The following is a 48,990-nucleotide window of genomic DNA, read 5'->3' as shown; positions in this document are numbered from 1 at the left end:
GCCGGCAGGCGGCGGCACGGACGGCCGCGCCGAAGCGGGCCGGCAGGGCGAAGCGGCCGGAGCCGGCGGCGGCTTCCCTGACGCCGCCTTGGCCCGCCGCGCCCGCGGCGGCGAAAGCGCCGGCGTCGGCTGCGCAAGCCCAGCCGCCGGCCGCGAGCCTGCCGGAGGCGCTGCCGTTCGCCGCGCCTCCGCCCGGGAGCGAGCCCGTCGTATCCGTCATCGTGCCGGTCATGAACGAACGGCGCACGATAGGGCGGGTCATCGACCAGGCGCGGCACGTTCATCCGCAGACGGAGGTGATCGTCGTCGTGAACGGCTCGACGGACGGGTCCGCGGCGATCGCGCAGAGCAAGGGCGCCCGGGTTCTCGTCTATCCGGAGGCGCTCGGCCATGACGTCGGCCGCGCCGTCGGGGCGATGGCGGCCAAGGGCAAGGCGCTGCTGTTCATCGACGGGGACATGGTCATCCCGGCGGCGCAGCTGAAGCCCTTCGCGCATGCCGTCCTGACGGGCGAGGCGGACGTGGCGCTGAACGATTACTCGGGACCAACGAACAAAGCGCTCGTGCACAGCGTCGTGCTCGCCAAGCATGCGCTGAACGTGCTGCTGGGACGCCCCGACCTGCACGGCACGTCCATGACGGCGGTGCCGCACGCGATCAGCCGCCGGGCGCTGCAGGGCATCGGCGCCGACGCCCTGGCCGTGCCGCCGCTCGCGCATGCCAAGGCGGTCCGGCTCGGATTCGCGGTGAAGCCGGTCAAACATATCAATGTCGGCAAGCTGAATCTCTTGCGCAGGAAGAGGGAGCGCACGAATCCGCTGGAGCGGCTCATCGTCGGCGATCACTTGGAAGCGATCGACTGGCTCGCCGGCCACTCCGACGACCGCGGCGGTTACGGCGACGCGGAGCGAAAACGCGAATTTGCGAGGTGATGACATGCGAGCGACGAGAAGAGGACGCCCCGGCGCACGGGGAGGAGGACGCGTCCGGAAGAGCCGCGCGAAGGCCGCGCCGAGAGCGGCCGCGCTCCCACGCCGGATGGGCCGGAGCGGATATTCGGGGGCGCTCAGGCCCGCGTATATGGCAGGCTTCGCCGATGCCTCGGCGCTTCCTAAGGGAGGCGGCACCATGGCCGGCATGGCTGCCAAGCTGCGGATGAACGAGCATTGGACGCGGTACTGCCAGCGAAGCCGGCGCGCGCGGGGACCGGCGCAGGGCCGGGCTTACGCGGACGGCTTCGCCGACGGACTGCGCCTGCCGCGAAGCGGCTGGGTGCCGGTGGCGCTGGCGAAGACCGCGTCGGCCGTCGTGCTGGCCGGGAGCCGCGCGTCGGCCGAAGCGGTGGAGCAGCTGCTGCGCCTGCCGTTCCAGGACGTGATCGTAGTGCTGGAAGACGGCGGACCGGAAGCGTTCGCGCGGCTGCGGGCGCTCCCCGACATTACGATCGTCCATACGCAGGAGCGGCTCGGCGCGGACGTTGGCCGGACCGTCGGCGCACGGATGACGCGGGCGGAGCTGGTGCTGTTCGCCGACGGCGAAGCGGCGGTGCCGGCGGAGCAACTGGCGGTGCTGCTGGCGGAAGCCCGCTCCGGCAGCGACCTGGTGCTGGCCGATGTCAGCAGGCGGCTCGGCCCGTTCCGCGGCTGGGATGACGCGGCGCGCGTTCGGGCGTTCGTGAACTGGTCGCTGGGCCATCCCGAGCTGAAAGCCAATTCCGTCGCCGTGCTGCCGCATGTCTGGTCGCGCGCCGGCCTGGAGCGCGTCGGCCTGCCGCAGCTCGCGGTGCCGCCGATGGCGCAGCGTGCGGCGCTCGAGCAGGGGCTGCGCATCCGCTGCACTCCGATCGTCGCGCCGAAGTCCGGCCCCGCCGCGGATGCTGCCGGCGCTGCGGCGAAGGCGAAGCTGGAGGCGGGCGATCACATCGAGGCGCTGCGGGCCGCCATGGGCGCGAAGGGCGCGCGCCTGTCGCTGCCCGATCTTGCCCGGCGCCGGTCGACCGCGGGAGGGAGAACGCCATGAAAGGCATGAACGCCGCATTCGGCATGACGAGCATCATCATACCGACGTACAATGCGCTGGAGCTGGTCAAGACGGCGGTTACGTCGATCCGCCTGTACACGGATCCCGCACAGACGCCGTACGAGATCATCGTCGTCGACAACGGCTCGGCCGACGGCACGGCGCATTGGTGCGCCGGCGAAGGGCTGACCTGCGTATCGCTGGCGCGGAACACCGGCTTTCCGGTCGCGTGCAACCTCGGCATGCGCGCCGCGAACGGCGATCACTTCCTGCTGCTGAACAACGACGTAACCGTCTCGTCCGGCTGGCTGCAAGGCCTGCTGCAGGCGCTGCACAGCCGCGAGGACGTCGGCATCGTCGGCCCCGTGACGAACTACGCGAGCGGCAGGCAGCAGATCGGGTATCCGTTCGAATCGCCGGCGGATTTTCACCGCGCGGCCGCTGAAGCGCGGGTCCGCGAGGCGAACGCATGGGAGCCGATTCTTCGCCTGATCGGGTTCTGCATGCTGTTCCGCCGCGCGCTGTACGATCGGATCGGCGAGCTCGACGAGCGGTTTTCGCCCGGACATTACGAGGACGACGATTACTGCTTCCGCGCCCGGATGCACGGCTTCGGCCTGCTGATGTGCCGGGACGTCTTCGTTCACCATCAAGGCTCGGCGAGCTTCAAACGGAACAACGCGGCGGAGCTGCAGCGGCTCGTCGAGCGCAACCGGTCGCTATTCATCGCAAAATGGCAGATTGATCCTGCGAATTTCATGTAACCGTTAGGAGGTCGTTCATTTGAAAGCTGTAATCTTGGCCGGCGGGACGGGGACGCGGCTTCGGCCGCTGACGAAGCTGCTGAACAAGCATATGCTGCCGGTGGGCAGGCTGCCGATGATTTGCCACGGCCTGAGCAGTTTGCGGGCCGCGGGCATTACGGACATCTTGCTCGTGACCGGTCCGGACGCCCTCGGGGACTTCGCTTCGTTCCTCGGCGGCGGCAGGGAGTACGGCGTGTCGCTCACCTACCGGGTCCAAGAAGAAGCGGGCGGCATCGCGCAGGCGCTGGAGCTGGCGCGGCCGTTCGTCGGCGAGGACGGCAAATTCGTCGTGCTGCTGGGCGACAATTTGTTCGAGGAGCCGCTCAAGCCGCATCTCGACGCGTTCCGGGCGCAGGCGGACGGGGCGATGGTTCTGCTGAAGCAAGTGCCGGATCCCGAACGCTACGGCGTTCCCGTCTTCGACGAGGCGGGCCGCATCGCGCACATCGACGAGAAGCCGGCGGCGCCGCGGACGGACAGCTGCGTGACGGGCATCTACATGTACGACGGCACCGTCTTCGACCTGATCGGGCAGCAGATGCCGTCGCAGCGCGGCGAGATGGAGATCACGGACGTGAACAACGCCTACGCGGCCAGAGGAAAGCTGGACTATCGGCACTTGAGCGGCTGGTGGACGGACGCCGGGACCTTCGGCTCGCTGCTCGAGGCATCGCGGAAACTGATGGGGGATACGCCATGAACCGCGTGGGAGCCGCAAGGCGCGTGAGAACCGCCGCCGTCCAGGGGCCGCCTGATGCCGGCGCGCAGGACGCGCGGCCAGGCGCCGGAGCCGAGAACGCCGCCAATCCGAAAGCGAAGCGCTCCCCCGGGGGCCGAAGCGCGAAAGCCGCCTCCGCGCCTGCCGCAAGCGGGTCGAAGGCCCGCCGGTCCGCCGGCAAGAAGCGGACAAGGAAGCGCCGGGGCGCGGCGGGGAAGCGCCGCGGGCGGGGACGCGTCCGGCGTCCGTCCGGCCGCTTCCCGGTTCAGCCGGGGGAAGCGGGGCTGCCGTCCGCCAACGGTCCGGGGCGCGAATCGTACAATGAGAACGCCTACATGGCGGGCTATGACCGGGGGCTGTACGAAGGCGGCGAGCTGCTGCTGGAGCAGTCGACGCCGATCAACCGGCTGCTGCCCGAGATCAGTCTGCGGGACGTCATCTCGCTCGGCGCTGCGCAAATCGCGCACCGCTGCCTGCCGCTGCTCGACGTGGCCGAGGTCTACGAGGAGATGGAAGCCGCGATCCGGGAGCGCCGTCCGTGCGCGGTCGTGCGGCTGGGGGACGGCGAGCTGCTGACGCTCGCGCAGGAAATCGTGCACGACGCGGAGACCATCCGGCGGGAAGGCGGGTTTCTGCCGTACGCGGGGGTGCGCCCGCCGGATCTGCGGGCCCGGGACGAACTGGCCGCCGCGATTCGGCAGGCCCATATCGTCGGCGTGCCGTTGTCGCGCCGCAAGCATTTCCAGCCGCTGCTCCATCCGGTGCTGCGCGGTCATCAGATTCCGCCGGAGAGCCTGCGGATGACGCATTCGGCCGTTAATTACAGCCTGCATGAGACGGGGCTGCTGGGACGGCTGCTGGCAGGCAAGCGGCTGCTCGTCGTCGGCAATTGGGCTCCGGCGCTCGGCCACGTACTGCATCAGCGGGGCTATGCGGTCACCGGCGCGATCAGTCCCGTGAACGGGGTCGGCGACGTCGAGCGCGTGATGCAGGAGATCCGGGGGCTTGATTTCGACCTCGCGCTGGTCTCCGCGGGCATCGCGGCGGTCATGCTGTGCACCCGGATCGCCGGGGAGATGGGCCGCGCCGCGCTGGACTTCGGCCACATGGCGGATGGCATCGTCAAGGGCAAATACGCGCTGTGATTCGAGCGGCAACGACGGAAAGAGAGGGACTTCATGAAAAAACAAGCGCAAGCGCGCCGGCGCCGCGACCGCAAGCGCCGGCCCCGTTCCCGGACCGGACGGCGGACGGCCGGGTTCCGGAGCCGGTTCGACGCCGGCGCGAACGCGGGCTACGCCGAGGGCGTCCGGGCCGGAACCGAGAGCTTCGGGACGGTGTTCGACGGCACGAGCATCATCATTCCGAGCTATAACCAGCTGGGGTATTTAAAGAAATGCCTTGCGAGCATCCAGATGCACACGTCCGTTCCGTACGAAATCATCGTCGTGGACAACGCGTCCTCGGACGGCACCGGCGCCTACCTCCAGTCGGCCGGGGCCGGCGGCGGCGTGCGCTTCCGGGTGCTGGAGCGGAACCGGGGCTTCGCCGGCGCGGTCAACGTCGGCCTGATGATGGCGCGGGGCTCGAATCTGCTGCTGCTCAACAACGACACGATCGTCACGGACCGGTGGCTGGACAATTTGCTCGCCTGCCTGCACAGCGATCCCGCCGTCGGTATGGTCGGCCCCGTCACCAACTACATCAGCGGCGACCAGCGCATCGAGGTGCCGTATAGGGACGAGCGCGGCATCGCCCCGTTCGCCCGCCGGTACAACGTCTCCGATCCCGCGAAGTGGCAGCCGACCGACCGGCTGACGGGCTTCTGCCTGCTGTTCCGGCGCGAGCTGTTCGAACGGACGGGGTATCTGGACGAAGGCTTCGAGATCGGGAACTTCGAGGACGACGATTACAACATCCGAGCGCGGCTGCAGGGCTACCGGCTGCTGACGGCGCGGGACACGTTCATCCATCATTTCGGCAGCGTCAGCATGAAGGCGCTCGGCTCAAAGCTTCAGGAAGTGAATGACCATAACCGGGACGTCTATACGGCGAAATGGTCCAATCCCCACGAGTTGATACAGGCGTCCCGCCTGCCGGAAGCGGATCGTCCGGCGCGGGGCGAGACGGCGTTCTACCCGCAGGGCATCGCGGTGCGCGGGGCGACGGAGACCCGCTACTGGATCGAAGCCGGGCTGCGCCGGCCGATCGCCGGCGAGACGGCCATGCCCGTCGTCCGCCTCTCGCAGATCGACGTCCGCCGCTGGCCGCTCGGCGAGCCGATCGCCGCGGAAGCGGCGGAAGCGGCCTGGCTCGCGCTGCCGCCGATCTGGGAGGACGGCGGCGCGCTCTACCTGGCCGAGAACGGCTTGCGGCGCCGGCTGCCGACCGCGCAGGCGGCGGAAGCCTGGGGCCTCCGGCTCCGCCGGGGCGAGCCGCTCGCGCCCGAGCAGCTGCCGGCGCTCGGCGAAGGGCTGCCCGTCATCGTGCCGGCGCGGGTGTCCGAGCGGCTGTAAGCGCGAGGGAGGATGCGGGTTCGGACGCGGGGGCGCATGCGCGTCCCCGTTCGCGTTCCCGGCATGTCCCGCTGTACCGCGCGGCAGATGCCGCGCATATGCTGGTAGTGACCGAAGCGGCAGCGCGCCGAGCGGCGCGGCATGCGATCAGGCGAGGAGGACGGAATCGTGCAGCATACGGTAACGGAAATGATCGAGCATATGTCCCATTCCCACGAACAGATTTCGCGCATCCTGGAGGGCAAACGGCATGTCGCCGTCCGAATGGCGCAGCTCGTGCACGCGCTTCCCGACCAGCATCCCGGATTCGGGGGCTTCGAAGAATTAATGGACAATTCGAGAGCGGTGACGGGCAGCGTCGTCGCTTATTTGAACAGCATCGCCGAGCTGCAGGAGTCGCTCGCGGCGACTTTGGGCGCGGTCATGAAGGAATTCGCGGTCGAGGACGAAGAGTAGGCGGAGGAAGGGGAGCGAACGTTCATGAGTCGGGAGAGGGCATACGCCAAGATGCTGGACGCCTCCGCCAAGGTGCAGCTGAACGTGGCGATGATCTTGGAGGCGAAGGCGCTGGAGACCGAGAAGGTGCGTTCCTGGATGATCAACCACGTCACGCCGGACGCGTTCGGCGACCAGCAGGAGCACTTGAAGGCCGCGCTGCAGATCCATGAGCAGCTGGTCGAAGTGATCGACGGGCTGACGAAGCTGAACATGGGCATGACCAACGTGCTGAAAGCCGCGCTGCGCCACGACATCGACGCGGAAGGCGGGTTCGGCGGCATGCTCGGCAGCGGCTCCTTCGATATGGGAGACAAAGACTAGTGGACCGGGACCGCCTGGAGCGCGAAGCGCGCATCGCGCTGATCGGCGCGCTGTCCCGCAGCCAGACGGCCGTCGCCCGCATCTTGGAAAGCGTCGGCGACATAACCCGGCACGATCAGGCGATGGCCCAGTCCATCCGGCGCAATTTGAAGTCGCTCGCCGCGATGCAGCGCACGCTCACGGAGATGGCGCACGCCCTGGAGCGCCATCCGGCAAGGCCGGAAGCCGGCAGAAGCGCGGTCAGGGCGGACGCCGGCACGAGCGCGGCCAGGCCTTGGCTGACCCGCGGCGCGGCCAGGCCTTGGCTGACCCGCGGCGCGGCGCTGCCGGGAGGAACCGGGGAACCGCCGAAGCGCAAAGGAGGAAACCGAAGTGGTCGCACCAGCCGTCAAAACGAAACGGCGCACAGCGGCGGGGAAAAAACGCGCGAGCAGCGCGGCGCCGCGGCAAAAAGGCAATCGGACCAAGTCCCGCAAGGGCTCCGTCGCGGGCAAAGGCAAAGGTAAGGGCACGCTGGCGGCGCGCAGGCGCCTGCAGGCGACCCGGCGTTATAACGCGGCTTTCGACGCCGCGTACAATCAAGGGTACAACCTCGGCTTCGCCAAGGGCTTCGAGGACGGCCACCAGATCGCGTACGAGCAGCAGAACGGGTAAGGCAAGAGCGCCCGGGGCACGTTCCGTGCCCCGGGCGCTCTTGCCTGGCTGGAATCGGACTAGCCGATCCTCCTCCGTATAGCGATCGAGCCGCGGCATGCGCGGTTGCGGTTTACTTCTGCAGGCTTCTTCGTTCGTCGCGCTTGGCCGCCGGACGGTTCGGCTGGCCGAGCAGCGTCCACGCCAGCACGATGCCGGCGCCGTCGATCAGCACGTCGAAGAGCCGGCCGTCGCGCGAGAAATACAGCTGCAGCACCTCGGTCAGGACGGCATAGCCGAAGGCGAGGACAAGGCCGAATCGGCTGCGGCCGAAGCCCGTCAGAATCGCCGCGAGGATGCCGAAGCCGGTAAAATGGCCGAGCTTCTGGAACAGGTACCATTTCATTTGGAAGCTGTGAATGTCGTCGAGCGGCAGCTGGAATAGCTGATGCCAATCCGGATGCTTGTTCAGATGAAAGCCGACGGTTCCATGTTTGATCATGCGCTTGAAGCTGTACGTGCACGTGCAGACGAACAGGAACAAGCCCCACAGGAGCGTGAAAACGTATCGAATCATGACGCACCTCGTTCGCAACCAAGTTCGGTACATTATGGTTCAATCCGTCCGCGAAGTCAAGTCGGCGGGGCGGAAGCTCCGGAGCGGCCGGTTCCGCCTTAGCCGAGCGTATCGGACAGGAGCGAGCCGAGCAGCAGCAGGCCCAGCATGGCCGCCGACCAGTAGGCCCGCGCCGTCCGCGTGCCGGCTCCGGCCGCCTTGGACCGGGCGAGCGCGAAGCGGAAGTAGAGCAGGAAGCCGGCGGCGATCAGCGCGGCCTCGAGCGCGGCGCTCACGGCCGGATGCGCCCAGAGTCCGAAGCCGAGCAGCGGCAAGCCGCCCGGATTCCCCGGCAATATCGGCAGATCGGGACGGTGGACGAGGAGGTCGAGCGGCCAATGACTGAACGCGACGAGCCCGACGACGATGCCGTTGCGCCGGCCCAGGAAGCGGCCGAAGAGCCAGGCCGCGAGCGCCCCGATGAGCAAGGCCCCGGCAAGCGAGTGGGTATAGCCGGCGTGAATGAGACTGCTGCCGTAGCCGCCGCCCTCGACGACGGTATCGATCGTTTCCCGCCCGGTCAGCAGCAGCGGCACGAACGCGACGTCCAGCAGCTGTGTGCCCAGCATCAGCGCCCACATCGGCGTCCGCTTATCCGCGGCCTTCACGGCGGCAGCCAATGCGAAATGACCCGCGAACATCAGCGCATCCCTCCCGCGCGCGAACCGCTTCCGGCCGGTTCCCCGGCCCGGGCGTCCAGCAGCCCGCAAACGACCGTAAACATCAGCAAAAACACGATAAAGCTCATGAATGAAATCCCTCCGTCCCGTATTGTAACCGATGGTTACTAACCTACGGTTATAATATAACCAATGGTAACTTCTGTCAAGGCCATTTTGTTGCCGGCCGGCCTCGAATGACGCAGCGTGCGTCGCTCTCGGAAAGGAGGCGGCTGGCGGACATCCGCGTTTCGGCGCTGATCGACAAGGAAGCTTGCCTCGATCCGGGCAAGGGGCGATGCTGGGGAGGGGTCCTTCCTCCATCGCATCACAAAACCAGGGAGCCCTCGTCCTATCCAAGACGGGAGCTCCCTGGTTTTTCGTTTCTTCTCGCCAATTGGCCTTTGGAACTCCTACAGCCTGTCTTATTGGAAGCCGCGTTTCGTTCCGTTCGTCAAGACCGGCAGGCTTTTGATTTCGCTCGTCATGCTGGATTGGCAGATCGGGCAGCTGGGATGTTCCCCGAACGAGAAATCGCTGCGCATCCAACAGGAACAGTTGTCGTTGGTGCATATCCAGATGGACGTTTCTTCCTCGGGGATCGGTTCCGCTTGCTTCTTCGAGAAATGAATGATCAAGACCTCCTTCGTTCGTGCCTTGGGCCTCTTTTAATATGTGACGGCGCTGCCAGATTTATACTTCCTTTTTTGCGCTTTCCGAACGAAAGCGCCGTCATCGCCGGCGTACGTTCGCCTTGGGGGTCATCAGCCAATTTTGAACCGCGCGCGGACAAGAGACCATGAGCCTTGCCTGTCATTCGCATATATTGCTCAGAAGAATGAACATCCAGGGGTGGGGACTGTGCAAACGAAGGTATATGGAATCGCCCGCGCATCCCGGGAGGGCAACGTGTCGGGCTACGCGGACGGTTTGCGGGACGGCGCCTGCGAATATTTGGTCCGGCACCTGCAGCCGGCCGCGCCGCCGAAACGGGACTGCACCGTGCTGTACGTTCCGCAGGGCTTCGATGCGATCGATCAAGGCGTGATCGAGGCGCTGCGCCAGACGGTGCGCGAAGTGTACGTGACGGAGGCCGCGAGAATGGCGGAGCACGCCGCGCTCGTCCGGCCGGATTGGATGCTCGTGCTGAACGGGCTGCACGTATTTCCGCCGGATCATCTGGAGCAGGTGGACGCCGTCCGGTCGCTCGGCATCCGGACGGCTATTTGGTTTGCCGACGACCCGTACGTCACGGCGGAAACGATGTACATCGCTCCGCGGTACGACGCCGTGCTGACGCATGAACTGAGTACGATTCCGATGTACCAGGAACGGGGGTGCGCGAACGTGCATTACATGCCGCTCGCCGTCGATCAGGCGCGGTTCAAGCCGCTGAAGCCGGAGGCGAAGTACCGCAGCGACATTTGCTTCATCGGCCAGGCGTTCTGGAACCGGGTGGAGATGTTCGACGCCATCGCGCCGTACCTGAAGACGCGCAAGGTGTTCATCGCCGGCGGCCTGTGGGAGCGGCTGCGCAGCTACAAGGAGCTCAAACGGTTCATCCGGCTCGGCTGGCTGCCGGTCGAGGAGTCGATCAAGTACTATAACGGCGCGCGCATCGTCATCAACCTGCATCGGACAACCGAGGCGGGCAGGGACAACAAGAACGTCCTCGGCCTGCCGGGGCGTTCCATCAATCCCCGCACGTACGAAATCGCCGCGTGCGGCACGCTGCAGCTAACCGACCGGCGGGAGGACCTGCCGCAGTATTACCGCCCGGGCGACGAGATCGAGACGTTCGGGAGCGCGGAGGAATTGAAGGCAAAGCTGAACCATTACTTGACGCACGAGGACGAACGGCGCGCCATCGCGCTGAAGGGACTACGGCGCACGCTCGCCGACCATACCTATGTCCGCCGGCTGCAGCAGATCGCGGAGGTGCTGGGATGGTAGCGGGCACGCCGCGGATCGCCGCGCTGAGCCGCAAGCGCAGAGGCATGACCGTCGCCCGTCGGAGACGCCGGCGAGGCGCGCCGGCCAGGCGCGCTAGGACACCGGCCGCCGTCGCCGGCTTCCGGGCGGGCTGGGCGCACGGGCATTGGTTCGGGCGCTGCGAAGCCGCGCTGCAGCGCATCGTCCAGCCGCCGCCGCCGCTGAAGCAGGCGCATGTCCTGTTCGTGGCGACGGGGAAGGGCTTCCCATATTCGCCCCTCGACGTGGCGATCGCCGACGCGTTCCGGGGCCAGGTGACGCAGCTGACGATCACGGACACGAAGCAGCCCGTCGCCGACCTGGCCCTGCGCATCCGGCCGGACGTCGTCATCGTGCTCGACGGCCTGGCATTCGACGTCGCGCAGGTCGACCGCATGCGGGAAGCCGGCATCCGCACGGCCATCTGGTTCACGGATGACCCGTACTACACGGACATCACGTCCAGACTGGCGCCGCACTACGACGTCGTCTTCACGCTGGAGCTGCTCTGCGTCGACTATTACCGGCAGATCGGATGCCCGGTCGTGCATTATATGCCGCTCGGGATGGACCCCGCATCTTTCCGGCCGCGGAACCCGGAGCGCGCCCGGCGCCGCGAGATTTGCTTCATCGGTTCGGCGTATTGGGGGCGGGTCGGCTTTTTCGATCAAGTGACCCGGTATCTCGCGTCCCGGGATACGCATATTTCCGGCATCTGGTGGGAGCGGCTGAAGGACTATCGCCTCATTGCTCCCAAGATCGAGCTCGGCCGCTGGATGGGACCGATGGAGACGGCGGGGTATTACAACGGCGCCAAGATCGTTATCAACATGCACCGTTCCCCGTTCGACGAGACGTTCAACAACAACACCGGCGGCGTCGGGGCGGTCTCGCCGAACCCGCGCACATTCGAAATCGCCGGCTGCGCCACGCTGCAGCTGACGGACGTCCGCAGCGACCTCGTCTCCTTCTATACGCCGGGCTACGATATCGTCACCTACGAATCGCCTCAGGAAATGATAGAGAAGATCGACTATTACTTGCACCACGAGGAAGAGCGGCAGCTGATCGCCATGCGCGGCATGCTCCGGACGATGCGGGACCACACGTACGGCAAGCGGATCGAGCAGCTGCTCGGGCTGCTGTTTCCGGGATAAATGGTTGTCCGGGACCGGCGCCCGGACGAAAGCGCGCCATTTTGTGCGTTTGCTGGCGGTTCAAATGTCGTGCCGCTTCAATCGCCTTCCAAATACTATGTAAAAACTAGGTTTGAAGAGTAGAGCGATACGGGACGGAGGTGAGCGCCTGCTCGTGGCCAGCGCCAACGGGCGAGGCGGCCGTTTGAAGCAAACGAAGCCGAAGCTGCTGTTGTTCTCGCACATCTGCAGTCCGCAGTACGTGACGGGTGCCGAGAAGCTGTTGTTGTTCATGATCCGCGAGCTCCTGCCGGCTTACGCCTGCACGCTCGTCGTGCCGAACGAAGGCGTCATCGCCGGCCATGCCCGCAAGCTGGGCGTTCCGGTCATCGTGCAGGATATTCCGCTCGTCGTCTCGCTCTACCTGGCGCTCCCGCACATGCAGGCGGAGCTCGCCGCGATGCTGCGGGAGCCGGCTTGGGGCGAGCTGCTCCGGCTGCTGCTCCGCGAACAGCCGCAGGCCGTCCTCGTCAACACCTGCGTGCATCCGCTGCCGGCCATCGCCGGCAAGGCGCTCGGCATCCCGGTCGTCTGGTCGGCGATGGAAACGATCTGCGAGACGCCGCTCACGGCGGCTTCGGCCGCGCTGATCGAGGCGCATGCCGACTTCGTGCTCGGCATCTCCGAGACGACGCTCGCGCCGCTGCGCACCCCGGGGCTGCTGCCGAAGACGATGCTCATTCCCCCGTCCTGGCACCTGGAGGAGCTGCAGCCGGAAGATTGGGCCCGGCATCGCACCGACCGCCGGCGGCAGCTCGGCTTCGCGGAGCACGAGCGCGTGGTCGGCTACATCTCCTCCTCCATCTTCGAGGGCAAGGGACTCGAGCACTTCATGCAGATGGCCATCCGGACCGCCGCCGTCCATCCGCACGCGCGGTACCTGATCGTCGGCAACCCCGTCGACGCGCCGTACTTCGAGCGATGCCTCGGCATCGCGCGGGACGCCGGCGTGCTGGAGCGGTTCCGGTGGCTCCGGTTCGAGGAGCAGGTGGCGACGGTGTATCCCGCCATGGATCTTCTCGTCGTGCCGAGTCTGATGGCCGAGGGCTTCGGGATGACCGCGCTCGAGGGCATGGCGTGCGGCAAGCCGGTCGTCGTCTACGGGTCGGGCGGCCTCGCCGAGATCGGCCAGGCGACGGGCAACGCCGCCTACGTCGCGCCGACGGGCGATTACGTCGGCTTGGCGAACCTCGTGTCGTCGCTGCTTGCCGACGAAGCGCTGCTGCAGGCAGTCGGCGCGCGCAACGTCCGCGGGGCGCACGCGGTGTACGGCATCGCCGCGTACCGGGAGCGGCTGCGCCGGTTCGCCGATCTCCTGAAGCAGCGGGCGCCGCAGCTCCCGCGCACCGTCAAGGGCAGCGGGCCGGCGATCTACCTGCTCGAGCGCGCCGGCGTCCTGCGGCCGTTCCGGACGATGGCGGCATTCGCCGCCGTCGGCTACCGGCCGGAGGACGTGCGGCTCGTGCCGGACGCGTTCATCGCCGGCCTGCCGCACGGCGCGCCGATCGGCGACGCGCCGCGGACGGCGCGGCGGTCGCGCAAGCTTCGGCGGTCCCGCCGCGGGCAGCGCGGCCGCCGCAAGGGCGGCGCCAAGCTCCGGCGCGGCCGCCGGGCGGGGAAGGCGCGCCGCGGCAAGCCGGCCGCCGGCCGGAGGAAGCGGCGCCGCGCCTCGTAGGAGGAAGCGGCAGGCACATTACACCGAAGGAGGAACCATTTTGCGCGTCGTTACGATTTTGGGCACGCGGCCGGAAATCATCCGCCTCAGCCTCATCATTCAAAAGCTGGACGCGCTCGCCGAAAAGCACGTGCTCGTCCACACAGGGCAGAACTTCTCGCCTGCCCTCTCGGACGTGTTCTTCCGCGAGCTGGGGCTGCGGCAGCCGGATGTGCTGCTCACGGACGCAAAGCAGACGCTCGGCGGCCAGCTGTCCGTCATGTTCGCGGAGACGGAGCGGGTGCTGGCGGCGCACGAGCCGGACGTCGTGCTGCTGCTCGGCGACACGAACAGCGCGCTCTGCGCGATCGTCGCCGAACGGATGGGCATCCCGGTCGTGCACATGGAGGCTGGCAACCGCTGCTACGATCTCGCGGTGCCCGAGGAGAAGAACCGCCGCGTCATCGACGCGATCTCGTCGATCAATATGCCGTACACACCGTACAGCAAGGGCAATCTGCTGCGGGAAGGCTTTCCGAGCAACCGGATCGTGCAGACCGGCAATCCCATCCACGAAGTCATCGAGCATTACGAGCCGCGGATCGACGCGAGCGACGTGCTGGAACGGATGGGCCTCGCCCCCGGCGAGTACGTGCTCGTCACCGCGCACCGCGCGGAGAACGTGGATTCGCCGGAGCGGCTGGCCGGCATCCTGGAAGGGTTGAACCGCGTGGCGCGCCGCTTCGGCAAGCGCGTGATCTGCAGCGTCCATCCGCGGACGCGGTCCCGGATCGACGCCGGCACGGTGTCGGTGGAGATGGAGAAGCGGGTGGAGTTCTACGAGCCGATGGGATTCTTCGACTTCGTCCGGCTGGAGCGGCACGCGCTGCTCGCCATCACGGACAGCGGCACGGTCCAGGAGGAATGCTGCCTCTTCGGCGTACCGACGGTGACGATCCGGACGACGACGGAGCGGCCGGAGACGGTCGACTGCGGCAGCAACGTCGTCTGCGGCCTGCAGCCGCAGCGGATCGAGGAAGCGGCGGCGGTCATGACCGCGCTGCCCGCGAAGTGGGCGTGCCCGGAGGGGTACTTGGCCGGCGGCGTATCGGATAAAGTGGTCAAATTTCTGCTTGGAGGGAAATGGAATGTTCACTAATCAGCGCATTCTCGTCACCGGGGGAACGGGGTCCTGGGGTTACGAATTGATTCGCCAGCTGCTGCCTCGGCAGCCCAAACAAATCATCGTGTTCTCCCGCAACGAATCCAGCCAGGTGGCCATGAGCCGTTCGTTCGAAGATCCGCGCCTCAGCTTCTGCATCGGGGACATCCGCGACAAGGAAGCGCTCATGCGGGCGTGCGAGCGGGTGGATTACGTGTTCCATCTGGCGGCGCTGAAGCATGTGCCCGTGTGCGAGGATCAGCCGTACGAAGCGCTCAAGACGAACGTGATCGGCACGCAGAACGTCATCGAGGCCGCCGTCGCGAACGGCGTCAAGCGCGTCATCTACATCTCGACGGATAAAGCGGCGAACCCGTCCAATTTCTACGGCATGACGAAAGCGATCGGCGAGAAGCTCATCGTGTACGCCAATCTGCTGAACTCCGATACGACCTTCGTCTGCGTCCGCGGCGGCAACGTCCTCGGCACGAACGGCAGCGTCGTCCACCTGTTCACGAGCCAGATCCGCGCGAGGCGGCAGGTGCGCATCACCGACATGCGGATGACGCGCTTTTTCCTCACGCTGCAGGACGCGATCACGCTGCTGTTCAAGGCGTCGCAGGAAAGCGTCGGCGGGGAGATCTTCGTCATGACGATGCCGACCTGCCGCATCGCCGATCTGGCCGCGGTGCTGATGGAGGACATGGGGATCGACGCGGAGATGATCGAGACCGGCATCCGTCCGGGTGAAAAAATCCACGAAATTCTGCTGACCGAGCACGAGAGCGCGACGACGGTCGCCTACGACGACGAATACCTCGTCATCCTGCCGACGATCGACATTCCGGGGCTGCGCCAGCACTACAGCGCGCATCCGAAAGTGGATTTCGACAGCTACTGCTCCAGCAAGTCGCTGATGTCGAAGGACGAGATCCGCGCCATGCTCGTCAGAGGCGGATTCCTGTCATGAAGCTGCTGATCATTGGGGGAAACGGAATGGCGGGTCACATGCTGATCCGCTATTTCCGGGAGACGCACCCGGAGCACGAGGTCGTCTACACGACGCGGCGGGCGGACGGTGCGGGGGGTCTCGAACTCGACGCGACCGACGCGGAAGCGACGGCCGCCCTCGTCCGGGCAGTTCGTCCGGACGTTATCGTCAACGCGGCGGGCGTGCTGAACCAGGACGCGGAGACGCACCCGCTCCGGGCGTATCTCGTGAACGGCCTGCTGCCGCACTGGCTGCGCTACGCGGCGGACGGCATCGGCGCGCGCGTCGTGCATATCAGCTCGGACTGCGTGTTCAGCGGCGAGCGGGGGGCGTATGCGGAGAGCGACCATCCGGACGGCACGTCGGTGTACGCGCGCTCGAAGGCGCTCGGCGAGATGCTGTACGGTCGGCATCTGACGATCCGCACGTCGATCATCGGACCGGAGATCCGGCCGCAGGGCATCGGTTTGCTGAAATGGTTTTTGGCGCAGAGCGGCACGGTGAACGGGTACGCGAACGTGTACTGGAACGGCGTGACGACGCTGGAGCTCGCGAAAGCGGTCGCCTACGCCATGGAGCAACCCGAGATCGGCGGGCTCGTGCACTTGACGGCGAGCGAGTCGGTCAACAAGCTGACGCTGCTGCTGCTGTTTCAGGCGGCGTTCGAGAAGGAAGACGTCCGGATCGTCTGCGACGAAGCGATCCGGATCGACCGGACGCTCGTCGCGACACGCAAGGATTGGAAATACCGGATGACGGGCTACATTCCGATGCTCGACGAGCTGGCGCAGTGGATGAAGCGCGCATGAGCGGGCCGCGCCTGCTCGTGACGGGCGCGGGCGGGTTTTGCGGGGAGCACGCGTGCCGCCATTTCGCCGCGCTCGGCTGGCGCGTCGCCGCGGCGGTGCGCCGGCTGCCGGAAGCGGGGGCGCCGGAATGGGCCTGGCTCGGCGCCGCCGAGGCCGTACTCGCCTGCGACCTGGCGTCGCGCGCCGAGACGGAGGCGCTCGTGGCGCGCGCGGAGCCGGATTACGTGCTCCATCTGGCGGGAGCCAATGCGGTCGGCACCTCCTGGAGCGACCCCGCAGTGGTGCTGCAGAGCAACGTGATGGGCACGGTGCATCTGCTCGAAGGCGTGCGGCGGCGCGGCAAGCCGTGCCGCACGCTGGTGGCGGGCTCGCTGCTGCGCTTCCCGACGGCCGTCCCCGGCGAGCCGGACGGCGCCGGCGGCGATGGAGCCGGGGCGAAGCCGCAGCATCCGTATGCCTTGAGCAAGACGATGCAGGTGCTCGTCGCGCGGAGCTGGGCGTCGCTGTTCGGGCTGGAGGTGCTCGTCGCGGAGCCGTCGAACCTGATCGGCCCCGGCCGCTCGGGCGGCCTGTGCGGCCTGCTCGCGCGCTACGCGGCGGGCGCGGAGCGCGCGGCGGCGGACGGCGGGCCGGCGCCGGCGCCGTTTCGCTTCTCCTCGCGGACCGAGCGCCGCGACCTGCTCGACGTGCGCGATGCCGCCGCCGCGTACGAGACGCTGCTCCGCGCGGGCGAGAGCGGCCGCGCGTATGCCGTGGCGTCCGGCGTCATGCGGACGCTCGGCGAGATCGCCGATGTCTTCGGGGAGCTGGCGCGGGTACCGCTCCCCTGGGCATTCGGCGATTCGGACGCGGCGTCGCCCGCGCCGGCGGATCCCGCGGCGGTCGCGGCGCTCGGCTGGGCGCCGCGGCACGACCTGCGGACGTCGCTGCGGGACGCGCTCGAGGATGCGCGGACGCGGGGCTGAGACCGCCGGCCGCGCGTTCGGCCGCGTACCGGAGACAGTTTGAAGGAGGGAACGAAGATGGGTTCGAATGCCGGCAAACCGCTCGTCACGATCGTCATTCCGTTCTATAACGATCCGTACGTGGCGGAGGCGATCGAAAGCACGCTCGGGCAGACGTACGGCGAGACCGAGATCATCGTCGTCGACGACGGCTCGACGAAGCACCAGGAGCAGCTTCAGCGGTACGAGGGGCGCGTGCATTACGTCGGCAAGGCGAACGGCGGCACGGCGAGCGCGCTGAACACCGGCTTCCGCCTCGCTAGCGGCAAGTACGTGGCGTGGCTCAGCTCCGACGACCGGTTTTACCCGGATAAGCTCAAACGGCAGATCGAGGCGATGGAGCCCACGGGCTCCCTGATCAGCCACACCGGGTTCGACGTCCTCGACGGCCGCGGCAAAATGACCGCGTTCGACGTCATTCCGCCCGGCCTCGAGCAGGGACAGTTTTACCGGGCGTTCCGGACCAGCAACCCCGTGAACGGCTGCACGGTCGTCATGGCCAAGGAGCTGTTCACCCGCATCGGCCCGTTCGACGAGTCGCGCCGCTATACGCACGACCTCGACTATTGGTTCCGCGTCCTGCTCGCGGGCGTGCCGTTCCTGCTCGTGCCGGAGCCGCTCTGCGCCTATCGGCGCCACGAGGCGATGGGCACGATGAAGCACGCGGAGGCGATCGCGCTGGAGACGAAGGATACGTTCGCGAAGTACGCGGCGCGCTTTGAGACGTACTTGAAGCGGCTGGGGCTGCTGCCGCGGGCGGAGCAGCCGCCGCGGAAGCGGACGGCGGGCCAGCGCGGCGCGCTGCGCTGAAGGCGGGCCAGCGCGGCGCGCTGCGCTGAAGGCGGGCCAGCGGCGCGCTGCACGAAGGCGCGGGAGCGGAAAAGCCGGCTATCGCGAATGGCGATGGCCGGCTTTTTCGGGCTGCTGCGGCACGACCGGAAGGACCGAAACGGCGTATGTTCGCCGTAGACGGTGACCAGGCAACCTGCATGGGTTCGAAGCGAAGCAGTTCGCGGCCAAGAAGGTGACCAGGAAACCTACATATAAATGCTTGCCCGTCCGAATCGCACCCCGCCGGCCCGATCCAGCTTCTCCGCCGCTTTAGTTGCTCTCTTGACCCAACCGCCAGTGAGCGCGCCTCCGCCTCTCAGGCAAACAGGCTGATCAGATTGCCGTCGGGATCGGCCACGATCGCGTAGCGTTGGCCCCAGAAGGCGTCCCACGGCTCGCGGCGGCCTTCGTAGCCCCGCTCGACGAGGCTGCGGTAGCGCGCATCCACCGACGAAGCGTCCGCGCAGCGGAACGCCAGCTCGATCCGGTGACCCGCCGGCCGCTCCCAGCTGCCGTAGACATCCCGTGCGACCTCGACCGTGTCGAAGGCGAGCCGGAAGCCTTCCTGCGCGATTTCCACATGCGGTTCGCGGTTTGCCGATTCGGGAATCTCGAAGCCCAGCGTGCGGTAAAAATCAAGCGCCTTGCCCATATCCTCGACCACGATGCCGATCATATCGAGTTTAACGGTCATTCTCGATCGACTCCTTTCATTTTTGTACCAGTATACCACAATATCATCCAATTTCTTCCTATGAAACTAGCAGCAGCGCTTTTCAAATATTCCCCGCGAAGGTACAATGAAGGCAGAGAACAAACGTTTGGAGCCGCGCGGCTTGGACCGGCGGCACCCGGAAAGGGGTACGGACAGATGGAGCCTTCGGCGCCGTTCGCGTTCAAGGCCGGCGACTACCCGGAGAAGCCGGGCTGCTACCTGATGCGCGACGCATCGGGCCGCCTGCTGTACGTCGGCAAGTCCAAGAAGCTGAGAAGCCGGCTGCGGTCGTACTTCACGACCCGCCATACGCGCAAGCGGCTGCAGGAGCTCGTGGCGCAAATCGCGAGCATCGAGATTATTCTCGTCAACAACGAGACGGAAAGCCTGCTCCTGGAAAACAATTTGATCAAAATCCATAAGCCGCCGTACAACCGCGCGCTGAAGCGGGACAACAGCGGCTATGTGTACTTGGAGCTGACCGGGGAGCGGATTCCGCGGCTGGCGGTGCATTTCCGCGACCGCCGGGAGGCGTCCGGCAAACGGGACAAGCATGCCGCGGCGGAGCCCGAAGCTCCGCAAGCCGAGCCCAAGCGGTTCGGTCCGTTCGCCAATGCGAGGTTCCGCAACGAGCTGTTGGAGTTTTTGACCGACCACTACAAGCTCCGCTCGTGCGCGACGCTGCCGAAGCGCGCCTGCCTGCTGTACCATATCGGGCGGTGCAGCGGCATATGCGAAGGGCATATCTCCGAGGAGGATTACGCGAAGGACGTCAAGCAGGTGACCGAGCTGCTGTTCGGCGGGAGCAAGGACGCCTTGCTCTCCCGTATGTACGGGCAGATGGCGGAGTACGCGGAGCAGCTGAAATTCGAGAAAGCGCAGAACATGCTGACGCATATCCGCAATTTAGAGAAGACGCCGGAGCGCCAGATCGTCGACCGGGAAACGAACGTCAATCAGGAGGTGCTCTATTTCGGCAGCGAAGGCGTCATGATCGCGAAGGTGCAGCAGGGGATGCTGCGGGATTTCCAGCTGCACGAGCTGGAAAGCGGCTACGCGGAAACGGCTTGCGACCGGTTTCTCGTCCAGCGCTACCGGGCGGAGACCAAGCCGGACGAGCTGATCGTCAACCGCGTCGCCGACCCCGCCGCGGTCCGCCGCGCGCTGCGCCGGGCGGGGGAAGGGCAGGCGCCTCCGCTGCGCATCACGCAGCCGAAGCGGGGGCTGAAGCACGCGCTGCTTCAGCTGTGCAAGGAGAACTACGAGTACCGCAAGGGCGGCGGATAGCCGGCTGCGGACGGCGCATCGAAGCGCGGCACGTGTCCGGGCTGCAGGTCCAACCCGACGCTCGGCCTGCCATCGCGAACGGCTTCAAGCCGAACCAGGGCCGGCCGCATAGCTTGGCGGATATCCGCCGGTCCGGCGATCTCGTGCCCGAGGCGTCGGAATATGTTACGATGAAGGGATGATAATCCCTGGTGCCTGCGGGCGGAAAGGAGAATGTACGATGAATCCATTGCTGCTCGAAATTCCGTCGCAGTTCGAGACGGAACGGCTGCTGCTGCGGGTGCCGCGTCCGGGCGACGGGCGCGCCGTATGCGAGGCGATGAAAGCATCCATAAAGGAGCTGCGGGCCTGGCTTCCGTTCGCCCAGGAGGACCCGGACGAGGACCGGACCGAGGCCAATCTGCGCGAGGCGTACGCCCAGTTCATCCGCCGGGAGGACATGCGGCTGCTGCTGTTCGAGAAGGCGACGGGGCAGTTCATCGGCTCGTCGGGGCTGCACAATCCGGACTGGAACGTGCGCAAGTTCGAAATCGGGTATTGGATCGACACCCGGCACAGCGGCAAAGGGTATATGACTGAAGCCGTGCAGGGCATCACGGTGTTCGCGTTCACGGAGCTGCTGGCGCGGCGCGTCGAGATTCGCTGCGACGCGCTGAACGAGAAGAGCCAGGCCATCCCGCAGCGGCTCGGCTTCTGGCACGAAGCGACGCTGCGCAACGACGGCTTGTCGGCCGACGGCTCGCGGCTGCGGGATACGTATATTTTCGGCATGATTCCATGAAGAGGCATCCCGGCGAAAGGAGGCGGCCATGGTGAGGAAGCAATTGGTGCTGGACGCGGGCGGCGTCATCGTGACGAACCTGCCCGGCTTCTGGACGATGCTCGCCGATGCCGCGCGCGTCCAATATTCGGACATCCGGGCGGCGTACAAGGCGGAGCTGGGCGACGGTCTCTGGACCGGCGCGGTCGCGGAAGCGGACTTTTGGCGCTGGGTCGAGGACCGCTGCCCGGGGGTGACGGAGCGGGACGCCCGCGAGCTGCTGCGCCGGAACCTTCGGCCGCTGCCGGCGTTCGACCGCGTCGCGGCATGGAGCCGGCTCGCCGACGTCCATTTGCTCAGCAATCATCGCACGGAGTGGCTGGCGCCGGTCGTGGCGCGGCTGCGCCCGTACTTGGGGCATGTCGTCATCTCGAGCGAGACGGGAGCGAGCAAGCCAGCGGATGCCATGTTCGCGGCGCTTCGCGACCGGCTCATGCCGGCTGCGCCAGTGCTGTACGTTGACGACCATCCGGACAATCTGGCGGCAGCGGACCGGTTCGGCTGGACGGGCTTGCTGGCGGACGAAGACGGCCGCTGGATCGGCGAGGCCGACGCCTGGCTGCGGCAGGACGATCGCGCATAGCAGGAACGGACGGTGCGAGCTGCCAGCGGGGACCCGTAGCAGGAACAGACAGCGCAACCAATAGCAGGAACAAATCAGTAGAACTGACAGTCGGATCAGTCAGAAGGAGCGGACCGGACAACCATGCATGATTTGCGCATCATCGACGTAGGGATTAAAGACCCCGATTTACTCGGGCTGATCGCCAAACTGGACGCGTATCTGTACGCGTTGTATCCGCCGGAGGAGGTGTTCGGCGTCGATTTGGACGACCCGGACCTCCGGGACATTCATTTCGCGGTGGCTTATATCGACGGCAAGCCGGCCGGCTGCGGGGCGATCAAGGAGCTCGACGGGACGATGACGGAGCTGAAGCGGTTTTACGTCGAGCCGGAATTCCGCAACCGCGGGGTCGCCGGACGGATGCTTCGTTATTTGGAGGACAAGGCCCGGGCGCGCGGTTACGGCGTTATCCGGCTGGAGACGGGCGGCCCTCAATTCGAGGCCGTGGCGTTCTACCAGAAGCACGGCTACGCCGCTATCGAGCCGTACGGCGAATATATCGGCTGCCCCTCGAGCCTATGTTTCGAGAAGCGGCTGGAAGGCTAGGCTAATGAAGTACGGGATGGCTGCACGAAGTACGTAATCCATGATTTATGTTCAGGAGGGAACCGGATGCCAGGTATCGCAAAAAACATCACGGATCTTATCGGCAACACTCCGATGCTGGAGCTCAACAAATTCGCGGGCAAGGCGGGGGCGCAGGCGAAAATCGTCGCCAAATTGGAGTATTTCAACCCAGCCGGCAGCGTCAAGGACCGGATCGGCTTCGCGATGATCAAGGACGCGGAGGAGCGCGGGCTGCTGCACCCGGATTCCGTCATCATCGAACCGACGAGCGGGAACACGGGCGTCGGACTGGCGATGGCTTCCGCGGCCATGGGCTACCGGCTTATCATCGTGCTGCCGGAAAGCTTCAGCATGGAACGGCGCAAGCTGCTTATGGCGCTCGGCGCGGAGCTCGTGCTGACGCCGGCGATGGAAGGCATGGGGGGCGCGATCCGGAAGGCGGAGGAGCTGGCCGCCGAGCTCCCGCATTCCTTTATTCCGCAGCAGTTCGAAAACCCGGCGAATCCGGCGGTACATAAGCGGACGACGGCGGAGGAAATATGGGCGGACACGGCGGGCGCCGTCGATGTCTTCGTCGCGGGCGTCGGCACGGGCGGCACGATATCCGGCGTCGGCGAGGTGCTGAAGCGGAAAAATCCGGCCGTGCGGATCGTCGCGGTGGAGCCGTTCGACTCGCAGGTGCTGGCCGGCGGCCAGAAGGGCGGGCATGCCATCCAAGGCATCGGCGCCGGTTTCGTGCCGGGCAACTACAACCCGGCCGTTGTCGACGAGATCGTGCCGGTGCGCAACGAAGAAGCGATCGAGACGGCGCGCGCGCTCGCGCGGAACGAAGGGCTGCTCGTGGGTATCTCCTCGGGGGCCGCGGCGTTCGCGGCGCTTCAGCTGGCCAAGCGGCCGGACAATCGGGACAAGACCATCGTCGTGCTCTTGCCGGACACGGGCGAGCGGTACCTGTCCACCGCGTTGTTCTCGGATCCGAATTAGGCACACCGCTTTCCTGGGGAGGAGAAACGCCGCGTGCTGACCAATCTCTTGATCGTCTTCGCGATGACGACGATCATCCATACGGCGGAGACCCTGTCGTACGCCGTCCGGCTGGCGGGGGTCCGATTGAACAAAATCGCCGTCGCGCTGTCCTTGACCGGGATCATCGTGCTGGTGTCGCGGACGGCGAACATGGTGCAGGGGCCGATCGCGGCCAAGTTCGTCGATTACGGGCGATCGCACCCCGGATTCCCGATGCTGCACTACCTGCGCGTCACGCTGCTCGCATCGTCGGTCGGCACGCTGCTCGCGATTGTCTTGTTTCCGACCTGCGTCAGGCTCTTCGCCCGCATGATCGCGAAGCTGGAGATCGCGGGCTCCCTGCCGAAGCTCGTGTCGAGCGTCACGATCGGGCAGTTGAAGAACACGAGGCATTACGTTCGGTTGCCGCGCCTCCATCTGAGCCGGTTCCGTTACCTGGGCATCTCCAAAACGTTCATGCTGCTCAGCGTCGTCGTCACGTCGTTCTATACCGTCGGCGTGCTGGCGGCGCTCTACGCGGCCCATCTGTTTCCCCATTACAGCACGGCTGCCTCGAACGCGTCCGGCATCATCAACGGGCTCGCGACGATTCTGCTGACGATCTTCATCGACCCGCAGCTCGGCCTCATCACGGACAAGGCGCTCCGCAGCGAGGAATACCGGACGAAGCTCGGCAAAATCTACGTCGTCCTCATGACGGCGCGCTTCATGGGCACGATGCTGGCGCAGCTGGTGCTGGTCCCGGCGGCGTACCTGATCGGGTACTTCGTAACGGTGATTTGATAGGCTTGTACACGAAGGGCTGTCCGCCGTCACGAAGCTGACGAGGGGGCGGCCCTTTTTTGGCGTGCTTGTTTGTTGGCCTACTTGCGGCGGCAGACGCGCCGAGCGCCCCAAGAAAGGTACACCGTATCGTTCCTCCACTGCCTCCCCAGTGAACGGGATCGCCGCTTGCAAGGATGTCCGTAATACTCACCGATTGATCCGTTTTCGGTATTCTTTCGTCCGGCCAGGCGAATTAAGATAGGAATGATGGCCGAATGACGGCGCTTTCATGCCTGATTTTTCGTAATGCGAGAGGAGACATGGACGGATGAACGTAGACAAAAGCTGGCGCATCGAGAGGATCGAGCAAGCCGAGATGAGGGGCGAACGCCCGCGATCGGCCGGGTGCAACGCAAGGCTAGGCGTCCACGGCAAGGAAGTTCGGTTCCCGCTCGTCCGCGTGACGATCGGAGGGAGAACGGGCTACGGGTGGTCGCGGATATCCCGCGAAGAGGCCCAGGCGATGGTCGGGACCCCGGCGGGCGAGCTGTTTTGCGAGGAGCAGTGGATTCAGGACCGGTTCCAGGGCCTGCAGTTCCCGCTGTTCGACTGGCTGGCCAAGGCGGAAGAGCTGCCCGTGCACGCGCTGCTGACCGGCGGGAAGCGGACTTCGCCCCTAACGGTGCCGTGCTACGATACGTCGCTGTATTTCGACGATCTGCACTTGCGCTCGGACGCGGACGCGGTCGCACTGCTGCAGGAAGAAGCGATGCAGGGCTACGAGGCGGGCTTTCGGGGCTTCAAGATCAAAGTCGGCCGCGGCGCGATGCACATGGATCTCGAGGCCGGCACGCGGCGGGACATCGCGATCGTGAACGGCGTCCGCGAGGCGGTCGGCCCGTCGTGCAACGTGTCGATCGACGCCAACAACGGGTATAACCTGAACCTTGCCAAGCAGGTGTTGAAGGAAACGGCGTCCGCCAACCTGCTGTGGATCGAGGAAGCGTTCCACGAGGACGACCGGCTGTACCGCGAGCTGAAGGATTGGATGGCGAAGGAAGGATTACGCGTCTGGATCGCCGACGGCGAGGGGCTGGCTGCGGGGCCGATCGTCGAATGGGCGGAAGCGGGGTTGATCGACGCGATCCAATACGATCTGAAGGATTACGGCATCGTGAACTGGCTGAAGCTGAGCAAGCGGCTCGCCCGCTCCGGCGTCAAGGCCGCGCCGCACAATTACGGCGGCTTCTTCGGCAACTACGCATCGGCGCAGGCTGCCCCCGCGATCGAAGGCTTTCAATTCGCGGAGTGGGACGAGGCGCGGGTCGAAGGCATCGACACGTCGGGCTACCGCATTCGCGACGGAAGCATTCTCGTTCCCGAGCTGCCCGGATTCGGGCTGGCGATCGACGATGCGTATTTCGACAAGCAGGTGTGCCAGCGCGGCTGGGCGGTCTAGGGCCCGCACGTCCAGGCGCTCCGGTGCCGGTTCACCGGACCGTTGAACGCCTCCGGCACCGGGTCGCGCGGACAACCCGAATACTCCGTGCCCGGCAGCCTCTCGCCGCCAGGCACGGAGTATTTTCGTTTGCCGATGCCCTCAGTCCGGCAGCTGCGCCAGCAGCGCGTCGAGCTGATGCGCGTACTGGGCGTTCACCATGCCCGCTTCGTTCAGGATCGTATTGAAGTGGCGCACGGTGCCCATTTGGGAATGGCGGCGGTAGAGGGTGAGCGGCTCGTTGAAGTAATGAAAGTCCACTCGCGAGAGCAGAACGCGGATCCAAAAATCGTAATCGTGCGTATATGGCAGCCCCGGGTTAAAGCCGCCCATCGTTTGATACAGTTCCTTCGTCATCATGACCGTACACCCGTTGACCGGGCAGCCGTGCCGGATGCCGTTGATGAACGCTTTGGCCGTCGGGTATTTGATGCCGGCTCCGTATTCCGTGATCGTGCCGTGCTCGTTGATGACGTGGTAGTCGGTATGGCTGATGTGGGCCCCCGTCGCTTCCATGTAGGCGGCTTGCTTGGCGACCTTGTCGGACAGGAAGCGGTCGTCGGAGCTGAGCCAGGCGATGTATTTGCCAGAGGCGATCGAGAACCCGTGGTTCAGCGCGCTGCTCGTGCCGCCGTTCGCCTTGCCGATATAATGGATATGCGAGCGGAAGGGGGCGATGACCTCCTGATGCCGGGTAGAGCCGTCATCGACGACGATCACTTCCACGTTCGGATACGTCTGGTACAGCGCGCTGACGATCGCTTGGTCGACGTACGGATCGTTATAGAAAGGGATGATGATCGACACTTTTGGCAGCATGATCGTGCACCTCTTCGAACAGAATGGCAATGCTCTTGTTTACGATGTCGGGACAAGGCAACGGCGACACGGTCAAGTGGCGCGGGAACTCCGTCCATCTTGGCGCGCGTCAGCGCCGAATGCCGAGCGTGGACAGCACGTTGACGATATCGGCCGCATACCGGGCCAGCGAGAAATGCTGCCGGACGTGCTGCTGCGCTTCGCCGCGGATCCGCTCCGCGAGCACCCGGTCGTCCATCAGCGACCGCGCTTCCGCGACCGCTTCGTCGACGGCGCCTCTCCGGAAAAACTTGCCCGTCCGGTTATGGTCGATGAAGCACCGGACGCCGTCGGAATCGGTGGACAACACGGGGCATAGGCAGCTCATCGCTTCCGCGACGGCGTAGCCGAAGCCTTCGGCGTAGGAGGTCGACAGCAGCAGGCCGCCCGAATCGCCGATCGCCGATAAATAGTGGGGCATATGGCTGTGCGGGATGTTGGACCGCATGACCAGACGCGGCTCGAGACGCAGCCCCCGCACGAGCGCCGTGAACCGATCTCGTTCGCCGGGCTCCGAGAGCGTCGCATCCTCGAACACCCAGAGCCGCAGGTTCGGCTTCACCTCGGCGAGCTTCGCGGCGATGCGCAGGAACAGCGGCCAGTTTTTGTTGGCCTCCAGCCGTCCGATCCAGCCGACGATGGGGGCGCCGTCCGGGTTGAGCCACGGCGCCGGGCGGTGGCTGAACTGCCAGGTATCGATCATGTTTTGCACATAGAAGCGGGGGAAGTCGCCCAGGTACCGCTGGAAGATGTCCATCAGATGCGACGTCGGCGGGCTGATGACCCCTTGCGCGTACGTGCGGATGAAGGAAGAGGCGAACGCCAGCGTTCCTTCGGCCTGCTCCCTCGTCCCGAGTCCCTGCGCTTCGTAGATCAAAGGACCGCCGTAGCCGAGACCGCGCAGCCGCTGCAGCATCAGATGGTCGCAGATGACGACGACGGCGTCGTATGAGCCGCTCCGCAGTACCTCCTGGATTTCGAAATCGTTGTTGGTCACGAAATGGGGGATCCCGGCCATATTCTGGGTACCCGCGCCGTTCCATAAGTAGAGGGCGTGGACCTCGATGCCGGCGCCGCCCAGCGCATGGTACCGCAGCCGGTTGAGCGTCTCGATCCCGCCGCTTGGAATAAAGTACGTAAACAACAGCCTCATCGCGTTCGTTCCCCCTTGCTATGCGCACACTTACCGCCAGTGTATGCCGGGGTTCGGCGGCCCGCGTGGGTCCTTGTCCCCTATCCCGCGAGACGCCCCGCCGCGCCTGTGGTAAAATGGCGCTAACGAAGGAAAGGGGAATGATGCGAGATGGAGATCCAAACCGCGTTACGCGAAATCAACGAAGCGGCCGCCCGCCGGCCGGAAGGCGTGGTCTTCGCGCCGATCGTCATGGAAGGCGACTTGGAGGCGGGGGCGCTCGCCAAGGTCGCGCCATACTTGAAGGCCCGCGGCTATGCGTCCGTCGGGCTCGTCGCCGACGCCAACACGTGGACGGCGGCGGGCGAGCGGCTGTCCGAATCGCTGCGGGAGGCCGGAATCGCCCATGCCGTCTGCCGGGTCAAGCCGGACGGGCAGGGCGACGTGATCGCGGACGAGCGGACGATCGTTCAGGTCATGCTGGAGACGCCGAAGGAGGCCCGCGCGCTGCTGGCCGTCGGCTCCGGCACGATCCACGACGTCGTCCGGTTCGTCTGCGCGCAGACGGACCGCGCGTTCGTCTCCGTGCCGACGGCGGCTTCCGTCGACGGGTTCACGTCCGTCGGCGCGCCGATCATTACGGGCGGCTTCAAACAGACGGTGCCGGCCATCGCGCCGGAGGCGATCTTCGCCGACCTGGACGTGCTGGCGGCGGCGCCGCGGCGGATGACGGCGGCGGGCTTCGGCGACATGCTCGGCAAGTTCACGTCGCTCGCGGATTGGCGCTTCTCGGCCGAGCAGGCCGGCGAGCCGTTCTGTCCGCTGGCGTACGAGCTGACGGAGCAGGCGCTGACGCGGTGTCTCGAAGCGGTGGACGAGATCGCGACGGGATCCGCGCGCGGCGTGGAGGTGCTGATGGAAGCGCTCCTCCTGTCCGGCTGGTCGATGCTGCTCGTCGGCCATTCACGGCCGGCTTCGGGCGGCGAGCATCATCTGTCGCATCATTGGGAAATGGCGTATTTGGCGGAAGGCAGGCGGCAGCTGCTGCACGGCGCCAAGGTCGGCGTCGCGGCCGTCATGCTGGCAAGGCTGTACCGCGAGCGGCTGGCCGGCGCGTATCCGGACGTCTTCGGCGGCCTGCCGGACGCCGACCGGCTGCGGACGTGGCTGCGGCAAGCCGGCGGACCGTCCGATCCGGACGACATCGGCTTGACGGAGGCGCTGATCGGCGAATCGCTGCGGGAAGCCTACCGGCTGCGGGACCGCTATACGGGCCTTAAGCATCTCGCGCTGAACGCCTGAACGAACGAAGCGCAGCCGCGCGTACGGGACGTATACGCGGCTGCGCTTTTTTGCGCGGACGAGCCGCGGGCTTGTACCAATTGTCGCTTACCAGTTATTGCCTACCAGTTGTCGCCGCCGGATGAGCCGCGCGGCTTATCGAACGAATCCCCGCCGGACGAGCCGCCGTGATGCCCGCCGCCGTGATGGCCGCCGTGGTGCGCGCTGCTCTGACGGTGAAACTCTTCGTGCCGGCGCCGTTCTTCCTCCTGCCGCTGCTCCTCGCGGAGGATGTCTTCGTACGCCGATTGCATGCGCTGGAGCTGGCGTTCGGCCTCGTTCATCTGCTCGATCGCGCCCACGTACATCCCGAGCGCGAACATGCGGTCCGCCTCGTTGATCCGGGCCTGGCAGGCAGCGTCGAAGTGACCGGGCAGCGACCGGTGCCGGGTCCGGGCATGCACCGATGCGTAGCGCGAGCCGAGCTCGCGCATGCGCCGTTCGGCTGCCTGCTTCTCCTGAATGCGGCGCTGCACGTCCTGCGCGTAGGCGGCCACGCGGCTGGACAGCCGGTGCAGCCGCTGCTCCGCGGCGTCCGGGCGGATGTCCGGCGGCGTAAGCAGACGGTCTGCATCACGGAGCTCCGCCTGAATCGCGCCGTCCGCGCCGTCGCCAGCCTCAGGCAGCCGGTGCGCCGCGGCCTGCGAGGCGGCCGATTCGTACGCCTGCCGCTCGTCTTCGAGCTTGGCGATCAGCGCTTCCGTGCGGGCCAGCGCGCGCTCCCGCGCTTTCAGGCAGGACTCCGCCGCCTCCGCCGCGCGCTCCGACAGCGCGAGCAGCCGGTCCGCCTGCGGGCGTGCCGCGGCGTAGCGCTGCGTTCCGAATGCCTCGCGAAGCGGCGCGAGGCCCGCCTCGAGCTCGCGGAAGGCGTCCATCGCCGTACGGAAGGCGTCCGGCATGAAGCCCCATACCGCTTCGTCGAACTGGCTTTGCAGCTTGCCGAGCTCTTCCCGGTACATCGGTTCGCCGAAGGAGAAGGAACCCGCGAATCGCTCCAGCGTCTCCAGATCGGCGGCGAGGCCGTTCCGCAGCGCGACCCGGTCGCGGACCATCTGCCGCGCGCCTTCGATCGCGTCCGTCATCGCCTCGGATTGGACCGCGGCTTCCCGCAGATCGCCGGCCGCGATCGCGTCCGCGAACGGCGCGAGCCGGCTCGACGCTTCCTCGAGCCGGGCGAACGGATCGAATTCGGTCAGCTCGAGCCGTTCGGCGCGCAGCTCTCCTTCGATCCGCGTGCGGGCTTGCGCGATGTCGTCCGGCAGCTGCGCACGCTGCGCCAGGAACGCAGGGAGCCGCTCCAGCAGGGAGGCGTGCAGCGCCGCCGTCGCGCGATGCGGCTTCAGCAGCTCGCCCGCGTCGATCAGGTCCGTGACCTGCCGCTTGCGAATGACTTCCGCCTGGGCCGCGTTCTCGGCGATTTCCTGCTTGATCCGGGCGAGCGTCATCCCGTTCGCGGACGCGAGCTCGTCGGCCATGGCCGCGAGGCTGCTCAATTCGCGCTGGGTCTCGCTCACCTCGCGGCCGTTCCGCCGGTCCAGCTCCACGAGATGCTCGGCCTGCTTGCACAGCTCGCCAGCCTCGGCCCGCAGGTGATCGGCGGCGGAGTCCGCCGCGTCCATCGCGCGCCGCCCGCCGCCGGTGAAGAACCTCGGACGGCTGGCGCCGAGCGTCCGGAGCAGCTCCTGCGCGGAAGCCGCGCGGGCGTCGAGCGCGCCCGCCACGGGCGTCAGCGTGGCATCGGTCGCCGGGCCGCTGTACAGCCCGACGAGCGGGCGGAGCAGCTCCTGGGCGCGGAACAGCTCGACCGCGATCGCGTCCGCCTCGCAGACGAGGCGGGCATGCCGCGACCGGCGGAGCAGGTAGAGGACGAGCCAGACCGCTGCGGCGGCAGCAGCCGCCCCGGCGAGCAGCGCGGCCGCGAGGCCGGTCCGGTTCGCCGGCGTCTCCGGCTCACGCGGAGGCGCGTCGCTGTCCGGCGCGCCCGGCTGGCCAGGCGCAGCGTCGCTGCCCGGCGACGCTGCCGGCAGCGCCGCGGGCTCGCCGGCGGACGGCGGACCGCCTGCATTCGGCGCGGTGCCCGGCGAAGTCTCCTCCGCCGGCTCCGGCAGGAGCTGCGCCGCGGCGATCAGCTTCAGCACCCCGCCGGCATAATCGCCTTCCTTGGCGAGCGGGATGAACGTGCCGCCGACGAACCGATCGATCGCCGGCCGGCCGGCATAGCCGCTGCCGGCGTAATCGTCCGGCAGCGCGTCCAGCTTCCGCTGCAGCGGCGGATTGACGAAGTACAGCTGGACGCGCCGTTCTTGCTTGGCGAGCAGGATCAGCACGTCGTCCGCTCGCAGCTTCCAGGCGTCGTACAGCGCTTCGGCGTAAGCGTCCGGTTCGGATGCGCCGAGCGATTCGAGCGTGACGATATAGTACGCGTACGGAGAGCCCGCCGCGGCGGCCTGCTCCAGCGCCTGCAGTTGGCCGGACGGGAACATGCCCCCGCCGTCATAGACGTGGCCTTTGCCTTTGGCGGGCAGCGGCGCCGCGCTGGCGAAGCTTGCGAACAGCGCACAGAGAAATAGGGCGATCAAGGCGATTTTTTTGGTCATGATGGGCCTCCAGGTCGATCCTTTATTATCCAGTTCGACTCATTTTAACATGAATCGGGACGCGGAGCGGCGGCTCGGCGGCAAAAAAAGCCGCTGCCGAATCGCGGCGGATTCGGCAGCGGCGCCTCCGGTCGGGGTCGACCGTTTATTTCAGATAAGCAGCAATGAACGTGAACGCGTTGTCCGGACGTGCGGAATTGACCCGGATGCCGGCGATGTATTCTTTGCCGATGACGGGCAGCCCCTTGAGCAGCGGGCTCGCGGAGATATCCACGCCGTACACGTGCTCCTCGGGGACATCCTCCGTCGCCGTTTTGTACCCCAGCTCCGGCTTGTAGGCCGGACCCAGCTTGTCGGCATTGGCCCCGTCGAGCGGCAGGAGCGAGCCGTCCCGGGCCAGCTTCTGGAAGTTTGCCTTATCCAGGATATAGACGTCGGCTTTGTTCATCATAAGATCGATGATGCTTTTCTGAATGAGCGCGGAATCCTGCTCGCTCCGGATGTCCGACGGCACGTAGGTGAAGAACGCTTGAACCCGCTTCCACTGCGGGAACTGGCCGACGAACTTGTCCTCGAGCGGCTTCAGGTCGCTCACGGGATAGGTGCCGTCCTGGCTGTAATACTCGCCGAAGAAGGAGACGCTTACATCGATCGGCGGCAGCTTCGCGAGCTCGGCCATTTTGTGCCGGTGGTCGATGTAGGATTTCGTGCCGAAGATGACGATCAGAATGAGGGCGATGGCGCCGAGCACGTGAAATTTATAATAGCTGAAAAAATGATCGATCTTTTGGGCGGAGCCGGCCATGCCTTTGAATTTGCCGTAGGCGGCATCGTTGAACTGCGCCATCGTTTGCTTCTCGTTGTACTCCAGGATCGTCTTGTACGCCTTGTTGATGTCCTCGAGCGAGACCTCTTGGTCGTCCGATTGCCCGGCGTCTTCGCGCTGCCGGTTCGCGCGCTCCCGGCGGATCAAGAGAAAATAGCGTTTCTCGACGTCTTCCTTCGCTGCGCCTTCGGGCAGGCCAAGCAGCTCGTAAGCTTTCTTCAGTTCGTCCATGGCGGGCTACCTTCGCTTTCTATAGGTTCGTATACCTCCTAGTATACCGTCTTTGCGCCCGTTCGACAAAACCGGATTGTCCCATTTCGCGCCGGCGGGACTGCGCGAAAAAAAGCGGAGCGTCCCGAAGGAAGCTCCGCTAGGTCATCGTTTGGCTGGCGAGTCGTTCGTTTGTCCGAGCTTCGGCGTTTACAACGTCCAGCGCAGCAGCAGCGCCGATTCCGTCAAGCCGCCGCCGAAGCCGTACAGCAGCAGCGTGTCGCCGGTCTTGATCCGCTCTTCCTTCAAGGCCAGATCGATGGCCAGCGGGATGGAGGCCGCCGAGGTATTGCCGTATTCGCGCATGCTGGTCAGCGTCCGCTCGAGCGGAATGCCGGTCCGCTCGCAGACGGATTCAACGATGCGCATGTTCGCGCTGTGCGGCACGAACCAGTCGATATCCGCCGGCGCGAGGCCGTTGCGCTCCATGAGCGCCTGGATGCCCTTGGGCACCGTCGTGACCGCCCAGCGGTACACCTCGCGCCCGTTTTGGACGATCAGGCCGTTCGTCTGGATGGGCACGCCGTCGATGGACGGGGCGAGGGAGGAGCGGTACAGATGATGCCCGTCGCCGCCCTTCGTCCCGTTGTGGGAGGCGAGGAACGCGCCTTCCTCGCTGCGTTCCACGAGCATCGCGCCCGCGCCGTCGCCGAACAGGATGCAGGTGGAGCGGTCGGTATAATCCGTCGCCTTGGACAGCGTCTCGGCCCCGACGACGAGAATTTTATGATACGCGCCGGAGAGAATCAGGCCGTTGGCGAGCTGCAGCGCCGAGACGAAGCCCGCGCATGCCGCCTGGACGTCGGCCGCCCCGCAGGAGACGATGCCGAATTCCGCCTGGATTCGCGCGGCCATGCTCGGGAAGTACGTATCCGGCGTCGTCGTTGCGACGAGCACGTAATCAACGTCCTCCAGCACGGCGCCGTAACGCAGCTGCAGGTCGCGCACCGCGCCGAAGCACATGTCGCTGCAAAATTGATCGTCCGCAGCGATGCGCCGTTCCTTGATGCCCGTCCGTTGGAAGATCCACTCGTCCGTCGTGTCCACCATTTGTTCCAAATCGTGATTCGTCAATATCCGTTCCGGGACGTACGCGCCGAAAGCCGTGATGGCCGCATGCGATTGAAGCGGGTGCTGCAGCATTGCCGTTCAACTCCTTAGCATCAGGTTTTAGTACCTGGTATTAATTTATCTCCAGCGTACACCTTTTCGCCGCCGTTGTCTAGAGGGAGTTCGCCCCTTTCCCCGACGCAGCGTCCCCGCGGGCGGATGCTGCGGACTTGCCTCCAGCGTGCAACGCTCACGTCCTCGGCCTTCCTTTTAGGATGGGAAAAAACAAAGCTTTCCATGTACGCGTCCGGACCGCACACGGATATCGGAGGGCGGCGCTTAGCGCTAGGAGCTGGGAGCCGGGAGCCGGGAGTTAGGAGTCGCCCGACTGACGTACGCCGGATTGCGCGGACGTGTCGCGGACGGATGAGATGCTGGCGACGGCCGCGCCGGGCCTTACGGCCGTTCGGGTCGCCTCGCCGTCTCTTGTTTTCAGCTCGGCGATCAGCTTCTCGCCCTCGACGTCGAGGTTCGGCAGCAGACGGTCCAGCCATCCCGGCAGCCGCCAGGCGCGGTCTCCGAAGACGGCCATGACCGCGGGCACGAGCGTCATCCGGACGACGAACGCGTCGATCAGGATGCCGGCGGCGAGCGCGAAGCCGATCTGCTTGATCATGATGTCCGGCGCGAAGATGAAGCCGGCGAAGACGGACACCATGATGACGGCGGCGGCCAGGACGACGCGGCTCGCCTGTTCGTAGCCGCGCGCGACACCCGACCGGCCCCGATGCCCGTGGACGTACGCTTCGCGCATGGAGCTGACGAGGAAGACTTGGTAGTCCATCGCCAGTCCGTACAGAATGCCGGTCACCATGATCGGCATGAAGCTGAGCAGCGGACCGCCGGTATCGAAGCCGAACAAGCGGTGGAACCAGCCCCACTGGTACACGGCCGTCGTGATGCCGAACGTGGCCAGCACGCTGAGCAGGAACCCGGCCGTGGCTTTGACCGGCACGATGACCGAGCGGAACACGAGCAGCAAAATAATCAGCGACAAGACGACGATAATGCCGACGTAGAGCGGGAACACTTCCGCGAGCCTGGCGGACATGTCGAGGTTGATCGCGGTGAAGCCCGTGACGCCGATCGCGATGCCGTACGTCCGCGCCAGCTCGGAATCCGGCGCCCGCAGGTCGTGCACGAGGCGCTTCGTCGCCGCGTCGGCCGGTCCCGATTTCGGAATCAGGCTGATGATGGCCATGTCGCCGGTCTTGTTCACGCCCATCGGGGTGACAAGCGAGACATCCTCGTGCTTCTGAAGCTCTTGCGTGAGCTTGCCCAGCGTCTCCGCCCCGATGGTCTTCCCGTCCGTCGGCTCGGCGACGAGCAGCAGCGGGCCGTTGAAGCCTTCCCCGAACCCTTTGGCGATCGCGTCGTAGCTCTGCCGCGACGCTGTGTCGAGGTTCGCGGTCGCGCCGGACGGAATCCCCATCTCCATCTTGCCGACGGGGATCGCCGCGATGCCTAGGACGACGACCGCCGCGACCACGACCGGCCAGCGGAGCTTAAGCACGCCCGTTACCCAGCGGCGGGCGAACCCGTGCCGCGGTTCGGACGATTGCCCGCTTTGTTTGGCGCGCGCCTTGGCGGAGCAGATCCGTTCGCCGGCCAGGCCGAGCAGCGCGGGCAGCAGCGTGAGGGCGATCAGCACGTTCGCCAGCACCGCCGCCGCGGCGACGAGCGCCATTGTCGACAGGAACGCGATGCCGATGACGAGCATGCCGCACAGGGCGATGATGACGGTGAGACCTGCGAAGAACACCGCGCTGCCCGCGGTGCCGACCGCCCGGCTCGCGGCTTCGCGAGCGCTCAGGCCTTGGTCGAGGATCATGCGCCGCTGCCGGTTGACGATGAACAGCGAGTAATCGATGCCGACCGCGAGCCCGACCATGAGCGCGAGCGCGGGCGTAATGTCGGTCATCGGAATGAATGTCGAGAAGGCATACGCCCCGCCGACGCTGACGCCGACGCCGAGAATGGCGGTCAGCAGCGGCAGGCCGGCCGCGACGACCGAGCCGAGCGTCATCAGGAGGACGATGGCGGCCACGACGAGGCCGACGCCTTCGGTCGAGCCGAGGGCGGGCTTGGTCGACAGCGAGTCGCTCGGCAGCGCCTGGATGCCGGTCTTCTCGACGGCGGATACCGCTTCGATTACCCGGTCCGGGACGTCCTCGGGCAGCGACATCTGCTGCACGGTGAATTGGAACTGGAACAGCGCGACGCTGCCGTCGGATGCGATCATGACGCCGGGAACCGGCGCGCCGCCGACGACGAGCGGGCCATACGGCGCCTGCCCGGCCGCGGAAGCAGCCGCGCCGCCGGCCGCGCTGCCGGTCACTTGGCCAGCCGCCGCTGCTCCGCCCTGAGCACCGGCCTCGGCACCTTGCCGGCCGCTTGAAGCCGCCGTAATGCCGGTCGGGGGGCCGGCTGCGCCGCTATCGGCACCTTGCTCCCCGCCCGCCGCTGCGGCATCGCCGCCTTGCGCGCCGGCCGAGATCCCGGCCTTGGCCGCCAATTCGGCGGGATTGATCACGTAGTCCAGCCCGTACACGCCTTCTATGGCCGAACGAAGCGTGGCCAGGCGCTCCGGAGTGTCCAGCCGTTCTCCGGGCGGGGCGGCGAATACGACGCTGGCTTGCCCGCCCGATGCTTCGGGCAGCTCCTCGGCCAGCTGGTCTAGCACCTTTTGGGACTCAGTGCCTTCGATTTTCATATCGGAGCTGACGTGTATGCCGTTCACGCCGAGCGCGGCGAGCACGACGGCCAGAATGACGATCCAGCCGGCGATGAACGCCCAAGGCTTGTCGTAGGCAGAGCGGCCTAATTTGTACAGAAAGGTCGACATGGAAGGATGATTCTCCTTTGCTTGGGGAATAAGGGCCGAGCGCGGATCCGGACTTAGAAGCCGCTTCGCAAATAGCCGAACATGGTGTCCAAATAATCGTCGAACGCGACGGCTCCGGGCGCTTCGCCGGACGATTGGCCCGGCAGCAGGACGTTCAGGCTGCCGTCGAGCAGCGGCAGGAACGCCCCGTAGACGGCGCCTGCCAGCAGATGGGCGTAGCCGTCTGGATAGCGGCCCTGCGAATAGAAGCCCAGCGTCTCCTGCGCCGACTCGTGCAGCCGGCGGAACGCGCTCAGGATATACGGTTCGAGCGTCGGGCTCCGCTTCGCCAGAGACACGAGCTCGCGCAGCTTCCACAGGATGTCCGCGGTCAGCTGCATCTTCATGAGCCGGTACAGAATATCGACCGGGGACGCGTTTCCGTCCACGCCGGCCAGCAGTTCGTCGGCTTCGCTGACGCTCCGGAAGGAGACGGCGGCGGTCGCCACCGCCTCCTCCTTGCAGGAGAAGTGGTTGGCGAACGTCCTGCGGGAGAAGCCGGCGCGCCGGACGATATCGTCGACGACGAAGCCGTCGAGGCCGCGCTCGAGCGCCAGCTCGAACGCGGCGTCGGCGAGCGCGTGCGCGGTCGCCTCCCGCTTCGTATCCCTTAAGCTTGATCTGGTCATCGCGTACGGTGCACCTCGCTTTGCTTTCTTTTTGTCATTCATCCGCGGGCGCAAGCGCTCGAACGGGCGCCGCGGTATTCATCTCTATTATTGCCCAATGGGCAAATATGCACAATGGGCAATGATTTTACGATATTGTGACAACGGCTTCCGGAGAGAGGGAGCTCCGGCTCAAGCTTCCGCCGGCAAGGTTGGGTCCTCTTTCCTCAATTGATCGTATCCGGCAGGACTTCCTGCGGCCGCGTGGAATATGGACACAGATGCGCCGGCGCGATTGACGGAAGCGGGAAATTGCGAAGCGGCCGCGCGGGCATGGATTTGAAAGCGTTTCACAGATGAAGGGAAGGGGAATGCCCTCATGGAACCGATCGTGCAAATTTCGCTGGATTTGACCACGATAGCGGATGCCCTGGCGATGGCCGAGGTGGCCGTGGAAGCCGGCGTCGACTGGCTGGAGGCGGGCACGCCGCTTCTGCTCGGCGAAGGGCTGCACGCCGTCGCGGCGCTGCGCAAGGCCTTCCCGCACCATCCGATCGTGGCCGATCTGAAAACGATGGACGGCGGCTACCTCGAGGCGGGGATGATGGCGAAGGCCGGCGCCACCCACGTCGTCGTCATGGGCGTGGCGCATCCCGCGACGATCCGCGCTGTCGTCCGGGCGGCCCGGGATTACGGCATCCGGGTCATGGGCGACATCATGGCCGCGCCGGATCCCGTCGCCTGCGCCCGGATGATGGAGGCGAACGGCGTCGATTACATCATCGTGCATACCGGCTTCGACGAGCGCGGCGAAGACCCGGCGCGCACGCCGTACGATCACCTCGCCGAGGTCGTGGCGGCGGTGAACGTGCCGGTGCAGGCCGTCGGCGGGCTGTCGATCGACCAGGCGGCCGATATGCCGCGCCGCGGCGCGCCGCTCGTGGTCATCGGGGCGCCGCTGGTCATCGACCGGCAGGAATTCAAGCCGAGCACGGACCGCGAGGCGCTGCTCGGGATATTGCGGCGGTTCGTGGAGCGGGTCAAAGCGAACAAGACGGAGGAGTGACGGGATATGGCGGCTTCGGCGCGCGTGGCGGTATTTCCGAAAGGCTTCATTCAGGAGTTGTCCGAAGGCAAGATGAGCTTGGAGACGTGGATCGAACTGGCCGGCACGCTCGGAGCCGACGGACTGGAGATGTACCCGCGGTTTCTGGCGAGCACGGAGGAGGCGTACCTGAAGACGATCCGCGACGCGTGCAGCCGGCAGGGACTTGCGGTTCCGATGATGTGCGCGTCCCCGGATTTCACGCAGCCGGATCCCGCGCGGCGGGCGGAGGAAGTGGACGCGATGAAACGCATGATCGACGTCATGGCGATCCTCGGCCCCGACGATTTTCGCAGCTGCCGGGTGCTGTCGGGGCAGCGGCGGAGCGGCGTTTCCCGGGAGGAGGGGGTCGGCTGGACCGTCTCGTGCATCCGCGAGCTGCTGCCGTACGCCGCGGCGAAGCGGGTGTTCCTGGTAATGGAGAACCATTACAAGGACGGGTACTGGACCGCGCCCGAGTTCGCGATGCCAAGCGACGTCTTCCTCGACATCGCCGGCCGGATCGAATCGCCGTGGTTCGGCATTAATTACGATCCGTCCAACGCGATCGTGGCGGGCGACGATCCGCTCGAGCTATTGGAGCGGGTCCGCTCGCGCGTGCTGACGATGCATGCCAGCGACCGGTATCTGAAAGCCGGCCGATCGATGGACGACATCCGCGAATACCTGGAACAGGGGTATTCCGACGCGCTCGAGCACGGGGTCATCGGCAAGGGGATGAACGATTACGACGCGATATTCCATGTCCTGCGCGAAGAGAAGTTCCGCGGCTGGATCTCGATCGAGGACGGCGTGAACGGCCTGGACGAACTGCGGGAATCCGTCCGGTACGTCCGCGCCGGGATCGAGCGGTATTTAACGTGAGCTGCCGGGGAGGCGCGACGAAAGGGAGCGAAGCGAACGCATGAAGACGATCGTATTGAAGAACGCCGCGTCCGAGTCGGCGAGAATCGAATTGGCGGAGAAGCCGAAGCCCGCGATCCGGCATGACGGCGAGGTGCTGATCCGGGTGCTGTCCGTCGGGATAGACGGCACCGACAAGGAAATCGTCACGCACCGCTACGGCGTGCCGGAGGAAGGCGAGGACGACTTGATCATCGGCCACGAGCTGAGCGGCATCGTGGAGGAAGCCGGCGCCGCCTCCGGGTTCCGGCCGGGCGACGCCGTGACGGCGCTGGTGCGCCGGCCGTGCGCGGACCCGGCCTGCGCGAACTGCCGCGCGGACCGGGCGGATTATTGCGAGACGGGCGCCTACACCGAACGGGGCATCAAGGGCTCCCACGGCTTCATGCGCGAATACGTGGTCGAGGACGCCCGTTACGTCGTCAAGGTGCCGGACGACCTGCGGCGCCTCGGCGTTTGGGTGGAGCCGCAGAGCATCTTCGAGAAGCTGTGGACGACGATCGCCTGCATCCAGCAGCGGCTGGTCTGGCGGCCGAAGCGGGCGCTGGTGCTCGGCTCCGGCCCGATGGGGCTGCTGTCCGCCCTGTCGCTTCGCACGATGGGGCTCGAAACGCACGTCTGGTCCCTGCACGCCGGAGACGGCCCGCAGGCCAGGGCGCTGGCGGACGCCGGCGCCGAGTTCCAGAGCGCGTACGACGACAGCCCGGCCGGCGAAGGCGGCTGCGGGCTCGCGCGCCATTACGGGGACAAGCGGGGCCTCGGCTTCGACGTCGTGCTGGAGTGTACCGGCTACAGCCCGCTGCTCGTCGAGGCGCATCAAGTGCTGAACCGCAACGGCATCATCGGCACGGTCGGCATCTCGCCGACGGACCGCCGCATCCCGGTGCCGATGGACGACATCAATCAGCGGATGGTCATCGGCAACCAAACCGTGGTCGGTTCCGTGAACGCGTCCAAGGCGGATTTCGCGCGCGCGCTCGACCGGATCCGCGAGATGGAGCGCCGCCATCCCGGCCTGCTGCGGAGCTTGATCACGGACGAATTCGCGCCGGAGCAAGTGCCCTCGCTTCAATTCGACCGCATCGGGATCAAGGCGGTCGTGCGCATGGGCGAGTAGCCTAGCAGGCGCGGCCGCCCGCCCGCGGCAGCGTTCGTTATTCCGCGATCGCAGTGGGGGCTTTCGGCATCATTTCAATAATGGAGAACAGAGCCCGTTCGAACCATCCGGAGGAGGTAAAGGAATCGATGATCTTAGGAGCCCAGTTGTATACGGTCAGGACGTTCATCCAGACGGAGACGGACATTCGCCGCACCTTGCAAAAAATCGCCGCCATGGGGTACACCGCCATTCAAGCGTCGGCGATGGGACCGATCGCGCCGGAAGCGCTGCGGGCGATCTGCGACGAGCTGTCGCTGACCGTCGCGCTGACGCACGTGAGCCCGGACCGCATTCTCCGCGACACCGAAGCGGTTATCCGGGAGCATGACGTACTCGGCTGCGAATATATCGGGATCGGCAGCATGCCGGACAAGTACCGCACGCCCGACTGGTACGGGCATTTCGCCGCGGACTTCCGGGAGGCGGCCGGCCGGATCGCGAAGGCCGGCAAGAAGTTCATGTACCACAACCACAATTTCGAATTCCAGAAAGTCGGGGGCAAGCGGCTGATCGAGCGGCTGCTGGAAGATTTCTCGCCCGCGGAAATGGGCATTACGCTCGATACGTATTGGGTGCAGGCGGCGGGCGCCGACGTGTGCGAATGGATCGATATCCTGAAGGACCGCCTCGACTGCGTCCATCTGAAGGACATGAACGTTCGGGGCATGGAGCCCGTCATGGCGCCGGTCATGGAAGGGAACATGAACTTCCCGGCCATCCTGGACGCGCTCGAGCGCGCCGGTTCGACGAAATACCTGCTCGTCGAGCAGGACACGTGCGAGGGCAGCCCGTTCGACTGCCTGCGGACGAGCTACGCCAACCTGGCCGCGCTCGGGTATAGGTAAGCTAGCATGCGAAGAGGCGGCCGCGCGATGCGGCCGCCTCTTCGGCGTGCTGCTATGACGGCCGGCCCTGGTCAGATGCCGTAGGCCGCCGGATCGATCCGGAAGGCGAGCCCTTCCCAGTCGGCCGAGCCGCGATCCATGCGCGCCCGGTTAGCCAGCGCGACCTCGCGGAATTGCCGGAACGCTTCGCGGTCATCCAACTCCGCGGTATCCCGGCCGAGATGCTCGGCGAACAGTTCCCGGCGCAGCGCCCGCACGGCCGCGGGGTCCTGGAACGACGCATTCAGCTCCGTGTGGCCGTAAAGCGAATTGGCGTGCAGGTTGCAGGAGCCGATCGTCGCCCAGACATCGTCGACGAGCATGAGCTTGGCGTGGACATAGATGCTGCTCCGTCCGCCGCGGCCGTCCGGTCCGGCGATGCCGGCCAGCGTGAAGTTCGCATGGCGGCCGAGCGCTTCGATCGGCCCGAAGAAGGCGCGCTTGTCCGGCTGCCGGCGATAGTCGCGCACATGCCCTTCGGGCTCGCCGGGGACGAGAAGGACGACGTCCACGCCGCGGCGCAGCGCGTCCTCGAGCCTGGCCGCGATTTCCGGCACGGGCAGCGCCTGATTCTCCACATAGATCGTGCGCCGGGCGGCGCCGATCGCCCGGACGTACTGCGCGAGGACGGTCCGCTCGCCGAGGGCGATGTCGTACGGCTCGCCGCCCGGCGTCGGATGGCTGCCGGAATAGCGGCCTGGGGAGGCTTGCCGCTGCATCTGCACCTCGATCGTCCCGCGCGGCGCAGAGATGCGGTCCGGGAAGGACAGCTCGTCCTCGCCGTCATGGCCCCACGTCCCGTTCCGTTCTTCCCGTTCGCTGGCTTGGTTCCAGCGCTGGACGAAATTATGGTGCACGTCGGTCGCGGAAGGACCGGTTACCTCGACGTACGCGTCGTGCCGATGGCCTTCGCCGGCGTGGCCGGGCTCGACGGACCGGAAGGTGGGATTGATGCCGCCGACGAACGACGTCTCCGTCTCGTGCCCGGCGTCGATCAGCCATGCCTTCTGATGTTGGCAGAACCGGCCGTGCGTCCGGTCCCAGCGGGCGCGGAACCGCGAGCCGCGCGCGGCGAGCAGGGCGCGGTCGGCCTCCGTCCCGGCGAACGTCCTACCGTAGCCGCTGCTCTCCGGATTGGGGCGCCAGAAGAGGATGCGCACGTCGACGCCGCGGTCGGCCGCCCGGTCGAATACGTCGAACACCGTGCCGCGGCCGTCCGGCATTTGAAAGTCCTCGGCGAAGAACGTGACCGTAAGCCATACGCTGTGCCGGGCGGCTTCGACGGCTTCGCAGATGCGCCGGAAGGCGGGGCCGCTGTCGATGAGGGGACGCACCGCGTTGCCCGCGCGCGCGGGATAGGAGCCGGACGCGACGAACCCGATAGGCGGTTCCGCGGGGTTATGAGATAATGAACGAGATTGCTGCATGATCATTTTCCTCCCTCGATTGGCTGTCCAGATCATCCTATCACAGCCGGACGGGAGAACATGTTTAGAACGCGTGAAGCTTTTGAAACCGAATGAAACGGGCAGAGAAGCCGGCATTCGCGAAGGGAGTGGGAAACGCATGACCGTGTTTGCGATCTTTTTTATGGTTTTCGTCATTCTGGGACTCATCGGCATCGAGCGCAATCAGCGCAGGCGGCTCGACAACGACGCCGCGATCATCGAGCGGCTGGACAGGATCGCCGAAGAGCTGCGGAACGGCCGCAAGGGGGAGTGAGCTGAGCGTGCCCGGCAGAGAGAGGCGCGAGACATCGGGTCTGACCGGCCATGTTAAAGCGGTCATCGGAGCAGCATGCTCGGATGACATTATTTGTTTTTCAATGGTATATGTTGAAAATATTGCCGCACACTATGTCAAGGCGCTGATTCTCCTGCTGATGGAATTGGGATTGAACAACCGAGGCCGCGATGGCGGCAAAAAAAACGAGGCGGAGTCCGATCCGGACGCCGCCTCGTTATCGTAAGAAACATTAGGGCTGAATGTCGTAGATTTTGTACAATTCGTCGAGCATCAGGTTCGCCGCGATGACGCCGCCGGACGTGTTCCAGATCGCGTCGCTGACCTGGTAGGCTTGACCGTTCTTGACGGCTTTCAAGCTTTGCCACAGCGGATCCTTCAGCATGTCCTGCTCCATCTGGTTGCCTTTGCCGTCGCCCGTATCGTACGTGAAGTAGAAGATTTTGTCCGCGTCGGCCTCCGGCATCCGTTCCTTCGTGATTTCTTCGGCGAACGTTTCCTTGTAGGCGTTTTGGTTATCCGGACGGGTGATGCCGAGCTTCTCGAACGCGACGCCCGTGAACGTGTCGGACAGGTAAATGCGGATTTTGCCGGCCATGAAGCGGACGACGGAAACTTTATCCTTCAGCTTGTCGCCGGCCTTCGCTTTGAAGTCCGCGGTGCGTGCGTCATAATCGGCGATGATTTTGTCGCCTTCGGCTTTCTTGCCGAGCGCTTCCGCGTACAGCTTGAAGTTCGACTGCCAAGCGCCGCGCAGCGTCTCGGAGAATACCGTCGGCGCGATGGCCTTCAGCTGCTCGTACACTTTCTCTTGGCGCATTTTGTTGCCGATGATCAGGTCCGGCTTCAAGCTCGCGATCAGCTCGAGGTTCGGCTGGCTCTCTTCGCCGACGACCGTCACGCCTTCCATGTCCTTCGCGATATGGGCGTACCACGGATTGCCCGTCCACGATTTGACGGCGCCGACCGGCTTCACGCCGAGCGCGAGCAGCGCTTCGGTGCCTTCGTTCGTGAGGACGACGACGCGTGCCGGCGTGCCCTTGATGACGGCTTCGCCCATGACGTCCTTAACGGTGCGCTCCGCGGCTGGATCCGCGGCAGCATTCGAGCCCGCGGCGTTGGAGGAACCGGCGTTTCCGGCATTGGCGTTATCGGCGCCGGCGTTCGCGCCGTTCGAACCGGACTGGCCGCATCCCGCGAGGGCGACGGCGAACAGAATCAACAGGGTGGAGACGGTCCAAGCGAATTTCTTACTAATGATGGCTGACATGTTCAAGCTTCCTTTCGATATGAAAATGATTCTCATTCTTGGTCAGCTACACTATAACAGGCCTGGAAGCCGGCGTCAATCGATTTGATAATGATTCTCAAAATCATTGACAGTCACCCCCGTATCCCCTACAATAGTTGAATGTTAAAATAATTCGTTTCGGCCGCAGGCCGCGCATCGCCATACATTGCTCTACGTCGTCCTACATAGTCCTTCCCAATTCCCGAAGAAGAGAAAGAGGATCGCATGAACGTTCTACTCTCTACGCGCGCGCATAAAGTCGCCGGCCTGCTGGCCGGCCTGCTGCTGTTCCTGACGGGCATCGCTTGCAGCATCCTGTACGGCGTCACGGACTTCAGCTGGCACGACGTCGCGCAAGCCTACAATCATTATAGCGGTTCGCAGCAGCAGATCATCATCCGCACCACGCGCGTCCCGCGGGCGTTCATCGCGGCGATCGCCGGGGCGAGCCTCGCCGTCGCGGGCGCGCTGATGCAGGGTATCACGCGCAACCCGCTGGCATCGCCGAGCTTGTTCGGCATCAATGCCGGCGCCGCTTTCTTCGTCGTCGCCTCGTCGGCGTTCTTCAACGTCTCGGGCTTGTCTGCGTTCGCCACGCTGGCGTTCGCCGGCGCCGCGTTCACGGCGGCGCTCGTCTACCTGCTCGGCTCGTTCGGCAGCGACGGCCTGACGCCGCTCAAGGTGACGCTCGCCGGCGCGGCGATGACGGCATTTTTCTCGTCGCTCTCGCTCGGCATCCTGCTTACGGGCGGCCAAACGTTCGATCAAGTGCTGTATTGGTTCGTCGGCTCCGTGGCCGGCCGCGACATGGACATCTTCGCCTCCGCCGCGCCTTATATGGGCGCCGCGCTCATCCTTGCCTGGGTGCTGGCCCGGCACATGAACCTGCTCGGGCTCGGCGAGGACGTCGCGACGGGGCTCGGGCAGAAGACGATCTTCGTCAAGCTGGCGGCGGGCTTCGCCGTCGTGCTGCTGGCAGGCGGCTCCGTCGCCGTGGCGGGGCCGATCGCCTTCGTCGGCATCATCATTCCGCATGTGTCGCGCTATCTGGTCGGCATCGACTACCGCTGGACGATTCCGTATTGCGCCGTGCTCGGCGGCGTCCTGCTGCTCGGGGCGGACATCGGCTCGCGTTACGTCGCGTTTCCGAAAGAAGTGCCGGTCGGGGTCATGACGGCGATCATCGGCGTGCCGTTCTTCGTCTACATCGCCCGCAAAGGAGGCCGCGCCTGACATGAACCGCTGGATCACCGTCCGGGGACGCAAGCATTCGTTCCAAATCGAACGCCGAACGCTCATCGCCCTCGCCGCGCTCGTCGCCGCCAACCTCGTCGCGATCGTCGTCTGCGCGGGCCTCGGCAGCACGAGGATCAGCCCGCTCGCCGTCGTCCGTTCGATCTTCGGCGCCGGGGACGCCTCGAGCGAAATGATCGTCATGACGCTGCGGATGCCGCGCGTCGTCATCGCCATCCTCGTCGGCGCCGGACTTGCCGTATCGGGCGCGCTGCTGCAGGGCATCGTCCGCAACCCGCTCACGTCGCCGGACGTCATCGGCATCTCGGGCGGGGCGTCGCTCGGCACGATCGTATTCATCTTGTATTTCTCGCAAGTCAGCATCCGGTTCATGCCGATCTGGTCGATCGCCGGGGCGTTCGCCGCCGCCGGATTGATCTACTTCTTCGCGTACCGGGGCGGCATCACGCCGCTTCGGCTCGTGCTGATCGGCATCGGCATGGCGACGGCGCTGACGGCGTTCACCTATATGCTGATCCTGATGGCATCCTTCACGCCGACGGCCGTGGCCGTCAAGGCGTTCACCTTCATGACCGGCAGCATCTATGGCGTGGCGTGGGACCGGGACGTGGTTACGCTGCTGCCCTGGCTCGCCGTGCTGCTGCCCGTGGCGCTGTTCTACGCGCGCCATCTGAACGTTCAGGAGCTCGGGGACGAAGTCGCGGCGAGCGTCGGCAGCCCGATCAACCGGAAGCGGACGATTCTGCTCTTCGTCAGCGTGGCGCTGGCCGGCTCGGCGGTCGCCATCGGAGGCGCGATTAACTTCATCGGCCTCATGGCGCCGCATATCGCCCGCCGGCTGGTCGGCCCCGCGTACGGCGGCGTCATTCCGGCCTCCGCGCTCGTCGGCTCGCTCATTCTGCTGCTGTCCGACCTGGTTGCCCGCACCGCGTTCGTCCCGCTCGACATTCCCGCGGGCGTCTTCACCGCCGCGATCGGAGCGCCGTTCTTCATCTACCTGCTGTACCGCCACCGCCGCGCATAATGAGGGAGGGTAAGACATGTCCGTTATCCAAGCGAACAATTTGACGTTATCGTACGGCAAGCAGCCGGTGTTCTCGAATCTGGATCTGCTCATTCCGAAAGGCCAGATCACCGTCTTCATCGGCAGCAACGGCTGCGGCAAATCGACGATTCTCCGTTCGGCCGCCCGCCTGCTAAAGCCGCAGGAGGGCTCGATTCTGCTCGAGGGCAGCGACATCGCCCGGCTGTCGAGCAAGGAGATCGCCAAGCGGCTCGCGATTTTGCCGCAGGGGCCGATCGCGCCGGAAGGGCTGACGGTGCACCAGCTCGTGAAGCAGGGGCGCTACCCGTACCAGAGCTTCCTGCAGCAGTGGTCGCGCGAGGACGAACGGGCGGTCAAGCGGGCACTCGAGGCGACCCAGCTGTCGGAGCTTGCGGACCGGCCGGTCGACGCGCTCTCCGGCGGACAGCGGCAGCGGGCCTGGATCGCGATGACGCTGGCGCAAAACACCGCGACGATCCTGCTCGACGAGCCGACGACGTTCCTCGACATGACGCATCAGATCGAGATTCTCGACCTGCTGTTCGAGCTGAACGAGAAGGAGAACCGCACCATCGCGATGGTGCTCCACGACATCAACCTCGCGTGCCGGTATGCGCATCATATCGTGGCGGTCAAGGGCGGACAGATCTATACGAAGGGCAAGCCGGAGGACATCGTGAACGAGCGGTTCATCGAGGACGTCTTCGACATGAGATGCCAGGTGGCGCAGGATCCGATCTTCGGGACGCCGATGTGCATTCCGTACGGCAGAGGGCGCCAGCTCGCGGAGCGGAGGCCCGTCGGCGCATACTAGGGACTATTGGGATACAAGCCTTCTCCGGCGGTGCCGGGGAAGGCTTTTTCCGGCGTTTCGCGCGTTCGCAGCCGTGCCCGCAAGAGAAGAGTGGAATGATTTTCCGGGCGGCGAATAGGTAGAAGTAAAGGGAGGTGAGAGCGATGAAGGAGAGTATCCGCCGTATTACAACGGGTATACGGGGACGGCACGGCCATGCGCAGGCTGGCCGAGGCACTGGCCGCCGGCGCGGGCGGACGGAAGGCGGAGCCGGTTGTAAGGCGAAATTATGAAAGCGCTTCAAATTCAGTGGACATGGGCCGCCGTCCCATCTATTACGACGGGTCCGGCGGCAGCGGGGCATATCTGAGCAGGATCGCCGGCGCGCTGGCCTAGCGCGGCTGGCCATCGCATCGAATCCAAACGCATGGGCGCCTCGTCCGAACGAGCCGGCTTATGCGTTTTTTGCCTTGGTCAGGTCCGCCGCCGCATACCCCGTATTCCCCGCGTTCCCGCGCCCGTAGCGAAAGAACAGCGCGATCCACGCCGTCTGCACGAACAGGTAAATCGCGAACGAATAGGCGAGCTTATACCCGTAATTGTAATGGAAAACGCCAAGCTTCACCGAGATCCACTCGAATCCGACGGACGCGAGCGACCAGATGAGAATATAGACCGGTATGTACGCGGGTCTAATCCGGAACTTGTCGTACACATAGAAAAACATGTAGGCGACCGCGCCGTACGCGAAGTACGACAGGAAGTCTATCCATTCGTAATCGGACGTGTCGTTGACGTCGTAGAGGCTTAGCGGCGTGACGCTGAGGGAATGGTCGAAGAAAAAGCCGCTGTACGCGCCGCACATGTAGAAGAGAATGCTTTGCTGCAGCGTAAACCGCTTGGGCAGGATGAGCACGAGGCCGATCCCGATGACAAAGCCGGACAGAACGAACCATTCGTTCATATTGAACCGCGTATCGTAAATGATCATGAGCGTATCTCCTCCCGCCTGCGGACGTTCAGGATCAGCTGCGTCAGCACGCGCGTGAACGCGATGCAGCCGGCGAAGACGACTAGGCTGTAATACGCGTTCCAGTGCGGCGTCACCAGGATGCCGAGCTTCACCTCCAGGGAGTGAAGCAGCATGAAGAACAGCAATATGCCGGCCGCGCTGATCCATTTCAGCCACGGCCGTTCGTATAGCAGGACATGCGCGGCGATGACCAGCATGACCGGGATCACGGCCAAGCGCAAGACCAGAATGGCGAAAGCGGGTTCGTTGCTATGGGGAACGATGACCCAATCGAGGTTGACGTGCACGATCGTAAACACGCTGAGCTCGAATACCGTGGAACCGAAGAAGACGAACAGCGATTCAAGTTCGGTCAGTTTCTTCGGAATGAGCGAGAGCGCGATAATGGCGCAGCACGCCAAAAAAATGCATATCGAGAGCGACATGGCGACCACCTTTGTACGGAGC

Annotated in this window: 49 protein-coding genes; 34 read left to right on the top strand and 15 right to left on the bottom strand. The window is 65.7% G+C overall.

Annotation, left to right across the window (positions count from 1 at the left end):
• The 9 genes from ACFPB1_RS16655 to ACFPB1_RS16615 form a co-directional block, all read left to right on the top strand.
• Window positions 1-932, top strand: a 932-nt coding sequence (locus tag ACFPB1_RS16655; protein WP_379227236.1) for a glycosyltransferase family 2 protein, incomplete at its 5' end; no start/stop codon positions are given.
• 196 nt (window positions 933-1,128) lie between these two features.
• A complete protein-coding gene (locus tag ACFPB1_RS16650) occupies window positions 1,129-2,019 on the top strand; it encodes a glycosyltransferase (RefSeq protein ID WP_379227235.1) in 891 nt (296 codons plus the stop codon).
• Entirely contained in the window at window positions 2,016-2,783 is a 768-nt protein-coding gene (locus tag ACFPB1_RS16645; RefSeq protein ID WP_379227234.1) for a glycosyltransferase family 2 protein, read from the top strand. The genes ACFPB1_RS16650 and ACFPB1_RS16645 overlap by 4 nt, the downstream gene beginning before the upstream one ends.
• Window positions 2,784-2,802: 19 nt before the next feature.
• Complete coding sequence (locus tag ACFPB1_RS16640; protein WP_379227233.1) at window positions 2,803-3,525, top strand: sugar phosphate nucleotidyltransferase; 723 nt, start codon at window positions 2,803-2,805, stop codon at window positions 3,523-3,525.
• On the top strand, window positions 3,522-4,688 hold the full coding sequence (locus tag ACFPB1_RS16635) for a GT-D fold domain-containing glycosyltransferase (RefSeq protein WP_379227232.1): 1,167 nt from the start codon (window positions 3,522-3,524) through the stop codon (window positions 4,686-4,688). Before ACFPB1_RS16640 ends, ACFPB1_RS16635 begins: the two co-directional genes overlap by 4 nt.
• 33 nt (window positions 4,689-4,721) lie before the next feature.
• The gene (locus ACFPB1_RS16630) at window positions 4,722-6,059 is read left to right on the top strand and encodes a glycosyltransferase family 2 protein (protein ID WP_379227231.1); all 1,338 of its coding nucleotides are present in this window, start codon (window positions 4,722-4,724) and stop codon (window positions 6,057-6,059) included.
• A 168-nt stretch (window positions 6,060-6,227) separates the two neighbouring features.
• Window positions 6,228-6,515, top strand: coding sequence for a nucleoside-diphosphate sugar epimerase (locus ACFPB1_RS16625; RefSeq protein ID WP_379227230.1), 288 nt, complete (start codon window positions 6,228-6,230; stop codon window positions 6,513-6,515).
• A 24-nt stretch (window positions 6,516-6,539) separates the two neighbouring features.
• Window positions 6,540-6,878, top strand: coding sequence for a restriction endonuclease subunit S (locus ACFPB1_RS16620; RefSeq protein WP_379227229.1), 339 nt, complete (start codon window positions 6,540-6,542; stop codon window positions 6,876-6,878).
• A 372-nt stretch (window positions 6,879-7,250) separates the two neighbouring features.
• Window positions 7,251-7,532 (top strand): hypothetical protein, encoded by a 282-nt coding sequence (locus ACFPB1_RS16615; protein ID WP_379227228.1) that lies wholly within the window; start codon window positions 7,251-7,253, stop codon window positions 7,530-7,532.
• Between the two features lie 112 nt (window positions 7,533-7,644).
• On the opposite strand, the gene ACFPB1_RS16610 is transcribed toward ACFPB1_RS16615, so the two are convergent.
• The 3 genes from ACFPB1_RS16610 to ACFPB1_RS16600 form a co-directional block, all read right to left on the bottom strand.
• The gene (locus tag ACFPB1_RS16610; RefSeq protein ID WP_379227227.1) at window positions 7,645-8,088 is read right to left on the bottom strand and encodes a VanZ family protein; all 444 of its coding nucleotides are present in this window, start codon (window positions 8,086-8,088) and stop codon (window positions 7,645-7,647) included.
• A gap of 98 nt (window positions 8,089-8,186) precedes the next feature.
• Window positions 8,187-8,768 carry a metal-dependent hydrolase gene (locus ACFPB1_RS16605; RefSeq protein WP_379227226.1) on the bottom strand — a complete coding sequence of 194 codons (582 nt, stop codon included), beginning with the start codon at window positions 8,766-8,768 and terminating at the stop codon, window positions 8,187-8,189.
• Between the two features lie 443 nt (window positions 8,769-9,211).
• The gene (locus tag ACFPB1_RS16600) at window positions 9,212-9,424 is read right to left on the bottom strand and encodes a cold-shock protein (RefSeq protein WP_379227225.1); all 213 of its coding nucleotides are present in this window, start codon (window positions 9,422-9,424) and stop codon (window positions 9,212-9,214) included.
• A 223-nt stretch (window positions 9,425-9,647) separates the two neighbouring features.
• On the opposite strand from ACFPB1_RS16600, the gene ACFPB1_RS16595 reads away from it, so the two are divergent.
• The 8 genes from ACFPB1_RS16595 to ACFPB1_RS16560 all read left to right on the top strand — a co-directional run bounded on the left by ACFPB1_RS16595 (window position 9,648) and on the right by ACFPB1_RS16560 (window position 18,383).
• Window positions 9,648-10,739 carry a CgeB family protein gene (locus ACFPB1_RS16595; RefSeq protein WP_379227224.1) on the top strand — a complete coding sequence of 364 codons (1,092 nt, stop codon included), beginning with the start codon at window positions 9,648-9,650 and terminating at the stop codon, window positions 10,737-10,739.
• Window positions 10,733-11,914 carry a CgeB family protein gene (locus ACFPB1_RS16590; RefSeq protein WP_379227223.1) on the top strand — a complete coding sequence of 394 codons (1,182 nt, stop codon included), beginning with the start codon at window positions 10,733-10,735 and terminating at the stop codon, window positions 11,912-11,914. Before ACFPB1_RS16595 ends, ACFPB1_RS16590 begins: the two co-directional genes overlap by 7 nt.
• 184 nt (window positions 11,915-12,098) lie before the next feature.
• The gene (locus tag ACFPB1_RS16585; protein WP_379227222.1) at window positions 12,099-13,628 is read left to right on the top strand and encodes a glycosyltransferase family 4 protein; all 1,530 of its coding nucleotides are present in this window, start codon (window positions 12,099-12,101) and stop codon (window positions 13,626-13,628) included.
• 40 nt (window positions 13,629-13,668) lie between these two features.
• Window positions 13,669-14,766: a non-hydrolyzing UDP-N-acetylglucosamine 2-epimerase gene (gene wecB / locus ACFPB1_RS16580; protein WP_379227221.1), complete on the top strand. Its 1,098-nt coding sequence runs from the start codon at window positions 13,669-13,671 to the stop codon at window positions 14,764-14,766.
• Window positions 14,756-15,739: a polysaccharide biosynthesis protein gene (locus tag ACFPB1_RS16575; protein ID WP_379227220.1), complete on the top strand. Its 984-nt coding sequence runs from the start codon at window positions 14,756-14,758 to the stop codon at window positions 15,737-15,739. The genes wecB and ACFPB1_RS16575 overlap by 11 nt, the downstream gene beginning before the upstream one ends.
• Window positions 15,736-16,569 carry a dTDP-4-dehydrorhamnose reductase family protein gene (locus ACFPB1_RS16570; RefSeq protein WP_379227219.1) on the top strand — a complete coding sequence of 278 codons (834 nt, stop codon included), beginning with the start codon at window positions 15,736-15,738 and terminating at the stop codon, window positions 16,567-16,569. Before ACFPB1_RS16575 ends, ACFPB1_RS16570 begins: the two co-directional genes overlap by 4 nt.
• Window positions 16,566-17,534 carry an NAD-dependent epimerase/dehydratase family protein gene (locus ACFPB1_RS16565; RefSeq protein WP_379227218.1) on the top strand — a complete coding sequence of 323 codons (969 nt, stop codon included), beginning with the start codon at window positions 16,566-16,568 and terminating at the stop codon, window positions 17,532-17,534. Before ACFPB1_RS16570 ends, ACFPB1_RS16565 begins: the two co-directional genes overlap by 4 nt.
• A 57-nt stretch (window positions 17,535-17,591) precedes the next feature.
• Window positions 17,592-18,383 (top strand): glycosyltransferase, encoded by a 792-nt coding sequence (locus ACFPB1_RS16560; RefSeq protein ID WP_379227217.1) that lies wholly within the window; start codon window positions 17,592-17,594, stop codon window positions 18,381-18,383.
• A 337-nt stretch (window positions 18,384-18,720) separates the two neighbouring features.
• Here the strand turns inward: ACFPB1_RS16560 and ACFPB1_RS16555 are convergent, their stop codons facing one another.
• The gene (locus ACFPB1_RS16555; protein ID WP_379227216.1) at window positions 18,721-19,098 is read right to left on the bottom strand and encodes a VOC family protein; all 378 of its coding nucleotides are present in this window, start codon (window positions 19,096-19,098) and stop codon (window positions 18,721-18,723) included.
• A 177-nt stretch (window positions 19,099-19,275) separates the two neighbouring features.
• Here ACFPB1_RS16555 and ACFPB1_RS16550 point away from each other — a divergent pair, with 177 nt between their 5' ends.
• From ACFPB1_RS16550 to ACFPB1_RS16520, 7 genes are all read left to right on the top strand, one after another.
• Window positions 19,276-20,406 carry a GIY-YIG nuclease family protein gene (locus ACFPB1_RS16550; protein ID WP_379227215.1) on the top strand — a complete coding sequence of 377 codons (1,131 nt, stop codon included), beginning with the start codon at window positions 19,276-19,278 and terminating at the stop codon, window positions 20,404-20,406.
• 220 nt (window positions 20,407-20,626) lie between these two features.
• Window positions 20,627-21,187, top strand: coding sequence for a GNAT family N-acetyltransferase (locus tag ACFPB1_RS16545; RefSeq protein ID WP_379227214.1), 561 nt, complete (start codon window positions 20,627-20,629; stop codon window positions 21,185-21,187).
• Window positions 21,188-21,218: 31 nt separating this feature from the next.
• A complete protein-coding gene (locus ACFPB1_RS16540; protein ID WP_379227213.1) occupies window positions 21,219-21,809 on the top strand; it encodes an HAD family hydrolase in 591 nt (196 codons plus the stop codon).
• Window positions 21,810-21,932: 123 nt separating this feature from the next.
• The gene (locus ACFPB1_RS16535) at window positions 21,933-22,397 is read left to right on the top strand and encodes a GNAT family N-acetyltransferase (RefSeq protein ID WP_379227212.1); all 465 of its coding nucleotides are present in this window, start codon (window positions 21,933-21,935) and stop codon (window positions 22,395-22,397) included.
• Between the two features lie 66 nt (window positions 22,398-22,463).
• Window positions 22,464-23,402 carry a cysteine synthase A gene (cysK, locus tag ACFPB1_RS16530; RefSeq protein ID WP_379227211.1) on the top strand — a complete coding sequence of 313 codons (939 nt, stop codon included), beginning with the start codon at window positions 22,464-22,466 and terminating at the stop codon, window positions 23,400-23,402.
• Between the two features lie 33 nt (window positions 23,403-23,435).
• Complete coding sequence (locus ACFPB1_RS16525) at window positions 23,436-24,227, top strand: lipid II flippase Amj family protein (protein WP_379227210.1); 792 nt, start codon at window positions 23,436-23,438, stop codon at window positions 24,225-24,227.
• A gap of 310 nt (window positions 24,228-24,537) precedes the next feature.
• On the top strand, window positions 24,538-25,668 hold the full coding sequence (locus tag ACFPB1_RS16520) for a mandelate racemase/muconate lactonizing enzyme family protein (RefSeq protein ID WP_379227209.1): 1,131 nt from the start codon (window positions 24,538-24,540) through the stop codon (window positions 25,666-25,668).
• Window positions 25,669-25,809: 141 nt separating this feature from the next.
• On the opposite strand, the gene ACFPB1_RS16515 is transcribed toward ACFPB1_RS16520, so the two are convergent.
• Together ACFPB1_RS16515 and ACFPB1_RS16510 are read right to left on the bottom strand one after the other, a co-directional pair.
• A complete protein-coding gene (locus tag ACFPB1_RS16515; RefSeq protein WP_379227208.1) occupies window positions 25,810-26,526 on the bottom strand; it encodes a glycosyltransferase in 717 nt (238 codons plus the stop codon).
• 109 nt (window positions 26,527-26,635) lie between these two features.
• Complete coding sequence (locus ACFPB1_RS16510) at window positions 26,636-27,718, bottom strand: glycosyltransferase family 4 protein (RefSeq protein WP_379227207.1); 1,083 nt, start codon at window positions 27,716-27,718, stop codon at window positions 26,636-26,638.
• Between the two features lie 150 nt (window positions 27,719-27,868).
• Between ACFPB1_RS16510 and ACFPB1_RS16505 the strand changes: the two genes are divergently transcribed.
• Window positions 27,869-28,999 carry a sn-glycerol-1-phosphate dehydrogenase gene (locus ACFPB1_RS16505; RefSeq protein WP_379227206.1) on the top strand — a complete coding sequence of 377 codons (1,131 nt, stop codon included), beginning with the start codon at window positions 27,869-27,871 and terminating at the stop codon, window positions 28,997-28,999.
• A 101-nt stretch (window positions 29,000-29,100) separates the two neighbouring features.
• Here ACFPB1_RS16505 and ACFPB1_RS16500 read toward each other — a convergent pair whose 3' ends face one another.
• The 5 genes from ACFPB1_RS16500 to ACFPB1_RS16480 form a co-directional block, all read right to left on the bottom strand.
• Complete coding sequence (locus ACFPB1_RS16500; protein WP_379227205.1) at window positions 29,101-31,635, bottom strand: TPM domain-containing protein; 2,535 nt, start codon at window positions 31,633-31,635, stop codon at window positions 29,101-29,103.
• A 145-nt stretch (window positions 31,636-31,780) separates the two neighbouring features.
• Window positions 31,781-32,692 (bottom strand): J domain-containing protein, encoded by a 912-nt coding sequence (locus ACFPB1_RS16495; protein WP_379227204.1) that lies wholly within the window; start codon window positions 32,690-32,692, stop codon window positions 31,781-31,783.
• A 189-nt stretch (window positions 32,693-32,881) separates the two neighbouring features.
• Complete coding sequence (locus ACFPB1_RS16490) at window positions 32,882-33,874, bottom strand: ketoacyl-ACP synthase III (protein ID WP_379227203.1); 993 nt, start codon at window positions 33,872-33,874, stop codon at window positions 32,882-32,884.
• 280 nt (window positions 33,875-34,154) lie between these two features.
• Entirely contained in the window at window positions 34,155-36,686 is a 2,532-nt protein-coding gene (locus tag ACFPB1_RS16485) for an MMPL family transporter (protein WP_379227202.1), read from the bottom strand.
• 53 nt (window positions 36,687-36,739) lie between these two features.
• A complete protein-coding gene (locus tag ACFPB1_RS16480) occupies window positions 36,740-37,354 on the bottom strand; it encodes a TetR/AcrR family transcriptional regulator (RefSeq protein WP_379227201.1) in 615 nt (204 codons plus the stop codon).
• 358 nt (window positions 37,355-37,712) lie between these two features.
• Between ACFPB1_RS16480 and ACFPB1_RS16475 the strand changes: the two genes are divergently transcribed.
• The 4 genes from ACFPB1_RS16475 (at window position 37,713) to ACFPB1_RS16460 (ending at window position 41,345) form a co-directional block, all read left to right on the top strand.
• Window positions 37,713-38,399, top strand: a complete 687-nt coding sequence (locus ACFPB1_RS16475) for an orotidine 5'-phosphate decarboxylase / HUMPS family protein (RefSeq protein WP_379227200.1) — start codon at window positions 37,713-37,715, stop codon at window positions 38,397-38,399.
• A 6-nt stretch (window positions 38,400-38,405) separates the two neighbouring features.
• Window positions 38,406-39,302 (top strand): sugar phosphate isomerase/epimerase family protein, encoded by an 897-nt coding sequence (locus ACFPB1_RS16470; RefSeq protein ID WP_379227199.1) that lies wholly within the window; start codon window positions 38,406-38,408, stop codon window positions 39,300-39,302.
• Window positions 39,303-39,342: 40 nt separating this feature from the next.
• The gene (locus tag ACFPB1_RS16465; protein WP_379227198.1) at window positions 39,343-40,458 is read left to right on the top strand and encodes a glucose 1-dehydrogenase; all 1,116 of its coding nucleotides are present in this window, start codon (window positions 39,343-39,345) and stop codon (window positions 40,456-40,458) included.
• Between the two features lie 128 nt (window positions 40,459-40,586).
• Window positions 40,587-41,345, top strand: a complete 759-nt coding sequence (locus tag ACFPB1_RS16460; RefSeq protein ID WP_379227197.1) for a sugar phosphate isomerase/epimerase family protein — start codon at window positions 40,587-40,589, stop codon at window positions 41,343-41,345.
• A 71-nt stretch (window positions 41,346-41,416) separates the two neighbouring features.
• Here the strand turns inward: ACFPB1_RS16460 and ACFPB1_RS16455 are convergent, their stop codons facing one another.
• Window positions 41,417-42,811 (bottom strand): phospholipase D-like domain-containing protein, encoded by a 1,395-nt coding sequence (locus tag ACFPB1_RS16455; protein WP_379227196.1) that lies wholly within the window; start codon window positions 42,809-42,811, stop codon window positions 41,417-41,419.
• Here ACFPB1_RS16455 and ACFPB1_RS16450 point away from each other — a divergent pair.
• Window positions 42,810-43,106, top strand: coding sequence for a hypothetical protein (locus tag ACFPB1_RS16450; RefSeq protein ID WP_379227195.1), 297 nt, complete (start codon window positions 42,810-42,812; stop codon window positions 43,104-43,106). The genes ACFPB1_RS16455 and ACFPB1_RS16450 overlap by 2 nt on opposite strands.
• 7 nt (window positions 43,107-43,113) lie before the next feature.
• On the top strand, window positions 43,114-43,353 hold the full coding sequence (locus tag ACFPB1_RS16445; protein WP_379227194.1) for a hypothetical protein: 240 nt from the start codon (window positions 43,114-43,116) through the stop codon (window positions 43,351-43,353).
• A gap of 6 nt (window positions 43,354-43,359) precedes the next feature.
• Here ACFPB1_RS16445 and ACFPB1_RS16440 read toward each other — a convergent pair whose 3' ends face one another.
• Complete coding sequence (locus ACFPB1_RS16440) at window positions 43,360-44,397, bottom strand: ABC transporter substrate-binding protein (protein ID WP_379227193.1); 1,038 nt, start codon at window positions 44,395-44,397, stop codon at window positions 43,360-43,362.
• Between the two features lie 246 nt (window positions 44,398-44,643).
• On the opposite strand from ACFPB1_RS16440, the gene ACFPB1_RS16435 reads away from it, so the two are divergent.
• Genes ACFPB1_RS16435 through ACFPB1_RS16425 form a run of 3 tightly spaced genes read left to right on the top strand, consistent with a single transcriptional unit; the run spans window position 44,644 to window position 47,531 of the window.
• Window positions 44,644-45,651 carry a FecCD family ABC transporter permease gene (locus ACFPB1_RS16435; protein ID WP_379227192.1) on the top strand — a complete coding sequence of 336 codons (1,008 nt, stop codon included), beginning with the start codon at window positions 44,644-44,646 and terminating at the stop codon, window positions 45,649-45,651.
• Between the two features lies 1 nt (window position 45,652).
• Window positions 45,653-46,696 (top strand): FecCD family ABC transporter permease, encoded by a 1,044-nt coding sequence (locus tag ACFPB1_RS16430; protein WP_379227191.1) that lies wholly within the window; start codon window positions 45,653-45,655, stop codon window positions 46,694-46,696.
• A 16-nt stretch (window positions 46,697-46,712) separates the two neighbouring features.
• Complete coding sequence (locus ACFPB1_RS16425) at window positions 46,713-47,531, top strand: ABC transporter ATP-binding protein (protein WP_379227190.1); 819 nt, start codon at window positions 46,713-46,715, stop codon at window positions 47,529-47,531.
• A 433-nt stretch (window positions 47,532-47,964) separates the two neighbouring features.
• On the opposite strand, the gene ACFPB1_RS16420 is transcribed toward ACFPB1_RS16425, so the two are convergent.
• Together ACFPB1_RS16420 and ACFPB1_RS16415 are read right to left on the bottom strand one after the other, a co-directional pair.
• On the bottom strand, window positions 47,965-48,501 hold the full coding sequence (locus ACFPB1_RS16420; protein WP_379227189.1) for a hypothetical protein: 537 nt from the start codon (window positions 48,499-48,501) through the stop codon (window positions 47,965-47,967).
• Window positions 48,498-48,968 (bottom strand): hypothetical protein, encoded by a 471-nt coding sequence (locus ACFPB1_RS16415; protein ID WP_379227188.1) that lies wholly within the window; start codon window positions 48,966-48,968, stop codon window positions 48,498-48,500. The genes ACFPB1_RS16420 and ACFPB1_RS16415 overlap by 4 nt, the downstream gene beginning before the upstream one ends.
• Window positions 48,969-48,990: the final 22 nt, after the last annotated feature.

This window comes from Paenibacillus sp. GCM10023250 (assembly GCF_042653205.1).
GTDB lineage: Bacteria > Bacillota > Bacilli > Paenibacillales > Paenibacillaceae > Paenibacillus_Z.
The sequence above is the reverse complement of the archived record's forward strand: the minus strand, read 5'-3'. Positions and strand labels throughout refer to the sequence as shown.

Bases quoted from the DNA above. Each gene is read 5' to 3' on its own strand.
- ACFPB1_RS16550 (WP_379227215.1), top strand. From the start codon at position 19,276: ATGGAGCCTTCGGCGCCGTTCGCGTTCAAGGCCGGCGACTACCCGGAG.
- ACFPB1_RS16515 (WP_379227208.1), bottom strand. From the start codon at position 26,526: ATGCTGCCAAAAGTGTCGATCATCATCCCTTTCTATAACGATCCGTAC.
- ACFPB1_RS16430 (WP_379227191.1), top strand. From the start codon at position 45,653: ATGAACCGCTGGATCACCGTCCGGGGACGCAAGCATTCGTTCCAAATC.
- ACFPB1_RS16420 (WP_379227189.1), bottom strand. From the start codon at position 48,501: ATGATCATTTACGATACGCGGTTCAATATGAACGAATGGTTCGTTCTG.
- ACFPB1_RS16605 (WP_379227226.1), bottom strand. From the start codon at position 8,768: ATGTTCGCGGGTCATTTCGCATTGGCTGCCGCCGTGAAGGCCGCGGAT.
- ACFPB1_RS16415 (WP_379227188.1), bottom strand. From the start codon at position 48,968: ATGTCGCTCTCGATATGCATTTTTTTGGCGTGCTGCGCCATTATCGCG.
- ACFPB1_RS16545 (WP_379227214.1), top strand. From the start codon at position 20,627: ATGAATCCATTGCTGCTCGAAATTCCGTCGCAGTTCGAGACGGAACGG.
- ACFPB1_RS16520 (WP_379227209.1), top strand. From the start codon at position 24,538: ATGAACGTAGACAAAAGCTGGCGCATCGAGAGGATCGAGCAAGCCGAG.
- ACFPB1_RS16650 (WP_379227235.1), top strand. From the start codon at position 1,129: ATGGCCGGCATGGCTGCCAAGCTGCGGATGAACGAGCATTGGACGCGG.
- ACFPB1_RS16565 (WP_379227218.1), top strand. From the start codon at position 16,566: ATGAGCGGGCCGCGCCTGCTCGTGACGGGCGCGGGCGGGTTTTGCGGG.
- ACFPB1_RS16645 (WP_379227234.1), top strand. From the start codon at position 2,016: ATGAAAGGCATGAACGCCGCATTCGGCATGACGAGCATCATCATACCG.
- ACFPB1_RS16500 (WP_379227205.1), bottom strand. From the start codon at position 31,635: ATGACCAAAAAAATCGCCTTGATCGCCCTATTTCTCTGTGCGCTGTTC.
- ACFPB1_RS16490 (WP_379227203.1), bottom strand. From the start codon at position 33,874: ATGCTGCAGCACCCGCTTCAATCGCATGCGGCCATCACGGCTTTCGGC.
- ACFPB1_RS16590 (WP_379227223.1), top strand. From the start codon at position 10,733: ATGGTAGCGGGCACGCCGCGGATCGCCGCGCTGAGCCGCAAGCGCAGA.
- ACFPB1_RS16575 (WP_379227220.1), top strand. From the start codon at position 14,756: ATGTTCACTAATCAGCGCATTCTCGTCACCGGGGGAACGGGGTCCTGG.
- ACFPB1_RS16570 (WP_379227219.1), top strand. From the start codon at position 15,736: ATGAAGCTGCTGATCATTGGGGGAAACGGAATGGCGGGTCACATGCTG.
- ACFPB1_RS16620 (WP_379227229.1), top strand. From the start codon at position 6,540: ATGAGTCGGGAGAGGGCATACGCCAAGATGCTGGACGCCTCCGCCAAG.
- cysK (WP_379227211.1), top strand. From the start codon at position 22,464: ATGCCAGGTATCGCAAAAAACATCACGGATCTTATCGGCAACACTCCG.
- ACFPB1_RS16470 (WP_379227199.1), top strand. From the start codon at position 38,406: ATGGCGGCTTCGGCGCGCGTGGCGGTATTTCCGAAAGGCTTCATTCAG.
- ACFPB1_RS16460 (WP_379227197.1), top strand. From the start codon at position 40,587: ATGATCTTAGGAGCCCAGTTGTATACGGTCAGGACGTTCATCCAGACG.
- ACFPB1_RS16610 (WP_379227227.1), bottom strand. From the start codon at position 8,088: ATGATTCGATACGTTTTCACGCTCCTGTGGGGCTTGTTCCTGTTCGTC.
- ACFPB1_RS16485 (WP_379227202.1), bottom strand. From the start codon at position 36,686: ATGTCGACCTTTCTGTACAAATTAGGCCGCTCTGCCTACGACAAGCCT.
- ACFPB1_RS16465 (WP_379227198.1), top strand. From the start codon at position 39,343: ATGAAGACGATCGTATTGAAGAACGCCGCGTCCGAGTCGGCGAGAATC.
- ACFPB1_RS16630 (WP_379227231.1), top strand. From the start codon at position 4,722: ATGAAAAAACAAGCGCAAGCGCGCCGGCGCCGCGACCGCAAGCGCCGG.
- ACFPB1_RS16635 (WP_379227232.1), top strand. From the start codon at position 3,522: ATGAACCGCGTGGGAGCCGCAAGGCGCGTGAGAACCGCCGCCGTCCAG.
- ACFPB1_RS16505 (WP_379227206.1), top strand. From the start codon at position 27,869: ATGGAGATCCAAACCGCGTTACGCGAAATCAACGAAGCGGCCGCCCGC.
- ACFPB1_RS16480 (WP_379227201.1), bottom strand. From the start codon at position 37,354: ATGACCAGATCAAGCTTAAGGGATACGAAGCGGGAGGCGACCGCGCAC.
- ACFPB1_RS16425 (WP_379227190.1), top strand. From the start codon at position 46,713: ATGTCCGTTATCCAAGCGAACAATTTGACGTTATCGTACGGCAAGCAG.
- ACFPB1_RS16450 (WP_379227195.1), top strand. From the start codon at position 42,810: ATGATCATTTTCCTCCCTCGATTGGCTGTCCAGATCATCCTATCACAG.
- ACFPB1_RS16435 (WP_379227192.1), top strand. From the start codon at position 44,644: ATGAACGTTCTACTCTCTACGCGCGCGCATAAAGTCGCCGGCCTGCTG.
- ACFPB1_RS16535 (WP_379227212.1), top strand. From the start codon at position 21,933: ATGCATGATTTGCGCATCATCGACGTAGGGATTAAAGACCCCGATTTA.
- ACFPB1_RS16440 (WP_379227193.1), bottom strand. From the start codon at position 44,397: ATGTCAGCCATCATTAGTAAGAAATTCGCTTGGACCGTCTCCACCCTG.
- ACFPB1_RS16455 (WP_379227196.1), bottom strand. From the start codon at position 42,811: ATGCAGCAATCTCGTTCATTATCTCATAACCCCGCGGAACCGCCTATC.
- ACFPB1_RS16510 (WP_379227207.1), bottom strand. From the start codon at position 27,718: ATGAGGCTGTTGTTTACGTACTTTATTCCAAGCGGCGGGATCGAGACG.
- ACFPB1_RS16475 (WP_379227200.1), top strand. From the start codon at position 37,713: ATGGAACCGATCGTGCAAATTTCGCTGGATTTGACCACGATAGCGGAT.
- ACFPB1_RS16560 (WP_379227217.1), top strand. From the start codon at position 17,592: ATGGGTTCGAATGCCGGCAAACCGCTCGTCACGATCGTCATTCCGTTC.
- ACFPB1_RS16555 (WP_379227216.1), bottom strand. From the start codon at position 19,098: ATGACCGTTAAACTCGATATGATCGGCATCGTGGTCGAGGATATGGGC.
- ACFPB1_RS16495 (WP_379227204.1), bottom strand. From the start codon at position 32,692: ATGGACGAACTGAAGAAAGCTTACGAGCTGCTTGGCCTGCCCGAAGGC.